33 protein-coding genes and 1 pseudogene (1 of these 34 cut by a window edge) are annotated in these 41,407 nt (G+C 62.5%); 20 read left to right on the forward strand and 14 right to left on the reverse strand.

Annotated elements, in window-relative coordinates; genetic code table 11:
* Positions 1-142, reverse strand: the beginning of a protein-coding gene (locus AWB68_RS11500) for a hypothetical protein (protein WP_087644468.1). Its footprint begins 206 nt before the window's first position; only the first 142 of its 348 coding nucleotides appear in the window; the start codon lies at positions 140-142; its stop codon lies off the left edge, out of view.
* Between the two features lie 452 nt (positions 143-594).
* On the opposite strand from AWB68_RS11500, the gene katG reads away from it, so the two are divergent.
* A complete protein-coding gene (gene katG / locus AWB68_RS11505; RefSeq protein ID WP_087644469.1) occupies positions 595-2,856 on the forward strand; it encodes a catalase/peroxidase HPI in 2,262 nt (753 codons plus the stop codon).
* 102 nt (positions 2,857-2,958) lie between these two features.
* Here katG and wrbA read toward each other — a convergent pair whose 3' ends face one another.
* Together wrbA and AWB68_RS11515 are read right to left on the reverse strand one after the other, a co-directional pair.
* Positions 2,959-3,561 carry an NAD(P)H:quinone oxidoreductase gene (wrbA, locus tag AWB68_RS11510; protein ID WP_087644470.1) on the reverse strand — a complete coding sequence of 201 codons (603 nt, stop codon included), beginning with the start codon at positions 3,559-3,561 and terminating at the stop codon, positions 2,959-2,961.
* A 201-nt stretch (positions 3,562-3,762) separates the two neighbouring features.
* A complete protein-coding gene (locus AWB68_RS11515) occupies positions 3,763-4,650 on the reverse strand; it encodes a LysR family transcriptional regulator (RefSeq protein ID WP_087644471.1) in 888 nt (295 codons plus the stop codon).
* A gap of 96 nt (positions 4,651-4,746) precedes the next feature.
* On the opposite strand from AWB68_RS11515, the gene AWB68_RS11520 reads away from it, so the two are divergent.
* The 4 genes from AWB68_RS11520 to AWB68_RS11535 all read left to right on the forward strand — a co-directional run bounded on the left by AWB68_RS11520 (position 4,747) and on the right by AWB68_RS11535 (position 7,896).
* Positions 4,747-5,748 (forward strand): NAD-dependent epimerase/dehydratase family protein, encoded by a 1,002-nt coding sequence (locus tag AWB68_RS11520; RefSeq protein WP_087644472.1) that lies wholly within the window; start codon positions 4,747-4,749, stop codon positions 5,746-5,748.
* A gap of 207 nt (positions 5,749-5,955) precedes the next feature.
* Positions 5,956-6,210 (forward strand): BufA1 family periplasmic bufferin-type metallophore, encoded by a 255-nt coding sequence (locus tag AWB68_RS11525; protein WP_087644473.1) that lies wholly within the window; start codon positions 5,956-5,958, stop codon positions 6,208-6,210.
* A gap of 46 nt (positions 6,211-6,256) precedes the next feature.
* Positions 6,257-7,132: an MNIO family bufferin maturase gene (gene bufB, locus AWB68_RS11530; protein WP_087644474.1), complete on the forward strand. Its 876-nt coding sequence runs from the start codon at positions 6,257-6,259 to the stop codon at positions 7,130-7,132.
* Positions 7,129-7,896 carry an HvfC/BufC N-terminal domain-containing protein gene (locus AWB68_RS11535; protein WP_087644475.1) on the forward strand — a complete coding sequence of 256 codons (768 nt, stop codon included), beginning with the start codon at positions 7,129-7,131 and terminating at the stop codon, positions 7,894-7,896. Before bufB ends, AWB68_RS11535 begins: the two co-directional genes overlap by 4 nt.
* Positions 7,897-7,924: 28 nt before the next feature.
* Here the strand turns inward: AWB68_RS11535 and AWB68_RS11540 are convergent, their stop codons facing one another.
* From AWB68_RS11540 to AWB68_RS11560, 5 genes are all read right to left on the reverse strand, one after another.
* Complete coding sequence (locus AWB68_RS11540; RefSeq protein ID WP_087644476.1) at positions 7,925-9,226, reverse strand: aspartate aminotransferase family protein; 1,302 nt, start codon at positions 9,224-9,226, stop codon at positions 7,925-7,927.
* Between the two features lie 39 nt (positions 9,227-9,265).
* A complete protein-coding gene (locus AWB68_RS11545) occupies positions 9,266-10,249 on the reverse strand; it encodes an oxidoreductase (RefSeq protein ID WP_087644477.1) in 984 nt (327 codons plus the stop codon).
* Between the two features lie 109 nt (positions 10,250-10,358).
* Complete coding sequence (locus AWB68_RS11550; RefSeq protein ID WP_087644478.1) at positions 10,359-11,267, reverse strand: alpha/beta fold hydrolase; 909 nt, start codon at positions 11,265-11,267, stop codon at positions 10,359-10,361.
* Positions 11,268-11,381: 114 nt separating this feature from the next.
* Positions 11,382-12,680 (reverse strand): MFS transporter, encoded by a 1,299-nt coding sequence (locus AWB68_RS11555; RefSeq protein ID WP_087644479.1) that lies wholly within the window; start codon positions 12,678-12,680, stop codon positions 11,382-11,384.
* 263 nt (positions 12,681-12,943) lie between these two features.
* Entirely contained in the window at positions 12,944-14,617 is a 1,674-nt protein-coding gene (locus AWB68_RS11560) for an FAD-dependent oxidoreductase (RefSeq protein WP_087644480.1), read from the reverse strand.
* A gap of 269 nt (positions 14,618-14,886) precedes the next feature.
* Here AWB68_RS11560 and AWB68_RS11565 point away from each other — a divergent pair, with 269 nt between their 5' ends.
* Entirely contained in the window at positions 14,887-15,525 is a 639-nt protein-coding gene (locus AWB68_RS11565; protein ID WP_087644481.1) for a hypothetical protein, read from the forward strand.
* 237 nt (positions 15,526-15,762) lie between these two features.
* On the opposite strand, the gene AWB68_RS11570 is transcribed toward AWB68_RS11565, so the two are convergent.
* Positions 15,763-16,209, reverse strand: coding sequence for an SRPBCC family protein (locus AWB68_RS11570; RefSeq protein WP_087644482.1), 447 nt, complete (start codon positions 16,207-16,209; stop codon positions 15,763-15,765).
* A gap of 284 nt (positions 16,210-16,493) precedes the next feature.
* Here AWB68_RS11570 and AWB68_RS11575 point away from each other — a divergent pair, with 284 nt between their 5' ends.
* From AWB68_RS11575 to AWB68_RS11610, 8 genes are all read left to right on the forward strand, one after another.
* A complete protein-coding gene (locus AWB68_RS11575; protein WP_087644483.1) occupies positions 16,494-17,051 on the forward strand; it encodes a carboxymuconolactone decarboxylase family protein in 558 nt (185 codons plus the stop codon).
* Positions 17,052-17,089: 38 nt separating this feature from the next.
* A complete protein-coding gene (locus AWB68_RS11580; RefSeq protein ID WP_087644484.1) occupies positions 17,090-17,926 on the forward strand; it encodes a helix-turn-helix transcriptional regulator in 837 nt (278 codons plus the stop codon).
* Positions 17,927-18,051: 125 nt separating this feature from the next.
* A complete protein-coding gene (locus AWB68_RS11585) occupies positions 18,052-19,170 on the forward strand; it encodes an ABC transporter substrate-binding protein (protein WP_087644485.1) in 1,119 nt (372 codons plus the stop codon).
* A gap of 22 nt (positions 19,171-19,192) precedes the next feature.
* On the forward strand, positions 19,193-20,131 hold the full coding sequence (locus tag AWB68_RS11590) for an ABC transporter permease (protein WP_087644486.1): 939 nt from the start codon (positions 19,193-19,195) through the stop codon (positions 20,129-20,131).
* On the forward strand, positions 20,128-20,919 hold the full coding sequence (locus tag AWB68_RS11595) for an ABC transporter permease (protein WP_087644487.1): 792 nt from the start codon (positions 20,128-20,130) through the stop codon (positions 20,917-20,919). Before AWB68_RS11590 ends, AWB68_RS11595 begins: the two co-directional genes overlap by 4 nt.
* A gap of 19 nt (positions 20,920-20,938) precedes the next feature.
* On the forward strand, positions 20,939-22,024 hold the full coding sequence (locus AWB68_RS11600) for an ABC transporter ATP-binding protein (RefSeq protein ID WP_087644488.1): 1,086 nt from the start codon (positions 20,939-20,941) through the stop codon (positions 22,022-22,024).
* 380 nt (positions 22,025-22,404) lie between these two features.
* A complete protein-coding gene (locus tag AWB68_RS11605) occupies positions 22,405-22,542 on the forward strand; it encodes a DUF3563 family protein (RefSeq protein WP_087644489.1) in 138 nt (45 codons plus the stop codon).
* A 148-nt stretch (positions 22,543-22,690) separates the two neighbouring features.
* On the forward strand, positions 22,691-23,500 hold the full coding sequence (locus tag AWB68_RS11610; protein WP_087644504.1) for an alpha/beta fold hydrolase: 810 nt from the start codon (positions 22,691-22,693) through the stop codon (positions 23,498-23,500).
* Between the two features lie 134 nt (positions 23,501-23,634).
* Here the strand turns inward: AWB68_RS11610 and AWB68_RS46430 are convergent, their stop codons facing one another.
* A complete protein-coding gene (locus AWB68_RS46430) occupies positions 23,635-24,066 on the reverse strand; it encodes a hypothetical protein (RefSeq protein WP_160109999.1) in 432 nt (143 codons plus the stop codon).
* An 82-nt stretch (positions 24,067-24,148) separates the two neighbouring features.
* Between AWB68_RS46430 and AWB68_RS11620 the strand changes: the two genes are divergently transcribed.
* A complete protein-coding gene (locus AWB68_RS11620) occupies positions 24,149-24,442 on the forward strand; it encodes a hypothetical protein (RefSeq protein WP_125482916.1) in 294 nt (97 codons plus the stop codon).
* A gap of 44 nt (positions 24,443-24,486) precedes the next feature.
* Here the strand turns inward: AWB68_RS11620 and AWB68_RS11625 are convergent, their stop codons facing one another.
* Positions 24,487-25,821: an MFS transporter gene (locus AWB68_RS11625; RefSeq protein WP_087644492.1), complete on the reverse strand. Its 1,335-nt coding sequence runs from the start codon at positions 25,819-25,821 to the stop codon at positions 24,487-24,489.
* Positions 25,822-26,074: 253 nt separating this feature from the next.
* Positions 26,075-27,337 carry a citrate synthase gene (locus tag AWB68_RS11630; protein ID WP_200828676.1) on the reverse strand — a complete coding sequence of 421 codons (1,263 nt, stop codon included), beginning with the start codon at positions 27,335-27,337 and terminating at the stop codon, positions 26,075-26,077.
* 177 nt (positions 27,338-27,514) lie between these two features.
* Here AWB68_RS11630 and AWB68_RS49320 point away from each other — a divergent pair.
* Positions 27,515-27,907 (forward strand): annotated as a pseudogene (locus tag AWB68_RS49320) (cupin domain-containing protein); the annotation flags it as partial.
* On the forward strand, positions 27,908-28,870 hold the full coding sequence (locus AWB68_RS11635; RefSeq protein ID WP_235028281.1) for a PDR/VanB family oxidoreductase: 963 nt from the start codon (positions 27,908-27,910) through the stop codon (positions 28,868-28,870). It abuts the pseudogene before it with no gap.
* Positions 28,871-28,920: 50 nt separating this feature from the next.
* Here the strand turns inward: AWB68_RS11635 and AWB68_RS11640 are convergent, their stop codons facing one another.
* Positions 28,921-30,210 carry an MFS transporter gene (locus tag AWB68_RS11640; protein WP_087644506.1) on the reverse strand — a complete coding sequence of 430 codons (1,290 nt, stop codon included), beginning with the start codon at positions 30,208-30,210 and terminating at the stop codon, positions 28,921-28,923.
* Positions 30,211-30,245: 35 nt separating this feature from the next.
* Positions 30,246-31,670 carry a M20 family metallopeptidase gene (locus tag AWB68_RS11645; protein ID WP_087644494.1) on the reverse strand — a complete coding sequence of 475 codons (1,425 nt, stop codon included), beginning with the start codon at positions 31,668-31,670 and terminating at the stop codon, positions 30,246-30,248.
* A gap of 121 nt (positions 31,671-31,791) precedes the next feature.
* Between AWB68_RS11645 and AWB68_RS11650 the strand changes: the two genes are divergently transcribed.
* The 3 genes from AWB68_RS11650 to AWB68_RS11660 all read left to right on the forward strand — a co-directional run bounded on the left by AWB68_RS11650 (position 31,792) and on the right by AWB68_RS11660 (position 41,226).
* Positions 31,792-32,748 (forward strand): LysR family transcriptional regulator, encoded by a 957-nt coding sequence (locus AWB68_RS11650; protein ID WP_087644495.1) that lies wholly within the window; start codon positions 31,792-31,794, stop codon positions 32,746-32,748.
* A 276-nt stretch (positions 32,749-33,024) separates the two neighbouring features.
* Entirely contained in the window at positions 33,025-39,057 is a 6,033-nt protein-coding gene (locus tag AWB68_RS11655; RefSeq protein ID WP_200828677.1) for a HAMP domain-containing protein, read from the forward strand.
* 9 nt (positions 39,058-39,066) lie between these two features.
* The gene (locus AWB68_RS11660; protein ID WP_087644496.1) at positions 39,067-41,226 is read left to right on the forward strand and encodes a response regulator; all 2,160 of its coding nucleotides are present in this window, start codon (positions 39,067-39,069) and stop codon (positions 41,224-41,226) included.
* Positions 41,227-41,407: the final 181 nt, after the last annotated feature.

Consider the following 41,407-nt stretch of genomic DNA (forward strand, 5'->3'; position numbering starts at 1 on the left):
ACCACACATTGCATAGGCCAAAACGCGGGGAGCGCAGCATGGCCTTGATCTCCGGCGGATACTCCGAACGCTCCAGCGCGCGCACGACCGTCTCACCGTCCCGCTCGGAAACGGTGAGGAGCTTGCCGACCACCTTGATCATCCGCAAACCCTCCGAAAATGCCCGTGCATCGGTGAGGCTATGTCCCGGCACACGCCTGCGCAGGCTTTCCCTTAATTCGTAAACCTAGATGGCGATCACGGCAGGTTCCAATCGCTTCCGTCAATGATGCGGATAGCCCTTTGCTATCCCGTCGCCATCAGCCGGCGCTGCGGCGCAATAGCACCGACCTATCAACGGCATTGCACGAAACTAATTCTGTTGATTGCCTCTCGCGCATATATTTCACTTGGAGTATGACCGCCAACGCGTGTGATGCTCGCTCCAGTTCACATCCCGATCGCCTGTCAAACCGGGACAATCGCGCGGCCGTGAGCGATGCCCTGCAACCAATCTGCCGTGTTACACCGGAGGGCGTAAGATCGTCGCTGCGCCGATAAGAACTGGCGCACCGTTGGAACGATCGTGCATTCGTCCTCTCAAGGAGACAACGCATGTCAAACGATGCAAAGTGCCCGTTCAACCATTCCGCCGGCGGCGGTACGACGAATCGCGACTGGTGGCCGAAGCAGTTGCGAATCGACCTGCTCAGCCAGCACTCCAGCAAGTCCAATCCGATGGACCCCGGCTTCAATTACGCGGAGGCGTTCAATAGCATCGACTTTGCCGCACTGAAGAAGGACCTCGGCGAGGTAATGACCAACTCGCAGGAATGGTGGCCCGCGGACTTCGGCCACTATGGCCCGCTCTTCATCCGCATGGCCTGGCACAGTGCCGGCACGTACCGCATCGGCGACGGCCGCGGCGGCGCCGGGCGCGGCCAGCAGCGTTTCGCGCCGCTCAACAGCTGGCCGGATAACGTGAGCCTCGACAAGGCCCGGCGCCTTCTCTGGCCGGTCAAGCAGAAGTACGGCCAGAGCATTTCCTGGGCCGACCTGTTGATCCTCACCGGAAACGTCGCGCTCGAAACCATGGGCTTCAAGACCTTCGGCTTCGGCGCCGGCCGCGAGGACACGTGGGAGCCGGATCTGGACGTCTACTGGGGCAACGAGAAAACGTGGCTGGGCGGCGACGTCCGCTACGGCAAGGGCAGCGCCGGCAACGACGATGACCAGGGCGTGATCGTCGCCGACCAGGAGAAGCACGGCGAAGAACAAAGCCGTACCGACGGCGGGCGCAACCTGGAAAGGCCGCTGGGCGCCGTGCAGATGGGGCTCATTTACGTCAACCCGGAAGGGCCGGACGGCAATCCGGACCCGGTCGCGGCGGCCCATGACATCCGCGAGACTTTCGCGCGCATGGCCATGAACGACGAGGAAACCGTCGCGTTGATCGCCGGTGGCCACGCGTTCGGCAAGACGCATGGCGCCGGTCCGTCCGACAACGTGGGCCCCGAACCCGAGTCCGCCGACCTCGAGAACATGGGGCTCGGCTGGAAAAACAGCTTCGGCACCGGCAAGGGCGCCGATACGATCACGAGCGGCCTGGAGGTCACCTGGAGCGCCACGCCGACGAAGTGGGGCGTGGGCTTCTTCGAGAACCTGTTCGGCTACGAATGGGAACTGACGAAGAGCCCCGCAGGCGCGAATCAATGGGTCGCCAAGGATTCCGCTGAAACGATCCCGCATGCTCACGATGCCTCGAAGAAGCTGCGGCCGACCATGCTCACCACCGACCTTTCGCTTCGCCTCGACCCGGAATACGAGAAGATCTCGCGGCGCTTCTGGGAAAATCCCGACCAGTTCGCCGACGCCTTCGGCCGCGCCTGGTTCAAGCTGACGCACCGCGACATGGGGCCGCGCGCCCGCTATCTCGGCCCGGAAGTCCCCGCCGAGGAATTGCTCTGGCAGGACCCGATTCCGGCGCTCGATCATCCGCTGGTCGATGACGGGGACGTCGCCGCGCTCAAGCAAAAGGTCCTGGCGTCGGGGCTGTCGATTTCCGAACTCGTATCGACTGCCTGGGCGTCGGCGTCGACGTTCCGCGGCTCGGACAAGCGCGGCGGCGCCAACGGCGCGCGCATCCGGCTGACGCCGCAAAAGGACTGGGCGGCCAACGAGCCCGAGCAACTCGCGAAGGTGCTGAAGGTACTGGAAGGCATCCAGGGCGAATTCAACGGTGCACAGTCCGGCGGCAAGAAGGTTTCGCTCGCCGACCTGATCGTGCTCGCCGGCGGTGCGGCCATCGAGCAGGCGGCGGAGAAGGCCGGCAGCAAGGTGACGGTGCCTTTCTCGCCAGGCCGCATGGACGCCTCGCAGGACCAGACCGACGTGCAATCGGTCGCGATGCTGGAACCGCTCGCCGATGGCTTCCGCAACTTCCTGAAGGACAAGTTCCCGGTTTCGGCCGAGACCTTGCTGGTGGACAAGGCGCAGTTGCTGACGCTGACTGTCCCCGAGATGACGGTGCTCATCGGCGGCTTGCGCGCCCTGAACGTGCATGCCGGGCAAAATGCGCACGGGGTCTTCACCGACCGGCCGGAAACGCTCACCAACGACTTCTTCCGCAACCTGCTCGACATGGGTACGGAATGGCAGTCGGTGTCATCGGCGCGGGATTTGTTCGAGGGACGCGACCGCAAGACGGGCGAGAAAAAGTGGGCTGGCACCCGCGTCGATTTGATCTTCGGTTCGCATGCTCAGTTGCGGGCGTTGTCCGAAGTCTATGCAAGCGAGGACGCGCAGGAGAAGTTCGTCCGTGACTTCGTCGCAGCCTGGGTCAAGGTGATGAACCTGGACCGGTTCGATCTGGCCTGAGTGAGTCGTAGTAGTCGCAAGGCGCCGTCAGGGCTCACGCTCTGACGGCGCTTTTTCTTGCCGCGGACGCGGCCACGTTTCGCGCGCGGCCGGCGAATCTGGCTAGCCCGCCAGCTTCACCGCAAGTTGCGCGACATGCTGCCCTTGGAAGCGCGCGATTTCCAGTTCGTTTTGTGAGGGTTGACGCTTGCCGTCAGCGCCTGCGAGCGTGGTTGCGCCGTAGGGTGTGCCGCCGGTGATTTCGTTCATGTTCGTCAGTCCCGCACACGAATACGGCACGCCCACGATCACCATGCCCTGATGCAGCAAGGTGCTGTGAAACGACGTAATGGTGGTCTCCTGGCCGCCGTGCTGCGTGCCCGTCGACGCAAAGACGCTGCCGATCTTGCCCACGAGCGCGCCCTTCATCCACAGGCCGCCGGTCTGGTCGAGGAAGCTCCGCATCTGGCCGGCCATGTTGCCAAAGCGCGTCGGCGTGCCGAAGATGATGGCGTCGTAGTTGGCCAACTCGTCGGGGGTCGCCACCGGAGCTTGCTGGTCCAGCTTGACGCCATAGGCCGCCGCCTGCTCGGCAGGAATGGTTTCGGCGACCCGCTTGATCGTCACGTCCGCACCCGCGACCGATCGCGCGCCTTCGGCCACGGCACTGGCCATCGTTTCGATGTGGCCATACATGGAGTAGTAGAGAACGAGAATTTTCGCCATGATGTTTCCTCGGTTTAAGTGAATCGAAGAAGTGGGCGCGACTTGGGATGAGATTACTGTCACAACCGACGGCAATGAGGCGTTGCTCGTGACGACAGCGGTGCGTCAGGCTGTGCCGCCACGGAGTTCGGCGGCGCGCGACGACAACAATAGCACTGCCGCCTCAACGATGTCGCCAAGCGAAGAATCGCGCGCTCGTCGCTACCTGATGTACCGCTCGAGCCCCTCGAAGAGGGCGTCGAACGTGACACGGCAACGAGGACTCGTGCGGAGGTCTTCATGCATCGTCACCCAGGTATCGAGCTGCAGCGAGAACTCGGCCGGTAACACACGCGTCAGCGAGTCGTCGCGTTCGGCCAGAGCGGCCTGGCAGAAGCCGATGCCCGCACCGCTGCGGATCAGCGCAAGCTGCGCGAGGTCGCTGTCGGTGCATATCGAGAACGCTTGGCGGTTGAATCCCTGCAAGGAGCGGCTCGCCGCGCGGACAAAGGCGCTCGGCTGGTCGTATCCGATCAGGGAATGCCCGGCCAGCTCGCTCGCCCGGCGCGGCGTCCCTTGCCGAGCCAGGTAGTCGTTGCGCGCATGCAGGCCGACTTCGATGCCGCCGACGCGCCGCGCAACCAGTTGCTCTTGCCCGGGCCGCATCATGCGCACTGCGATATCGGCTTCCCGCCGCAACAGGTCCTGTATGCGGTTGCTCAATACCAGTTCGACCTTCAGTTCGGGGTGATCCCGTCGCAATTGCCCGATGATGGGCGGCAGCACTTCGACGCCAACCACCTCGCTCGCCGACACACGCACCGCGCCGCGCACGCCTTCGCCGTGGGCCGTGGCTGCGCGTTCGAGCGACGCCGCGGTGCTCTCCATCGTCTCGGCGTAGGTCCGCAGACCCAGCGCTGCCTCGGTAGGGTTCAGGCCGACTTGCGAGCGAGTGAACAATGCGACGCCCAGGGCCTGCTCCAGCGCAGCGATATGCCGTCCCACTGTCGGCTGGGTGATGCCCAGAGCCCGAGCGGCGCCGGACAGCGAGCCTTCCTTGAGGACGCTGAGAAAGGAGCGGTAGAGTTCCCAACCGATATTCGAAGCCATACATCAATGTATAGCCGATCAACGAGATTCGGCAATTCCCGTTTAACCGAAGTCGCCCCAGAATGCAGCCATCGACGATCCTTCCTGGAGACAATCATGGCAGTCAACAACACGGTTATGGTCCTCGGCGCTACCGGCGGCATTGGTGGCGAGGTGGCGCGCCAGTTGCGCGACGCGGGGTGGAGCGTGCGGGCGCTAAAGCGTGGCGACGCGCAAGCCGTCGAGCGCAAGGACGGCATCCAGTGGCTGCGAGGCGACGCGCTCCACCGGGAGGACGTGATGAACGCGGCAGCCGGCTGCTCGGTCATCGTCCATGCGGTCAACCCGTCCGGATATCGCCGATGGTCGGAGCTGGTGCTGCCGATGCTCGACAACACCATTGCCGCGGCTACGGCTCAGGGTGCGACCATTGTATTGCCCGGCACTGTCTACAACTACGGCTCCGATGCGTTCCCGGTACTGACAGAAGACGCACCGCAACGCCCGGCGACGCGCAAGGGTGCCATTCGCGTCGAACTGGAGCAGCGGTTGAAGCAGGCCAGCCGCAAAGGGGCTCGTGTGCTGATCGTGCGGGCGGGCGACTTCTTCGGGCCGGCCGCAGGCAACAACTGGTTCTCGCAAGGTCTCGTCAAGCCGGGTCTGCCGGTTAGGACCATCCGCTATCCGGGGCGGCGCGGCGTCGGGCATCAATGGTCGTACCTGCCGGACGTCGGACGCACGATAGTTGAACTGCTCGCGCGCCGCGACACGCTGGATGCGTTCGCCCGTTTCCATATGGCGGGCCACTGGGATGCGGACGGTTCGCAGATGAACGATGCGATCCGTCGCGTGGTCGCGCGCCGAACCGGGACCGCGCCGCGTGTCGCGGCATTTCCCTGGTGGCTGCTCACGTTGGCCTCACCGTTCGTCGCAACGTTCCGAGAAATGGGCGAGATGCGCTATCTGTGGAAAACACCGGTGCGCATGGACAACGCGCGGTTGGTCGCTGTACTGGGCCGCGAACCCCATACGCCGCTCGACCACGCCGTCGAGGCGACACTGGACGGAATGGGGAATCTGGAATCGGTCGAACGGGCGAGCATCGAGGCAGTACGATAGTTGGTCGGAATGAGGTTGCGGGTTTGGTCGTCGGCAGCCGAGTCGAGGTGTGATTAGTGCTTGCCCCGTTTGATGCGCTCGGGTTTCTGTGGAACTTGAATTCGACTCGGTTTGAGGCAGAATCGACATCAGCGGCAAGCGCGTCAATTTGCTGGTTTTCATCAGTGCCCGTAGCAATCCGATGCTGCATGACTGAGGAGACGCAAGATGAAATCGAATCTCGGCCGGCGGGCTCTCATAGCGGCAGCACTCGCGGGTCTCGCCACGGGCGCCATCAATGCCGCTCACGCGGAAAAAAAGGTGCAGTGCTATGGAATCGCCAAGGCCGGCCAGAACGATTGCGCGAGCAAGACCGGCGTGCACGGCTGCGCGGGCGAGGCCAAGGTCGACAACGACAAAGGCGATTTCAAGAACGTGCCGGAAGGTACTTGCAAGGAAATGGGCGGCACGGTGGGCACCTGACACGCGGCAGGCGGACGAGCCGTGACATTTTCAGGCAGGATTTCAGATGAAGCTCGCTGAACCCGGCGCTTGCGCGCCGCCGGGCGTAGGGATCGGAATGCGGCATGCGCATTACGCGGACTTTCTGAACGCGACACCCGCGGTCGACTGGGTCGAAGTCCATAGCGAAAACTACTTCGGCGATGGCGGTTACGACTTGCACGTCCTCGAAACCGTGCGTCGCGATCTGCCGGTCAGTTTGCACGGCGTCGGGATGGGCCTCGGGTCGGCGAGGCCGCTCGACGCCGTCCACCTTGCCAGACTCAAGCGGCTGGTGGAGCGCATCGAGCCCGCGGTGGTCTCCGAGCATCTCTGCTGGAGCGCAACGTCCGCCGGCTATCTGAACGACTTGCTGCCGATGCCACTAACCGACATCGCACTCGATCACCTGTGTTCGCGGGTCGGCGAGACGCAGGATGCTCTCGGGCGGCCTGTGCTGCTTGAGAACGTCTCGACCTATATACGCTTTCGCGACGACCAGTATGGAGAGACCGCCTTTCTCGCCGAGCTTGCGCGTCGCAGCGGCTGCGGCGTGCTGCTCGACGTCAATAACCTGTACGTGAACCAGTGCAATCACGGCGAAGACGCGATTGCCGCGATGAATGCGCTGACTTCCGCCGTGGTCGGGGAGATTCATCTAGCCGGACATCGGGTGACGGACATCGCTGTTATTGACGATCACGGTTCGTGCGTCGCACCCGTCGTTTGGGCACTTTATGAATGCGCGCTCGATCGTTTCGGGAACAAGCCGACGCTGATCGAATGGGACACCGATGTGCCGCCGCTGGCGGTTCTTCTTGAAGAGGCGCACATGGCTCGCCGGCGTCGGATGGACCCCGGTGCAACGGCGTTCCGGAGTAACGGTGTCGAGTGCCAACCATGACTTCTGAACTCGAATCCTGTCAGCGAACGTTTGACCTCGCACTTCGCGACGCGAAGCTGGAACCAGCGCTGGCGGAACGCCTGAGCACCCCGGAAAGCGATGCCGTCCGACGTATCGGGCTGTACCGAGGCAACTTGCGCGCCCGCTGGCGCGCGGCGCTGGCGAACGCTTATCCGGTGCTGTCAGCCCTGGTTGGCGATGCATACTTCGACACGCTGGCGCACGCCTACGCTCGTGAACATCCGTCGCAAAGCGGCGATCTCAACGGCTTCGGTGCGAGCATGCCGGGTTTCATCGAAGCCTGCGAACCGGACTCGCAATACCGATACTTCGCTGACGTTGCGCGCCTCGAATGGTCGCTGCACGTGGCGTACTTTGCCGCGGACGTCATCCCGTTCACCCCGCAGCAGTGGCGTGATATCGGAAGCGCCGCCTTGCTGAACGCACCCCTGATCGTCCATCCGGCTTGCGCGGCGATCGCCTCGCAGTATGCGATCACCGATATCTGGCAGGCTCATCAGTCGGGAGGCGGTTTCCCGGAGTGTGTGGACATACCGGCGTGGACGCTCGTCGTGCGTCCGCTCTGGAAGCCCACGATAGTCGCTCACTCGGCGTCCGCGCATGCGGCGTTCGTTTCGCTGCAGCAAGGGCAAACGCTTGACGAGGCGCTCGATGCGGCATGCGAGATCGATCCAGGCTTCGACATCGCGGCGCAGTTGCAGACGTGGATAGCCACGTCCGCGATCATCGGCGCGGCCATTTAGGTTTTCCGTGAATTCCGGTCCGGGCTTATTACAGCGATCGTTCGATCGCCTGCCCGAGCAGTTCCAGCCCCAGGTCGATCTCATCCTCGTGGACGGTCAATGGTGGGGCGATCCGGAAGACACCGCCCATGCCGGGCAACTGCACGATGTTCATGCTGAGTCCCAGGTTCATGCACTCGCGGGTGATCTTCGCGCCGAGTCCATCCGCGGGTTCCTTCGTGCGGCGGTCCTTGACGATCTCCATGCCCAAAAGTAGCCCTCGGCCGCGAATGTCGCCGATGCACTCATAGCGTTCCATCAGATCAAAAAGGCCGCGCTTGAGCCGCTCGCCCATCAGGTTCGCACGCGCGACCAGCCCCTCGCGCTCGACCACGTCCAGCACTCGCAGACCGATGGCGGCGGGAAGCGGATCGGACACATGGGTCGTATAGAACAGGTAGCCCAATTCGTGTGCGCGCTCCTCGATCTGTGCGGAGGTGACAACGGCCGCGAGCGGCAGGCCGGCGCCCAGCGTCTTCGACAAGGTGAGAATGTCGGGCGTGACGCCGTCGTGCTGAAAGGCGAACATCGTGCCGGTGCGACCGATGCCGGTTTGCGCTTCATCGAGGATCAGCAGCATGCCGCGCGCCTCGCACTTGCGCTTCAGCGCGGCCATGTAGCCTGCCGGCAGTTCGATGATCCCGCCGGAGCTGAGGATCGGCTCGGCGATGAACGCGGCAAGATTGCCACTGGACTGACGATCGATGAGATCGAAGGCGTAGTCCAGTTCCGCCAGATAATCGTATGCACCGTTGCGCTCGAAACGCGGCCGGTACAGGAACGGCGCGGGAATCGCGAACGAGCCGACGCCTGCCGGACCGACGCCCTTGCGACCCGCGCTGTAGGTGGCGGATGCGGCGGCCCCCGTCATGCCGTGCCAGGACTGGGCAAAGCCAACGATTTCATATTTGCCCGTGACCAGCTTCGCCATCCGAATGGCGGCCTCGTTCGATTCCGCGCCGGTGCTGAGCAACAGAGCCCGGTCGAGTCCTTCGGGCGTGATGTCGGCCAGCCGGGTCGCCAGGTCGACCACCGGCCGCGAAAGCATCCCGCTAAAGAGATGGTCGAGCTTGCCGGCGTATTCGCTGATGACCGACACGATTTCCGGATGGCTATGGCCAAGCACTGCGCTCATCTGCCCCGAGGTGAAATCCAGGATCGCGCGGCCGTCGGCGTCATAGACAAAGCTGCCCTGGGCGCGCTCGATGATCATCGGCTCGAAGGTGGCGCCATAGCGAATGAGGTGCTGCCTGGCATTGCGCCAAAAAGTTGCGTCATCGTTCCGGGACACCGTGGTTCTCCTTGGCGGGTGGCGAGAATAACTTGCAGTCTAGATGGCTCTCTGCTTTGATGGAATCGAATAGTTCTTATGGAAGATCGCTGTTCCCGTCAACGCCTCGCAAACCTGCCAGAGACGTCTCGCATCGGCTTCGTTCCGCGCCTGAGAGGCAACCTTTGCCGGTCCCACCCGTTCGCCGCGAGCCTCGAACAGGCCAAGCGGACCATAGTAGCCGCCGTCGATGACATCGGGCGCGGTCGCAGCATAGAGCGTCGGAAGCGCGCCGTTTGAATCGCTGTTGAACAGCGCACCGATGACGCTCCCCAGGACGGAACGGGCTGCCCGGCTTGCGACCGGATGGCCGTCACGAAACAAGTTGGTATTGGCTACCCCGGGATGCGCGGCAACCGACATCACGCGCGATCGGGACGCGCGCAAGCGCCGATCGAGTTCGAACGCAAACATGAGGTTCGCCAGTTTCGACTGCCGATAAGCGGACATCGGCCCATAGCGACGCGTCGACTGGAGGTCATCGAAGTTGAGCCGACCCTTCTTGTGGGCGATAGAGGCAATCGTTACCACCCGCGGTCGTTCCGAGGAATGATCCGCGGCTGCCTCCATCGCGGGGAGCAGCAGCGCGGTCAGCGCGAAATGCCCGAGCATGTTGGTGCCGAACTGAAGTTCAAAACCGTCGGTTGTTTCAACGCGCCGGGGAGGCGCCATGACGCCAGCGTTGTTGACGAGGATGTCGAGCGGCAGGCGTAACGAAAGCTGTCGGTTGGCAAAAGCGCGCACCGACTCGAGGCTGGCGAGATCAAGCCGTTCAAGCTCCACTCGCGCGCCCGGGACTTCCCTTCGCAGGCGAGCGATTGCGCCCGCGCCGCGCTGCTCGTCGCGGCAGGCCAGAACGACCTCTGCGCCATGCCGAGCCAGGATCGCGGCTGTGTGATAACCGATGCCGCTGTTCGCACCGGTGATGATGACGCGCCGGCCATTCTGTGGCGCGATGTCGTCGAGGCTCCATTGTTTGCTCATGTGATTCGCCATTGCGGGGAGGGCATCAGGCAAAAGCCTGCCTGATGACTTGCCTTCAACGGTGAGAACCGGGAATGAGCGATTGGTTCAACTCAGGCGGAGACGTTCATTACATTCGCTCAGTCTGCGGGGTCACGAACACGGTTGCCAATCGATCACGGAACTCGAAGTAACAGTTCAACACGCCGCGCGGTGCCTCGACTTGCGGATAGTGTCCGACACCGGGCAATTCCGAGACGTCTGAACGTGGCACCAGTTCGCGATAGCGGTGGACCATATGGCTACCGGAGATCGGATCTACCGGGCCGACAATCAGCTTCAGTGGAACGTCCGTCGTCTGGAGAGCACCTACCCATCGTTCGCGATGCTCGATGCGTTCGGGGATGTAGTTGATCAGCTTATGCATGATTCGCTCGCCATGCTGTGCACGCAACAGGTCCCACATCGAATCGAGCGTTTCCAAGTCCGGCGGATACGCTTTCCCGAAAACGGCAGTCATGTTTTGCGAGAGCTTTTTCTTGCTCGTCAGGAACGATACAAGCGGCCCGATCGGCGAGAGCAGGAGCGACTGAATACGCACACGCCGGTGGGTTTCAGGGAAGAGGCCGCCGTTGAGGAGACAGACACTTTCAAGCTTCGGCCTGTCGGAACGTTCGATATCGCGAGCAAGCAGTTCTTGCGCCACTGAGTCGCCGTAGTCATGTGCCAGGATATGGAATTCGGTGACGCCAAGCATCGCCAGGAGCCGGTCGTATATATCGGCCTGGTCGATGATCGAGTACGTGTAATCGCGCGGCTTGTCCGAGTACCCGAAGCCGATCATGTCGAGCGTGAGCAATCTATAGCGCTTGAGCAAATCCGGCCAAACGTGTTGCCAGTCCCACGAGGCCGTGGGAAAGCCGTGGATCAGAAGCAGAACCGGTGCATCCTCCCGCCCCTCCTGACGCCAGAAGATTTTATGGCCGCGGTGGGTAAAGTACTCACCCTTGGCTTTCCATGCGTCTGTACTGTGTGTCATGTCTCGTCGTTCCGAAGGGCAAACGTGATGGCATTACGATAAGTCGCCGGACTACTGCCTTTGGCGCTCATGGATGTCTCACATCTCGCTAAAAGCGAAGCGACGCTATCTGCTTTAATCGGTTTTCATGCGAAGCATGACGACACTGGCCAGTATCAGGAGACCGGAGCAGGCGTAGAGTCCGTAGTCGAGGCTTCCGGTTGAAGTCTTGATGAGACCAATCGCATACGGACAGATGATTCCGGAAACAGCGCCCAGACTTGTAACGATTGCGATGCCGACAGCCGCCGACTCCTTGCGAAGAACCGAAGTGGCGACTGCCCAGAAGACCGGGAACGAAGAGATCACCGCCGCCAGGGACACGGAAATGAGGGCGACAGAGGTCCACAGCATTCCTTCCGTCCAGCTGCAGAGAGAGAGCGCTGCGGCAGAAAGCAGCACGGCGAACGCGAAGTGCCATCGACGTTCCCGCGTCCTGTCGGAGTGGCGGCTGTACCAAATCATCGCCACGACTCCGCACGCATAGGGAATGAGAGAGAGCGTCCCGATTCGTTGCAGGCTGACGCTTCCCGCCCGTTCGATCATCGACGGCATCCAGAAGCTCAGTGCATAAGCGGCGCAGCTCATCGCGAAGTAGAGTGCCGAGAGCCTGTAGACAGCCCTGTCGCGAAACGCTGTACGGTGCGAAGCGGTTTCCGCCGGAACGCCATGGGATTTTTCCGCGAGATCGCGCGCGATTGCCTCTTTCTCCGTGGCGGAGAGCCATCTCGCGCTGGAGGGCAGATCATCCAGCCATAGATACAGCACGATGCCGAAAAGCACAGTGGGCAAGCCTTCCAGCAGGAACATCCATTGCCACCCTCGCAAGCCGTGAACGCCGTCAAGGTTTTGCAGGATGAAGCTTGAAACGGGACCCGAGATCAAGCCCGCCGTGACGGTGGCGGCCATGAAGAACGCAACGATGCGAGCCCGGCGGTCAGCCGGAAACCAGAGAGTCAGGTAAAAGAGGATACCGGGAAAGAAGCCCGCTTCGAACACACCCAGGAAGAACCTCGCCACATAGAATTCGAGCGGGCTCGTTACGAACATCGTGCTCATTGAAACGGCGCCCCAGCACAGCATGATGCGAAGCATCGTTTTACGTGCTCCGACTTTCTTGAGGAGCATGTTGCTGGGCACTTCAAAGAGCACATATCCAACGAAAAACATGCTGGCGCCCAAACCGTATATGGCATCCGAAAAATTGAGGTCGGTTCTCATCTGCAGCTGCGCATAGCCGATGTTGATACGATCGAGGTAGGCCAGCACATAACAGATAAAGAGCAAGGGAACGACTCTTCGAGTCACCTTCTGGTACATCCTTTCGAGATCGGTCGACGAGCGTGTGCTCGGTAGTGCGGCAATGTCTGACATGTGGGTATCCGTCGCCAAAGGGATTGAGTGACCCAAGAGTAATGGTCGCCCTTCATCGCAACTGTAAGAAAATTAGCAATCGCGGGTTTGCCCGGTATGGCTGTCAGTCACTTGGGCGACGCGCTGCGACGGAAAGGTTTTCGATGGCCGAGCGGATCAGTGCCTTCGATCGGGAAGAATGACGAATCCATTCGGTAGCCGAATCGGATGCTGAACGTCGTCTGCAAGGGGAATATCGCCGGGACGTTCGATAGAGAGGGATCTCACCCGCGCAGAGCAAGATATTGGTGAACTGCCTGAATCGCAGCGGCCCCTTCTCCCACGGCAGCGGCCACTCTCTTGACTGAGCCACTCCGCGCATCGCCGGCTGAAAACACGCCGGCCCGGCTGGTCTCGAGATCATGCGGCGGGCGCTCTGCTGTCCACTTGTCGCCCGTACTCGCACCTGTCAGCACAAAGCCATCCTTGTCCAGGGCGACGCAATCGCCAAGCCACCGCGTGTTGGGCTGGGCGCCAAGAAAAAGGAAAATGTGCTGGATGGGCTTGTGTTCGATCTGCCCTTGCCGGTCCCACCGTATCGCTTCCAGTTTCGACTCGCCGCATAACTCGACGATCTGCGTCCTTGTGTGAAGCGTGATGTTGGACGTCGCGTTGATCCGTCTGATCAGGTACGTCGACATGCTCGCACTGAGTCCGTCGCCGCGAATCACGACGTGGACATGACGCGCGAACCGTGCAAGGAATACCGCAGCCTGGCCGGCCGAATTTCCGCCGCCGACCACGACCAACTCCTGGTTGTTGCAGAAGGCGCCCTCCATGAATGTCGCGCTGTAGTAGATCCCGCGACCCTCGAAATCCTCGAGGCGAGGAAGGTCCGGCTTCCGGTATCGCGCGCCGGTGGCGATGACGACGGCGCGCGCGTAAACGCCTTCATCATGATCGAGTCCGATATGAAACGATTCGGCGTTCGTGCAGTCGAGCTTCAGCGCCTCGATGGGCACGCCGACCTCGGCGCCAAACTTGCGACATTGGGACAGGCCGCGGCCAGCGAGCGCCTGCCCCGATATGCCGGTCGGAAAACCAAAGTAATTTTCGATCTTCGAACTGGTGCCCGCCTGGCCCCCGGGTGCCTTGGCATCCAGAACCGCCACCTTCAATCCTTCTGACGCTGCATAAACCGCGGCCGCAAGTCCCGCGGGTCCCGCGCCGACCACGACCAGGTCGAAGCGCTCGCCATTGAGCCTGTCCGGACTCAGGCCGATTGCATCCGCGACGGCCCTGTGGTCAGGTTGCCTCAGCACGATGCCTTGAAACGTGATCACGATAGGAATGTCGGTTTCCACTGCGCCATAGCGTGTGAGGAGTTCCTTTGTCTCGGCGTGCTCGACGATATCGAAGTAGGCCGAGGGTTGAGCATTGCGGCTCAGGAAATGGCGCAGGCGCAGGGTAGGGGCCGAGGACGTACTGCCAATCACGATCAGGCCCACGTGCTGGCCCTGGATGAAAGCGACCCGGCGCAGGATATAGGCGCGCATGATGGTTTCGCTCAAATCCGCTTCGGCGATCACGAGCGCGCGAAGTGATTCCTCGTCGATGACGATGACCTCACATTCGGAAACGGCGCGTGTCGTCGCGGCCGCAGCGCGTCCGGCGAGCGTGCCGACTTCCCCGGTGAACGTGCCGGGGCCATGTGTGCCGAGTACCCGGGTGCCCTGAACGGTCTCTCTGGATGCCTCGATCGTTCCGCTGAGAATGGCAAACATCCCGGTGTGCCGGTCGCCTTCGGAATAGAGGATGTCGTTGGTCTTGAGCTTGCGTCGCTCGCCGTACCTGTCCAATATTGTCAGTTGACTCTCGGCCAGCGCGGGATACACCTGATGGTAGCGACTGCCGCCCGGCGACAACTCGTTGGGATTGACTGAAGAGTCTTTGCTCATGGCGGAATCCATCAAGTCAAGACGCGATCCTTGTCGTGGAACTGCTGCATCCGGCATGCGTATGATATCTCCGGTAGGGCCATGCCGCCGAAGGCGACAACAGGTGTTAAATGACGAAGCCGGGCGCCGTCCTGATCTGGGCGACGCGCACGAGGCGAGGAGGGCGTTCAGTACAAAGTGCGCCATTGCGATGTAAGCTTGTGAACACAGTTTCGTCGGAGCAGGCCGGTTTCTCATGACGATGCGTTTTCGTGACTGAGGAGGCAATCGTGAACGAACATGCTTGTTACGAGGTCGTTCGTGCCTTGCTTGGCTGCTGGCCCGAACCGCTACTGGCGGTTGCGAAACGGGTCGGCATGCCAATTCATGCGCTTGATTCCTACATCGCCGGAGAGGCGGCGCTGGATGAGCATGTCCTGTCGCGATTGATGAAGCTCGTCGGTCTCGAATACGACGCTGGCAAGCTTTTGAGGGATGGGACTCACCCGGTTACGTCGGTCGAACATTACGTGCTCATTGCCGGCAATGAGACGGAGCGAGTCCTTGACGCGTACCGCTTCCTGATCGAACGTGGCCGGGCGACGACCAGCGTGGAGCTGCTGCCTGCCGGTCGAACGCCCGGGCATCGCTGGCGTTACCTGTGGATCACTCGCGTTTCAGAGGTGCCAAGCCTGATCTGCTTTCCGCGCATCGGGCTGGCCGCCAGCCTGCTGGAACGCGGCCAACTGATCGATTTTCGTGGTCGGTATTCGGTTGATCCGATCTTCTACGATGCGGTTGCGTCGTTGCGCGCGCATGTCGAACAACAACCAGGCAGGGTCCTCGTCGCGATGGAAGGCTTTTGCAAGCGATGGCAGAGCGACGTTACGCAAATCGGTGCGGCACTGGCGGATAGCGGCGCGCGATGAAGCGCTGAAACAGCGCGGAAGTCGGCGCGTCGGAGCGATCGCAACCGGCTTCGCGACAGCGCGGGAAAGGTAAAGCGCGCATGCGTGCCATCGTTGCAAACTTGCCGACCTGAACCGCCGTCGCGAGCGCGAAGATCCGGGACGCCTGCCGGATCAGGCGGTCTTTAGTAAGGGCGGCCGGAAGGTGACTTCGCGCGGCCGGGTTCGGCCACGACGCCGCCGGCGGCCCAGACGGCGTCAGTCGGGGATTTCGGGCTCGACCAACCTTGCTAGTTGGACCAGCGACTCCTGCCAGCCGAGGTAGCACATCTCCACCGGAATGACCTCCGGCACGCCCTCCTGCACGATGGTGAGCTCGGTTCCGCAGGACACCTGCCGCAATGAAATGGTGACGTGCATCTGCCCGGGCAGGTTCGGGTCGTCGAATCGGTCGAAGTAACGAATCTTCTCGAACGGCACCAGTTCCACGTATTCGCCGCCGAACGAGTGGCTGTTGCCGGTGTTGAAGTTGCGGAAGGACATCTTGTGCGTTCCGCCGACGCGGGCATCCATGTGGTGGACCTGACAGGTGAATCCGTAGGGAGGAAGCCACTTCGCTATGGCATCCGGTTCGAGGAACGCGCGATAGATGCGTTCGGGAGTCGCGCGCAGGACGCGATGGAGATGGACGGTTCCGGTAGTCATGTGTGCTCGCCTTTTCATTGGAGAAGTTGGACATACTCTCACGACGATTGTGCCGCGCCGGTATCGACTCGGGTTGGGATCAGGAAAAACCCGTAGGCGCCGGGTAATCGGCATCGACCATGATGAAGTCGACGAGCTTGAACCGGCCCGCGATTGTCTGCCGTTGCGGATGGCAAGTCCTCCGTGCGGCGATTACATCCGATGTAATTGGCGCACGAATCGACTGGTCCTACTCTCTGGCTGTCGCGCTACCCATCCGTAGCGCTCATCGCCAAGGAGATATCATGTCCAGCTATCCCGTACATACGATCGAATCCGCCCCCGCGCAATCGAAGCCTGTGCTTCGCCAACTCCAGCAGACGTTCGGCCTGATCCCGAACATCGCGGGTGCGATGGCCGCTTCGCCTGTGCTGATCAATGGCTTCATCGGCCTGTTCGAGCGCGTGCATGCGAGCAGCCTGACCGAGCCGCAGATTCAGACGCTGTTGCTGACCAATGCGGTCACCAACGCGAGCGAGTGGCCGGTTGCATTTCACACCGCACTCGCGCTGAAGGAGCGCGTGCATCCCGCGGATGTCGACGCAATCCGCCAGGGCAGCGAGCCGGCCGAGCCCAAACTGGCCGCGTTGTCGGCGCTCGCGCGCACGCTGATCGAAAAGCGCGGCCGCGTGGGTGTTCAGGAACAGCGGCGCTTCTTCGATGCTGGGTTCAGCGCCGAGCAGATCCTCGAAGTCATTGCAGTGGTCGCGGCGTCGACCATCACGAACTACACCGGCAGCGTTACGCATCCGGCGCTCGAAGCGCAGTTCGAGGAATTCGTCTGGCATGCGCCGGCAATTTGAGCGCCTTACAGTCATCCGTCTTGATTCGCTTCAATCCAATGACCGTCACTCGTCCCGATCCAAAGGCGCCACGTAGCGAACTTGGGGAATTATTGCGCTACTGGCGTGACGTGCGTGGCGTGAGCCAGCTCGATCTGTCGCTAGAGGCCGGCGTCTCGCAGCGCCAGATCAGCTTTATCGAGAGCGGACGCAGTGTGCCGGGACGAGACACGCTGATGATCCTCGCGCAGACGCTCGACGTGCCGCTGCGGGAGCGAAATGCACTGTTGCTGGCCGCTGGCTACGCGCCCCTGTATTCGGAGGCGCCGTGGAACGCCCAGGAGATGCATAGTGTCATCCGCGCGCTCGAGCGGGTCGTTCGCCAGCACGAGCCGTTTCCGGCGATCGTCATGGACCGCCACTGGAACGTCCTGATGACCAACGACGCGGCACCGCGCTTCTTCAACCAGTTCATCGACATGGCTTCCCGCGAAGGCCCGCGCAATATGCTCCATCTGATCTTTGATCCCAATGGGATGCGCCCGTTCGTGTCCGATTGGGACAACGTCTCGCGAAGCCTGTTGCAACGGGTGTATCGCGAAACGGTCGGCCACGTGATTGACGACAACACAACGCGCTTGCTCGATGAACTGCTCGACTATCCCGATGTGCCGCGCGACTGGAAAGCGTATAACGCGCCGTCCGCGATGCCGGTCATTCCGCTCGGTTTCGTCAGGGAAGGCGTCGTGCTTCGTTACTTTTCGATGGTCACGAGCGTGGGAACGCCCACGACTGTCGCCGCGCAGGAGTTACGGCTGGAGTGCATGTTCCCCGCCGACGATGCGACCGAAGCACGCCACCGGCAGTTGCTTTCGGCGAGTTCAAACGAACGTTGAAACCGGGGCGAGCGGCGTCACCGGCCCCCATTTTTTTACGGCTTGCAAATCCGGGTAATTGACTTTAGCCTGCATCGGCAATCGGCGGATATCCTCAACGCAGTACCTTTCGACATGGGACAGCAATGACGATGAAGCGTATCGGAGTAGGCAGTGTTCTCAGCATCTCCGTGGCGGCCGGCATGGCCGCAGGCGGAGTCGACACTGCATCGGCAGCGCCGCCCGACGCGCTGGTCGCCGCCGCCAAACAGGAAGGCCAACTCACCACGATCGCATTGCCGCACGACTGGTGCGGTTACGGCGCCCTGATCGCCGCTTTCCAGAAGAAATACGGCATCCACGTCAACGAACTCAATCCGGACGCAGGATCAGGCGACGAGATCGAAGCGATCAAGGCGAACAAGGGAAACAAGGGGCCGCAAGCGCCCGACGTGATCGACGTGGGCCTGTCGTTCGGGCCCGCCGCAAAAAAGGAAGGGCTGTTGCAGCCGTATAAGGTTGCCACGTGGAATGCGATCCCGGCTGAATCCAAGGACGCGGAAGGCTACTGGTATGGCGATTATTACGGCGTGCTTGCGCTCGAAGTCAACGCCGACATGATCGACAAGGTGCCGGCGGATTGGGGCGATCTGCTCAAGTCGGACTATAAAAACGCGGTGTCGCTTGCCGGCGATCCACGCTCCGCGAATCAGGCCATTCAGGCCGTCTATGCGGCGGGCCTCTCGCAAAGCAAAGGCGATGCGAGCAAGGCCGATCAGGCGGGCCTCAAGTTCTTCGCCGATCTGAACAAAAGCGGCAATTTCGTGCCGGTGATCGGCAAGGCCGCGTCGCTGGCGCAAGGCACGACGCCGATCGTCGTGCGTTGGGACTACAACGCGCTCGCCGATCGCGACACGCTCAAAGGCAATCCCAAGGTGCAGGTCGTCGTGCCGAAGACGGGCGTGGTGGCGGGCGTGTATGTGCAGGCGATCAGCGCTTACGCGCCGCATCCGAATGCCGCGAAGCTGTGGATGGAGTTCCTCTATTCCGACGAAGGGCAAATTGGCTGGCTCGCCGGCTACTGTCATCCGATACGCTATAACGAACTCGTTTCGCAGAAGAAGGTGCCGCAGGCGTTGCTCGACAAACTGCCGCCCGCATCGGCTTACAAGAATGCGGTCTTCCCGACGCTCGATCAACAGAACGCCACCAAGGACGTCGTGACCAAAAGCTGGGATCAGGTCGTCGGTGCGAACGTGAAGTAGCCCGGCCCACGAGAACGTTGCGATGAACGTCTCTCCGCGGCCAGGCGCAAGCGCGCCGGACCTGCTGGCGCCGGCCGCGCCGCTGCCGCCGTCCGCGCCCGCACGCGCGGGCGGCGGCGCGAGCTGGCTCACCTGGCTCGGCGTGTTGCCGTTCTTTGCGTTTGCGTTGCTGTTCCTGCTGATGCCCACGGCGTTCCTGATGGTCGGCGCGTTCCAGGATGCGCAAGGACACTTCACGCTCGCCAACTTCCGCGAGCTGTTCCAGCCGGGCGTGCTCGACGCCTACTGGATCAGCGTGAAGGTGAGTGCGGCGTCTGCTGCGTTCGGGGCGCTGTTCGGCTCGCTGCTCGCCTGGGCGGCCGTGCAGGGCCGCTTGCCCGGCTGGATCCGGCCGACGCTGTTGACCTTTTCAGGCGTTGCGTCGAACTTCGCGGGCGTGCCGCTCGCGTTCGCCTTCATTTGCACGTTGGGGCGCGTGGGCCTCGTCACGGTGCTGGCGAGGAAATACCTCGGCTTCAATCTCTATTCCACCGGCTTCAGCATCCTCAGCTTCTTTGGGCTGACGCTCACGTACCTGTATTTCCAGATCCCGTTGATGGTGCTCATCATCACGCCGGCGCTCGACGGCCTGAAGCGCGAGTGGCGCGAAGCCTGCGATTGCCTCGGCGGCACGGCCGGGCAGTACTGGCGCTATGTCGCGTTGCCGGTGTTGTGGCCAAGCGTGCTGGGCGCTGCGCTGCTCTTGTTCGCCAACGCGTTCGGCGCGGTCGCCACGGCCTACGCACTGACCGGCAGTTCGCTGAACATCGTGACGATCTTGCTGTACGCGCAGATTCGCGGCGACGTGCTGCACAACCAGAATCTCGGTTATGCGCTCGCGCTCGGCATGATCGTGGTCACGGGAGTATCGAACGGCGGCTATATCTGGCTGCGCGCGCGAGCCGAAAGGGGCCGCCGATGAAAACGCAATCGCGCACGGGCGCGTGGGTCGCGATGGTCGTCGGCACGCTGTATTTCCTGGTTCCGCTGATTGCAACCTTCGAGTTCAGCCTGCGGATGCGCCGCGATGCGTACAGCTTCGACGCTTATCGCGTCGTGCTCGGCGATCCGCACTTTCAGGCGTCGTTCGGCTATTCGGTGCTGATGGGACTGTTGACGATCGTGATCGGCGTGCTGCTGGTCGTGCCCACGGCGTATTGGGTGCAGTTGCGCTTGCCGAGGCTGCGCCCGATGGTTGAGTTCATCACGTTACTGCCGCTCGTGATTCCCGCGATCGTCATCGTGTTCGGATACCTGCGCATCTATAACAGCAGTTCGATCCTGCCGCTCACCGGCAACGAGCGGGCGACCGACCTGCTGCTGGTGGCCGGCTACGTCACGCTTTCGCTGCCCTACATGTATCGCGCCGTCGATGCGGGCATGCGCGCGGTGGACATCCGCTCGCTCACCGAGGCGGCCGAATGCCTGGGCGCGGGCCGCGCGACGATCCTCTTCAAGGTGATCTTTCCGAACGTGCGCTCGGGCATCCTGTCGGGCGCGTTCCTGACCTTTGCGGTCGTGATCGGCGAATTCACTTTCGCGAGCCTGCTGGACCGCCCGGCGTTCGGGCCGTATTTGCAATTGATTGGCGCAAACCGCGCCTACGAACCCTCGGCGCTCGCGATCATCGCGTTCGTCGTCACGTGGGCGTCGATGGGCTTGATCCAGGTATTCGGCTCGGCGCGCGCGCTGGCCGGCCAGAAAACTTGAGTTGTTGAGGTCGCGACGCATGGCATTCCTCGAGATCGACAAGCTTCACAAGGCATTCGGGCCGAACGTCGCGGTGCATCACTTCGACATGACGATCGAGCGCGGCGAGTTCATCACGTTTCTCGGTCCGTCGGGGTGCGGAAAGACCACCGTGCTGCGCATGATCGCCGGATTCGAGGCGCCCACACGCGGCACGATCCACCTCGACGGCCGAAACGTGACGCACCTGCGCACGCGCGAACGCGCAGTCGGCATGGTGTTCCAGTCGTATGCCCTGTTTCCGAACATGACGGTCGCGCAGAACATCGGCTTCGCGCTGAAGGTCGCGAAGCGCCCGCAGCGGGAGATGGAAGCGCGCGTCGCGGACATGCTCGACCTGATCAAACTGCCGCAGCTCGCCGAGCGTTATCCGTGGCAGTTGTCGGGCGGCCAGCAGCAGCGCGTGGCGCTGGGGCGCGCGCTCGCAAGCGAGCCGCGCGTGTTGTTGCTCGACGAGCCGCTATCCGCGCTCGACGCAAAAATCCGCGTCTCGCTGCGCGAAGACATCCGGGCCCTGCAGCGCAAGCTCGGCATTACGTCGATCTTCGTCACGCACGATCAGGAAGAGGCGTTGTCCATCTCGGACCGCATCGTCGTGATGAACGAAGGGCGCGTCGAGCAGGTGGGTTCGCCGCTGGACATCTACAACTTCCCGCGTACGCGCTTCGTCGCATCGTTCGTGGGTACGCTCAATATCCTCGCAGGCCGCGTGATCGATCCGGCCACCGGACGATTGGCCGTGGACGGTCAGGAACTCGTGACATCGCGCCCGTTGCCGCCGGACGATGCCGGCCGCGAGCGTTTGCTCGCGTTGCGCCCCGAGGCGATCGTGCTGGAGCCGCCCGCGAGCGGCCGCAATTCGCTGGCCGCTACCGTGGAGGAAATCAGCTTCCTGGGCGCTGTCGTGCGCATCCGCGCGCGGGTCAAGGATGCCGTGATCTCGCTCGACGTCTTCAACGACCCGAACCGGTTTCTGCCGGAACGCGGACAGCCGGTTGCGCTTGGCTTTTCGCACGACAACCTGCTCGTGCTCGACGAGAACGCAGACCGGGTTCCCGGTCGATGATCCAACCTGCCGATCCTGCGGCGATTGAAGTCGTCGTTTAGATAAACCGCCCCTGGATGCTTGCGTCGGAGGGCGCTCGCAAGAGTCTCCGTGAAAGCGCTCATCAGGGCTGGCGTCCCGCGCAAAACAATTGGACGCCTGGTCATTCACCACGACAGCTTGCGCGCGGATACTGACACTCAGGCGCAGTCATGACAACAACGGCCACGACATCGTCGACGAGCCAACAACAAACACAAAAGACCAGCACGAATCACGCAGTTTCTGACCCTGCCCGTCTTCAGCCTGCTCCGAAACGCTTCCCTTAAGCAAAATGCTTTGGTGCAAGACGCCCGCTCTTGCCGATATGCATTCGGACAGGTCATCGACCGGAGGACATCATGTTCATCTACCTTTTCTCGCTGCTGAAAAAGGCGCTCGAACGCGCTGAACACAGCCGTCGCGACGCTTACCTCGCGTCCGCCGTCGACATGAGCGAGCTCGAACGGCGCATGCGTTCGATGGAGGCGGACCGCTGACGCGGCAAGCAGCACCCGCCATCGACGCCGGACGCAGACCGCATGCGCGTCGGCGTCCCGATCATCGCCAATCGTCCGCGCCGCACCCATCGTGCAGAGTTTCCCTGCTCCGGCAGCCGGGCGCCCAACCCTGAGTGCCATGAACGACATGACTAGCCTTATCGCATCGCAAAGCCTCTCATCCCCATCGACGGTGATCGCCCTGCATTGCTCCGGTTCGGGAGCGGCGCAATGGCGCAAGCTCGGCGAGGCGCTCGGTTCGCGCCACGCGTTCGTCGCGCCCGAGCACTATGGCTGCGACAGCACGGGCCCGTGGAGCGGAGAGCGCGCGTTCACACTCGCCGACGAAGCCGCGCGGACCATCGGCATCATCGACGCCTCGCGCGGCAAGGTGCATCTCGTCGGGCACTCGTATGGCGGCGGCGTGGCATTGCGCGCGGCCGTCGAGCGGCCGGAGCGCATCGCGAGCCTGACGCTCTACGAGCCCTCGGCGTTTCATCTGCTAAAGACGATGGGAGCGCACGGAGCGCACGCGCTCGCGGAGATCATCGCAATCTCGAAGCACACCGCCGAAGGCGTGAGCTGCGGAGACTATCGGGGCGCAGCGGCTTCGTTCGTTGATTACTGGGGCGGGCGGGGCGCATGGGAAGCATTGCGGCCTTCAGTGCAGGCCGCGCTCACGCGCTGGGCGCCGAAGGCGCCGCTCGACTTCCGCGCGCTGCTCGACGAACGCACGCCCGCGAGCGCATACGCCAGCGTTCGGGTGCCCGCGCTGATCATGCGCGGCCAGCACGCGCCCGTCCCGACGCGCGCGATCGCAGAAAGGCTGCCGATGCTGCTTCCCGCGGCGCGTCTTGCGATCGTCGAGGGCGCGGGGCATATGGGGCCGCTCACGCACGCCGACGAAGTCAACGCGAAGATCGCGCGGCATATCGTGGAAGCGGAGGCGGCGGCTTGAGCGGGTAGGTCCCCGCTGGATGTCTCGACGGACAACGCGGTTGCCGTTCATCACCGGCCATGCGGACGGCGGGACCGCACACCGAGTCCTGCATCGTTGAGCGGCCACGTTGAAGTTCAAACGCAAGCGGTCGATCAACTAAAGAGTTTCTTCGCTTCGCCGAGGGCAAGCTTTTCGATTTCGTGCAACGTTAGTTTATCGATGTCGTGAGCCGACTCGATCGGCACCTGCACGCTGATGCTTTCACCTTTGGAACTGGAGAGGGCGACGAGAACACGTTGAGGCTGCGCTTGCCTGTCGATGCTGACGCTTTGGAGCCTGAGACTCATTTGATCCTCCATCATCTGCCATAGCAATTCTATTTCCATCGGGGCCGACGTGCACGCCGATGGATTGCGCCGGAGTAAGTCACTTTTTTGAAACCGCCGGCCGCGGTTCGGTGTCGAAATTGTATTTTGCTGCTTTGCACAAATGCGGCATACTTCATCGACAGAACGAAGCGCAGCACGCAAAGCGCCCGGACGCAGCATGGTGGAGACGATTGCGGCCGCTGCCCGCTCGTCCATGGCGAGCCGCGCAGGCAGTGTGCCCGAAGAAGCGACGAACCTTCGTCGTCGCTGAACCCCGGAGGCGGACGACATGCTGACTTTGACCGAATTGCAAAGCACGCTGGAAATCGAGTACGAACTGCAGCTCGAAGCGATGGACGAGCAGGCGTTGCGGGCGCTGCTCGCTGATCCAGTCGCGCTGAACGCGCGGCTGCCGGCTCATATGAGTCTCGCGGAAGGGAGCCGGATAGCGGAAACCACGCTGGAACAACTGCTCGCTCGCAAGTCGCCTGACGGCGAACCAGTCATTCCGGACAAGGCCGAGCCGCGCTGGGCGCAGTGGTTCAAACCCCCTTGGATACAGCTGCTTTTCGGAACACGCAAGGGCGAGTGAGCACGCTCGGCTGACCCGATCAATGGCTGATCGGCTCATCGAATTCATACCTGCCTCAACGCATCGAGATGAGACGATGCGGAGCGTCGATGGTCGATCGCGGAGATCGCAATGGCAGCGATGACGGCCGGAATCGCAATCGCATGGAAATCATGGGCCAACGGCAATTCCATGCCCACCAGCATACCGACGAGAACCGGCGCGGTAATGGCGCCGAGCCGTCCGACGCCTAGCGAGAATCCGACGCCGGTTGCGCGCATGGCTGTCGGGTAGTATTGACCGGCATAGGCGATCGTAACGATCTGATTGCCGATCGTCGCCGCGCCCGCCAAAGCCACGAGAACCATGGACCATGCCATCGGCAGACGATAGCCGAGCAGTGCAATGGAAACCGCCGCGAGCAGATACATGCCGACAAGCACGCGCTTGATGTGAAAGCGGTCTGCGAGCCAGCCGCCGCCCACGGCGCCGAGCACCGCGCCAAGGTTCAGCACGAAGATGAACGTCAGCGCGGTGTCGAGGCCGTAGCCCGAGCCGGTCATCAGCTTCACGAGCCACGAACTGAGCGCGTACACCATGAAGAGGCACATGAAGCATGCGAGCCAGAACATCAAGGTACTGCAGGCGCGTCCATTGTCGAAGAGCTGAGAGAGAACGGCTTCAGGCGGTTTTGTGCCGTCGGCAAGAAGGAACTTGACCGGCCCGTCGAAAGACAGCTGGGGATCGATTCGAAGGAGCAGACGCTTCAATTCGGCGGAGCGGTTCACCGTCATCAAATAGGGCATCGATTCGGGCAACGCACGCAAGACAAACGGTACGAGCAAGACGGGCAAGCCCGCTGCGAGAAATACGGATTGCCAGCCGTGGGCCTCGATCAGACCTCTTCCGAGCAGTGCGGCAAGCACGCCGCCAACAGAATAGCCGCTGAACATCAGTGTCACCATCGTACTGCGCACGCGACGTGGCGAATACTCGGTCATGTGCGCGACCACGTTTGGCATGACACCGCCCATTCCGAGCCCTGCGATGAAGCGGCTTGCGCTAAAGGTCAACGCATCATGGGTGAGACCCGCCGCCGCCGTAAAGACGCTGAAGAGCGCGAGGCAAACTGCAATCGTGCGGCGTCTTCCGATTCGCGCAGAGAGCGTGCCAAACAGAACGTTGCCGAACATCATGCCAAAGAGCGCGGCGCTGACCATCGCACCCGCTTTGGCTGGTGGTACCGCGAGATCCTTCATCATCGAAGGCAACGCAATGCCCGCAACCGCGAGATCGTATCCGTCGAAAACAATCATCAATGCACACCAGAACAGCAGGTTCCAGTGAAATGATTGCAGGCGCGCGTTGTCGGTCACTTGCTGCAGATCTATCGTTTGCATGGCCGGAATACCGCTGTCGAAAGTTGTCAACGCCACGCGATGAATGGCGTGGCACGTCTGAAGCGAAGGGGCGCAGCGCGCTTTCCGAACGCATCAGGCGGATGCATTCTCTTTCCTTCTCCTGACCGGATCGCGATTCGCGATCCGTGTCCAGATACTAGGGAGGTCAGAATTTTTCAATCAAGATTGATTTTCAAAATCGACTATCGGAAAAGCAGTGATCGGCCGCAGGAGCCGACGTGCGGGCGCGCGATCAGCCTGCGTTCGGTGCCGCCGAAACGTACTTCGCGCGCGGGCGCAGCATGAATGCCTGCATGCGCTGCTCGACGACATGTGCGCACCAGCCGGCCGTGCGGGCAAGAATCCACAATGCCGTGGCGCTACCTCGTGGCATGCCGAGCGCGCGCGTCAGAGGCACGAGAGCGACGGCGAGTCCCGGTGTCATGCCGTCGTCGATGCGTAGACGTTCGAGAGCCTTCAGTGTTTTGCGCACCGCTGGGTCGCTATCGCCGCAGCGGCCCGCCAGCGAAAGAATCGCTTCGGCTCGCGGATCGCCTGCCGGATATAGCGGATGGTTGAAGCCATACAGGCTTGCGCCGCGAGTGCGCACGAGTTCAAGGCGAGCATTCGATACGTTGCCACGGGGATCGTCGAATAGCTGAGTTTCCACGCGATCGGTGACCGCTCCCGTTGAATAGCCGACATGCGCGCTGATGGCTGCGGCGACACAGTTGCACAGCCCCGCATCGATCGATGCCGCAACGCGAGCCGCAAACGTGGCAGGTGCGAGTTCGTGATCGGCGAGAATCACGAGCGCTGAGTTGACCGCTTGCACCGTGGATGGCGTCACCGGCGCACCGCTCGCACGCAAGGCCCATTCGGCGATCGATTCGGCCGGTTTGCGCGCGACGTATCGCCCATTCTGCGAGACAAAGCCCAGACAACCCGTGAACGCGTGAAGGATCGTGCGCGTCATTTGCACCGTGGCGCCATCGGCCATTTCGATGCGGTTTCGTCCGCGCATGCCGAGCGACAACGCAACCATGGCAAGCAGATTGCCGATGTCATCGGGCGAGATGCTCCTTGCATGTGACGCGAGCAAAGCGGCAGTGTCGGCGGGAACGTCGCTGAGCGGCCAGTCGGCCTGCGTGTCCTGCCAGACACCCGTGATCAGAAAATGCACGACCACTTCGAACGCATGGCCCGCCTGCGCAAGATCGAGCGCGCGGCGGTTGCGATAGACGGGACCGCGCTCGTCGACATGGGTAATCGACGAGGCGACCACGGGCTCGCCCCAGCGCATTGAGGTGCCGGCGGTAACGGATCGCGGCAGCCTGCCGCGCCCTCGTGCCGCGAAGCGGTCGACGTCTTCGCTTGCGTAGAGATGGCGCTTGGTCCCAGCCACGGGAACGCTGCGAATCAGACCACGGCTTACGTAGGAATAAAGCGTGGCCACCTTGACGCCGAGCGTCGCGAGCGCTTCTTCTCGGGTCAGGAAGTCGTTCTGTTTCTTCATGTCGATTTTAAAAATCAATCTTGATCAACCCTGACCGGGATATCTAGTATTCGCACAAGGACGCCGGGGTGAATCGAGTATAGCCACGATCCCGAACCCCGCAAATAGGGCGCTTGATATAGGCACGTCGTCAGCCGTGCCGACGAAGAGCGCACCCCGAATTCTGGAGGAGATGAAATGAATGTTGCCGCGCGAGTTTGCCAGCCGTCCGATGCAAGCACTGCCGAAACACCCGTCACATGGCATGTGGACGAAGTGCCGTGGATTCCGCTGACGGGATTGTTCATCGACAAGTCGGGTTACAAGACGGTCGCCGACGCGGCATACACCGGTAACGCGTACAGCATCGAACTGACGTCGGTCGGTCCCGGCGGATATTCTCCGACACATGTCGAGCCGCATGCTCACTTGTTCTACGTGTTGTCAGGTCACGGCGAAGTGACAGTCGGCGACGAGGTCAAAGCTGTGACGGCGGGGTGGGTGAGCCCGATTTCGGCGGGCATGCCGCATTCCTTTCGCAATCTCGGCGATTCGGCGCTGGAGATGCTGGTGGTCTACCATCCGCCGCGCATGCGCAAGCAGTCCGAAAGCGCGCCGTTGCGCGCGGTGGTCCACTCACTCCGTTACGAGGCGCAGCGCGTGGTCAGCGTGGAATTGCGACCGCAGTCCGGGTCGATGTTCCCCGCTTTCGACGCAGGCGCTCACGTCGACGTTCACTTGCCCGACGGGATGATCCGCAGCTATTCGCTGTGCAATTCGGCGGACGACCGAGACCGGTATGTGATCGGCGTGCTCAATGTCGAAACAGGTCGCGGTGGATCTCGCTACGTGCATGAGCAATTGCGCGTCGGCACGCAGCTCCAGATCTCCAGGCCGTGCAACAATTTTCCGCTGCACAGAGAGGCGGTTCATAGCGTATTGATCGCGGGCGGAATCGGCATCACGCCGATCCTGTCGATGGCGCGCCGGCTTTGCGCGCTCGGACGATCGGTGGAACTGCTTTATTGCGCGCGCTCGCGTCGCGAGGCGGCATTTATCGACGAGATCGAGGCGCTCGGACTACAGGTCACCTGGCATTTCAACGACGAGCACGGCGAACGCGCCGATCTCGTGCAGTTTCTCGCCACGCGGCGTCGAGACGCGCATTTCTATGCATGCGGCCCTACGCCGATGCTCGACGACTTCGAGCGCCATTGCAACGCGCTTGGACTTGCGAATGTGCATCTCGAGCGATTCGTCGCACGCAAAGCGCCAGCGGAAACGCACAAGCCTTACCGGGTCGAATTGAGGCGCTCGGGACGCAGTCTCGACGTTGTACCGGGCAACACGCTGCTGCGGACGCTGCTAGATGCGGGCGTCGAGGTACCGCATGGCTGCACGCAGGGCTTGTGCGGTGCGTGCAAGACCCGCGTGCTGGCGGGCGAGCCGGACCACCGCGATACGGTACTGAGCGCGGACGAGCGCGCGAGCAACGCGGTGATGACCGTATGCGTTTCGGGGTGCAAGGGTGAATCGCTGGTGCTCGATCTCTAGGAAGGCGCAAACGCGCTCCGATGACGGCAAATGGGATAACGCCCCGCCCATCAATAGGCTCGTTGCTCCGCGCGGTAGTCCCTTTGCGGCTTGCGTTGCATCTTGCTCACGGCAGCCAACGCGGCGAGGCTGATCACGGCGGTGAACATGAGGTAAAAGCTCGGTGCCGCCTTGCTTCCCGTAGCGCTGAGAAGCCAGATGATGATGGCAGGCGTGAAGCCTCCAAACACAGTCACGCCGATGTTATAACCGATGGACATGCCGGTCGCGCGGGTCGAAACCGGAAATATTTCCGACATCAAGGCTGGCAGCGCGCCGAAGTAAATTGCCTTGAGCAACGCGAGCCATCCGACCAGCGCGAACAGCCCGCCGACAGAGACATGCGAGACCACATACGAGAACGCGGGATATCCGGTGACCGCGAACAGCAGGGCGGTCAATGACATCTGTTTCAGTCGTCCAATGCGGTCGGACAGGTAGCCAGCGAAAGGGGTGACGACGGTCAGTATCGCCCCCGCGAGCACGCTGGCCGCAAAGCCCGTCGACGGATCGAGATGAAGCTCGCGCATGGCGAACGTCGGCACGTATTGCAGCAAGTAGTTCGCGGCGGTCGACACGGTCAGCGCGCCGATCGATACGAACAGCATGAGCTTTTGCGTGGCGAACACGTCCCGAACGGGCGTTGCCGTGTGCCTGGCCTCGGTGAAGTCCGGCGCATCTTCGAGAAATCTGCGCAGATACAAACCGACAGGCCCGATCAACAAGCCGAAGTAGAACGGGATTCGCCAGCCCCATGCCGATAGTTCGGCGGGCGGCATGAGCTTCGCAAGCGCAAATCCGAACATCGAAGCCATGAGCGTCGCGAGACCTTGCGTCGCGAACTGCCAGCTCGCGAGCAAGCCTCGTCGATGGGGCGCGTGCTCGATCAGCATCGCCGTCGACGCACCGAACTCGCCGCCGGCGGAAAAGCCCTGGATCAGGCGCGCAACGAACACGCCGATGGGAGCGGCAAGGCCAATCGTCGCGTAAGTCGGAATCACCGCGATGATGGCCGTGCCGATCATCATCAGGCCGACCGTCAGAAGAAGCGCCGCCTTGCGTCCGTGCTGGTCGGCATATGCGCCGAGCACCATGCCTCCCAACGGACGAACCAGGTACGACGCGCCGAAGGAGCCAAAGGTCAGGAGCATCGACGCCGTCTCGTTGACGGTCGGAAAGAAGTTCTTGGCGATATAGACGGCGAAGAACGCGTAGATGGCGATATCGAACCATTCCAATGCATTGCCGGCGGAAGTTGCGACGACGATCTGCGTCAGACTGAGAGGTTTCTTCTGCATGATTCTGCCCGGGGAAGTAGGAGTGTTGCAGGAGCGCGCTAGGCGCGTGACAAGCGACGTTCGACGATCGCGGGTCCTGCTTCGCCCAGGTCCCACCACAAGCCGGCCATGACGCCGAGCGCCTCGCGTGCAACGGAGCCGAGCAGATGCTCGTTCGGTGCGTGCTGGTTGCAAGCCGGATAGGAATGCGGCACCCACAACGTGGGCAGCGCGAGCGTTTTCGCGAACACATCGTTGGGAACCGTGCCGCCGAGATTCGGCAGCAGCGCGGGCTTCTTGTGCGTGGTCTTGCGCATCGAGTCGAGTGCCCAATGAACCCACGGGTCGTCGAGGTCGAGGCGCGTGGCGGGCGTGCCGCCGGACACCTTCACTTGCACGTGATCGAAACCGTGCGACTCGAAGTGATGCTCGAGGTGCTCGCGCAGATGTTGCCAGTCCGTGCCAACCACGAAGCGCAACTGGCACACGGCCTTCGCAACCGGAGGAATGGCATTCACCGGCGCATCCGCATTGCCGGACTTCATCGCGAGCACTTCAAGGGCGTTCCATCCGATCACGCGCTCCGTCGGCGTCAGTCCGGGCTCGCCCCAGGCAAGGTCGATGTCCGGCGAGCTTTCGTCGCGGCCGAGTTCGATGTCGGCAAGCGCGTTCCTGACGGCATCGGAAATGGGAGGCGGGCGCAGCCCTTCCACGATGATTCGTCCGTCGCGGTCGACCAGTGTTGCGAGCGCGTGAGCCAGCACGATCGCCGGATTGCGCAGGACGCCGCCCCAGTTCCCCGAGTGGTGACCGCCCTCGCGCAAATCGACAAGAAGTTCGAACGACACGCCGCCGCGTGAGCCGAGGAACAGCGTCGGGCGTTCTGCCGAGACGCGCGGACCGTCGGAGGCGAGGAACACATCGGCGCGGAGTGCGTCGGCTTCAGCGGCGCAGACTTGATCGAGGCCGGGTGAGCTGATCTCTTCGCCGGTTTCGAATATGAGCTTCACGTTGTAGCCCAGCTTGCCGCGCCGGGCGTCGATGACAGCCCCGAGCGCCGCGAAGTTGACCGAATGCTGACCCTTGTTGTCCGCCGTTCCCCGGCCATACCAGCGGTCGCCGTCGACGGTGACTTGCCACGGATCGAGGCCGCTGCGCCATTGCTCGTCGTAGCCCCGAACGACGTCGCCGTGTCCGTAGGTGAGCACGGTCGGAAGGTGTTCCGCCTCGCGGCGTTCGGCGATGAGGAAGGGCGCGCCGTGGCCGGCCGGGTTATCGACGATGCGGCTTTCGAAGCCGAGTGTCGCAAGCGTCGGCTTGATCTCTTGTTCGAGATAGGCATTGAGCGACGCCATTCCGCACGCGTTCTGGCTCTCGGTCTTGAAGGCGACGCGGCGCCGCAAATCAGCGAGCAGGGCGCCTGAGTCGAAGATTTCATACGCGCCTGCAATGGCTGCCGCGCGCGTGTTTTGGTCAGCTTCCACCGAATTTCCTCGCAATCTTTGATGATGTGAGAGGCAGTCTAGGAACGCCAAAAATTCGCCACAATTTCAAAATTTGCGGATAGCATTGCCGAAATGGCAACGCACAAACGGTGGCACGACGATGCTTCACGGAATTGCGCTTCGGTATTTTCTCGAGGTGGCGCGAACGGGGTCGCTTGCCGCGTCCTCCGAAAGCCTTCATGTGGCCGTGTCCGCCATCAGCCGGCAGATTGCCAAGCTTGAAGATGAGGTCGGCACGCCGCTCTTCGAGCGCATGCCGCGAGGCATGGTCCTGACCGACTCAGGCCAGTTGCTCGCGGAACATGCCCGCCGCGCGCTGATGGACGCCGACGCGGTGTTGAGCGAAATAGCCGAGGCGCACGCGCTGGGACGCGGCATCGTCAGGGTGGGCTGCACCGAGGGCTTCACGCGAAACTTCTTGCCCAGCGTTCTCGCGGGCTTTCATGCCGAGCATCCGCGAGCGCGGTTCGTGTTGCGATCAGGCGCGCCCGCGCAGGTCGAACAATGGATCGCGATGGGCGAGGTAGATGTGGGGCTGGCGTTCTCGACCTCGACCTCTACCGCGGTCCATGCTGAATTCACCATGAGCGCGCCCGTGTGCGCGTTGCTTCGCCCGTCGCATCCGCTCGCGAAGAAGGATGCCGTGACCGTCGAGGACCTCTTGGACTATCCGGTGGCCGTCCTTGAACGTGGGACGACGGTTCGTGAACTCATAGACTGGTGCTGCTCGCTGCGTGGAATACATCTGGAGCCCTTGTTGACCAGCAACAACTCCAGCGCGATGCATCAGTTCGCCGCGTTGACCGGGGCGATCACGCTAGGCAGCGCGATTGCATTGCGGGGAATGGAGGGCGCGCCGTCCTTGCTGGCGAAGCACATCGACGAGCCGCTATTGAACGAGCGCTTCCTGCAAGTCACGACGATGAGAGGCCGCCGTCTTCCTGCGCCGGTAAGCCAGTTTCTGGAGGCGCTGAAAGCGGCTTTGTCCGATGGCATCATGGTCGAGCAGACCGACATCGCAGAACAGCGGCGAGATCGATCGCTCGGGTCGATTTAGGTGCCGGGCAGAACGGCTACGCCGGGGGAAGCAGCTCGCGCGCCATTGATTTTCGAATTGAGAGCTTTAATTCGTTATGCGCCTACACCATTAGCCTTGCGATTCCGAAAGCCTGCGCCAAAGAAACCGGCTCGCAGCCATTCGTTGACCGCGTATAGCCGTCTACGCCACCATCGAAGACAATTCATTTAGCAGCCGGCGTATTAACCATGAAATCCGCGCTGAGACTACCCCAAAGCGTGCGGCAGTGATGAACCTTATAAAACGAGGCTTCGGATGGACACGATCGTGGTTGCGGACGACAGGATAGCCGACAGCGAACTCGCTCTGCTGATCAAGGCGGTTGCCGCGTTGCGCTGCGGCGAGACGACCGAAAGATTGCCTGTCGACTGGCAAGGGGAGCGCGGGCGACTCGCGGCGGAACTGAACCTGCTGGCGGACCAGTGCCAGCGACAAACCGAAGCGATCGAGCAGGCGGCAAACGGTTCGGCGTTGCGCGCGAGCAGCAGCGCGCGCATCGACACCGACCGTCTGAGCGGCTTCTGGCTCCAGCAGGCTCGTCGGATGAACGGTCTGATCGAGGCGACCGGAACTGCCCACGAATGCAACAGGGCAATCCACGCCGCGTTGACGGCCCTGAGAAAAGGCGAGGGCACCACGCTTCCGGCGGACTGGACCGGGCTGCATGGCAAGCTCGCCGATGTGTTCAACGATGTCGTCGAGCAAAACACCCGGATGTCCGATGAACTCGCGCGCCTGAGCCAGGCGGTGGGCAAGGAAGGCCGCATCAACGAGCGCGCGGCGATACCGCATCCCAGCGGCTTCTGGCGCCGCTCGATCGACTCCGTCAATTCCCTGATCGCCGATCTCGTCCATCCGACCAGTGAAGTGGCGCGCGTGATCGGCGCGGTCGCGCAGGGCGATCTGAGCAAGAGCATGGCGCTCGAAGCGGACGGCCGTGCCCTCGAAGGCGAGTTCCTGCGCACGGCCAAGATCATCAACCGCATGGTCGAGCAGTTGGGTACGTTCTCGGCGGAAGTCACGCGCGTGGCGCGCGAGGTCGGCACCGAAGGCAAGCTGGGCGGGCAGGCGGACGTGCAGGGCGTGGCCGGCACCTGGAAGGACCTCACCGACTCCGTCAACTTCATGGCCGGCAATTTGACGAGCCAGGTGCGCAACATCGCCGAAGTGACGAAGGCCGTGGCCGCAGGCGACTTGTCGAAGAAGATCACGGTCGATGTGAAGGGCGAAATTCTTGAACTGAAGAACACCATCAACACGATGGTCGATCAGTTGCGCTCGTTCGCCTCCGAAGTGACGCGGGTCGCGCGGGAGGTCGGCACCGAAGGCAAGCTCGGCGGACAGGCCGACGTGCAGGGCGTGGCCGGCACCTGGAAGGACCTGACCGACAACGTCAATTTCATGGCGGGCAACCTGACGAGCCAGGTGCGCAATATCGCGGAGGTGACAAAAGCGGTGGCGGCGGGCGACCTGTCGAAGAAGATCACGGTCGATGTGAAGGGCGAAATTCTCGAACTCAAGAACACCATCAACACGATGGTCGATCAGTTGCGCTCGTTCGCTTCCGAAGTGACGCGGGTCGCGCGCGAAGTCGGCACGGAAGGCAAGCTCGGCGGACAGGCCGATGTACAGGGCGTCGCGGGCACCTGGAAGGACCTCACCGACTCGGTCAACTCGATGGGCAGCAACCTGACGGCCCAGGTCCGCAATATCGCCGATGTCACCACGGCGGTGGCCGCGGGCGACTTGTCGAAGAAGATCACCGTCGATGTGAAGGGCGAAATCCTGGAGCTCAAGAACACCATCAATACGATGGTCGACCAGTTGAGCTCGTTCGCTTCCGAAGTCACGCGCGTGGCGCGAGAGGTCGGTACCGAAGGCAAGCTCGGCGGCCAGGCCGACGTGCAAGGTGTAGCGGGCACGTGGAAGGACCTCACGGACTCCGTCAATTCGATGGGCAGCAACCTGACAGGGCAAGTCCGCAACATCGCCGAAGTGACGACGGCGGTGGCGGCGGGCGACCTGTCGAAGAAGATCACGGTCGATGTGAAGGGCGAGATTCTCGAACTCAAGAACACCATCAACACGATGGTCGATCAGTTGCGCTCGTTCGCGTCCGAAGTGACGCGGGTCGCGCGTGAAGTCGGCACCGAGGGCAAGCTTGGCGGTCAGGCCGACGTGCAGGGCGTCGCGGGCACCTGGAAGGACCTCACCGATTCCGTCAATTCGATGGGCAGCAACCTTACCGCGCAGGTTCGCAACATCGCCGACGTGACGACGGCCGTTGCCGCCGGCGACCTGTCGAAGAAGATCACGGTCGATGTGAAGGGCGAGATTCTCGAACTCAAGAATACGATCAATACGATGGTCGACCAGTTGCGCTCGTTCGCCTCCGAAGTCACGCGCGTCGCTCGCGAGGTCGGCACCGAGGGCAAGCTGGGCGGCCAGGCGGACGTGCAGGGCGTGGCAGGCACCTGGAAGGACCTGACCGACAACGTCAACTTCATGGCGGGCAATCTGACCAGCCAGGTGCGCAACATCGCGGACGTGACGAAGGCCGTCGCTGCGGGCGACCTGTCGAAGAAGATCACAGTCGACGTGAAAGGCGAAATCCTCGAACTCAAGAACACCATCAATACGATGGTCGACCAGTTGAGCTCGTTCGCATCCGAAGTGACGCGGGTCGCGCGCGAAGTCGGCACGCTCGGCAAGCTCGGCGGGCAGGCCGACGTGCAGGGTGTCGCGGGCACCTGGAAGGACCTGACCGATTCCGTGAACTTCATGGCGGGCAACCTGACGAGCCAGGTGCGCAACATCGCCGATGTGACGAAAGCCGTTGCAGCGGGCGACCTGTCGAAGAAGATTACCGTCGACGTGAAGGGCGAGATTCTCGAACTGAAGAACACCATCAATACGATGGTCGATCAGTTGCGCTCGTTCGCCTCGGAAGTGACCCGCGTCGCGCGTGAGGTCGGCACGGAAGGGAAGCTCGGCGGACAGGCCGATGTGCAGGGCGTCGCGGGCACCTGGAAGGACCTGACCGATAACGTCAACTTCATGGCCGGCAACCTGACCAGTCAGGTGCGCGGCATCGCGCGGGTCGTCACCGCCGTGGCGAACGGCGATCTCGAACGCAAGCTCACGGTGGAGGCAAAGGGCGAGATCGCGGCGCTCGCGGATACGATCAACAGCATGACGGACACGCTCGCGACCTTCGCCGATCAGGTCACCACAGTGGCGCGCGAAGTGGGCGTCGAGGGAAAGCTCGGCGGGCAGGCGAAGGTGCCGGGCGCGGCGGGAACCTGGAAGGGACTCACCGAAAACGTCAATCAGCTCGCGGCCAACCTCACCACGCAGGTCCGCGCGATCGCGGAGGTGGCGACCGCCGTCACGCAGGGCGATCTGACGCGCTCGATCACGGTCGAGGCGCTCGGCGAAGTGGCCGCGCTCAAGGACACCATCAACGAGATGATCCGCAACCTGAAGGACACGACCGAACTCAACACCGAGCAGGACTGGCTCAAGACCAACCTGGCGAAATTCAGCCGGATGCTGCAGGGCCAGAAGGACCTGGTGGCCGTCGGCCATCTGATCCTGTCGGAACTCGCGCCGGTTGTCGGTGTGCAGCAGGCGGAGTTCTTCGTGTTCGATGCAAGCGCGCAGGCTGCGTCGTTGAGGCTCGTCGCGAGCTATGCGTCGGACGGGCACCGCTCGCATGGCAAGCTCGTGCAGCTCGGAGAAGGGCTCGTCGGGCAGTGCGCGGTCGAGAAGCGCAAGATTTTGCTCGCGCCGTCGGCGTCTAGCGACTACCGGATCGTCTCCGGGCTGCTCAGCGTCGTGCCGCAGAACGTGCTGGTGTTGCCGATCGTGTTCGAAGGGCAGGTCAAGGGTGTGATCGAACTCGCGTCGATCGAACGGTTCAATCCGACTCACCAGGCATTTCTCGACCAGCTCACCGAAAGCATCGGGATCGTGATCAACACGATCGAGGCGAACATGCGCACGGAGGATCTGCTCAAGCAGTCGCAGTCGCTTGCGCAGGAGCTTCAGAGCCGGCAGGAAGAACTGCAGCAGACGAACCAGGAACTCCAGGAAAAGGCGCGCCTGCTCGCGCACCAGAACCAGGAAGTCGAACGCAAGAACTCGGAGGTCGAGCAGGCTCGGCAGGCGCTCGAAGAAAAGGCCAAGCAGCTTGCACTGACGTCGAAGTACAAGTCCGAGTTCCTCGCCAACATGTCGCACGAGTTGCGCACGCCGCTCAACAGCCTGCTCATTCTGTCCGACCAGCTTTGCAAGAATCCGGAAGGCAATCTGTCGACGAGGCAGATCGAGTTTTCAAGAACGATCCATTCGTCGGGCAACGATCTGCTCATGCTGATCAACGACATCCTCGACCTGTCGAAGATCGAATCCGGGACCGTCGTCGTCGATGTCGCCGAACACCGTCTTGCCGATCTCACGACGTATGTGGAGCGCACTTTCCGCCACGTCGCCGAAGCCCGCAGCGTCGAGTTCATCATCCATCTCGGCGCCGAGTTGCCGGTATCGATTCATACCGACCTCAAGCGCCTGCAGCAGATCCTGAAGAATCTCCTGTCCAACGCGTTCAAGTTCACGCACCAGGGACACGTCACGCTCTCCGTCGACGAAGCGTTCGGTGGCTGGAGCGCGGACAACGAGACGCTCAACCGCGCCGGGCAGGTCGTCGCGTTCTCGGTCCAGGATACCGGCATTGGCATTTCGGCCGACAAGCAGCAGATCGTGTTCGAAGCCTTCCAGCAAGCCGATGGAAGCACGAGCCGAAAATATGGCGGCACGGGGCTCGGGCTTGCCATCAGTCGCGAGCTCTCGAAGCTGCTGGGCGGCGAAATCCGCCTGATGAGCAAGCCCAACGAGGGAAGCACGTTCACGCTCTATCTGCCGCGCAAGAACGAGCTCGCGCGCGCGAGCCGCCGGGCGCCGGCCAGACAGGATGGCGTCGCCAGCGCGATCGCGGATACGGCGCTGCGCGCAGCCCCCGTGCTAGACATTCCGGCAATTGCCCCGGAATTTGTGGGCCAGGGCGCGCTGGAAGCCGCTTATCCGCTGATCGCGGACGACCGGGACAGCATCCAGCCCGGCGACCGGGTGCTGCTGATCGTGGAGAACGATCCCGCGTTTGCGCGCGTCATGGTCGAAGCGGCGCGTCAGCAGGGATTCAAGGCACTGGTGACCGCGCTCGGCGCCGTTGCGCTGACGCTCGCCGATCAGTTCAAGCCTGACATGCTGACGCTCGACCTGTTCCTGCCCGACATGCAAGGATGGCGCGTGCTGGCCCGCGTGAAGCACGACATGGCGACGCGGCACATCCCCGTGTGCGTGATCTCGACCGATGAATCGCGTGAGCGTGCGCTGCGCTCGGGCGCTTTCGCGTTCCTTCCGAAGCCGATCAAGTCGCGCGAGATTCTCGATCAAGCGGTCGACGCGATGGCCGGCTATATCGACACCGCGCGGCGCGTGCTCGTCGCGGTGTTGCCGCCAGGAAGCGAACGCGACCTGCTGGCGAGCGCCTTGCAGGACGATCTCGCCGCGCTCGTCTTCGCAAGTTCCCGCGATGAGCTGATGACGCAGCTCGCGTCGCCCGCAGTGCACGCGCTGGTGCTGGATGACAGCGTGCCGGGCATCGGGCCGGAGGACATCGAGGCAGCGCTCGTATCGCGCAGCCCGTTTGCGCCGCTACCTGTGATCGTCAGCGCGGCGGGCGAGGCGCCATCCGAGCGCTGGCGATCTGGCCGCGACGGCTTCGTCGTGCAGGTTGCGGCGAGTGCGGACTGTCTGCTCGACCTGGTCGTGGCGGCCCTTCACATCGACGCCAAACGGCTGCCTTTCGAGCCGCAGGCGATGCTCCACGCACTGCATGCGCCGGAGCGCGCATTGCAGGGCAGGAAGGCGCTGATCGTCGATGACGACATGCGCAACATCTTCGCGCTCGCGACGATCATGGAAGACCTTGGCATGCGTCATGTGTGGGCCGACAACGGACGCGATGCGATCCGTCAGGTCGAAGCGGACACCGATATCGAAATCGTCCTGATGGACATCATGATGCCCGAGATGGACGGACTGACGACGATGCGCGAGATTCGGCGGCGGCCGGTCGGGCAGGCGCTGCCGATCATCGCGGTCACGGCGAAGGCGATGAAGGGCGATCGCGAGAAGTGCATCGAGGCCGGCGCGTGGGACTACCTGTCGAAACCCGTCAACCGCGACGACCTGCTAGCCGTGCTGCACGCGTGGCTGCATCGCTAGGAGCAGCCCATGTCGTCACCGGACAAGCCGCTTGAAGATCAGGTCAGCATCCTGATCGTCGATGATCTGCCCAGCCAGCATGTCGTACTGCGCACGGTTCTTGAAGCGCCGGGCCATGACGTGATCGCCGTATCGTCGGGGCGAGAGGCGCTGAAGGCGGTCCTCGAACAGGACTTCGCCGTCATCCTGCTCGACGTAAACATGCCCCATATGGATGGCTTTGAAACGGCCAGCATGCTGCGTTCGTACCGCCGGACCGCTTCGACGCCGATCATCTTCGTGACCGCCTACGTGGACGATGCGGAAATGGCGAGGGGTTACTCGCTGGGCGCTGTCGATTACATCTCGTCGCCCGTCGTGCCCGAAATCCTGCGCGCGAAGGTCGGCGTTTTCGTGCAGATGCACCGGATGAATCGCGAGTTGCTGGCGAGGGCGGCACAACGCGAGGAAGTCGCGAGAGCGGAGGCGCGCCGGGCCGCTGCCGATCAGGCGCGTCAGCGAGCCGATTTTCTCGCGCATGTCAGTCACGCGCTGACCCGCTCGCTCGACGTGGAAACGACAGTCGGGCGTATTCTCGATACCGCCGTGCCCGCGCTGGCCGATGTGGCGTGTGTCCTTCTCGCCGCGGACGGCGAGTCGGATTCGCGCTCGGCGATTCGCTTCGCGAGCGCCGCGCTCGCGAGTGCCGGCGCGCCGGGCGCGGCGTCCGTAGCGCCGCTCGACAGGTTCTTCGAACTGGCAGACGAGGCGCTGGAAGCGGCCGAACGGGTGGTCTGCCGCGACGATACCGCGGGGATCTTTGCCCCGCTGATGCCCTCGGGCGAGGCCGCTGCGCCATCGCTCATCTTCGATGAAGTCACCTTTCACCCGTTGCTGACCGGCACGCAGCGCAAGGCGCTGGTCGCCTTCGGCGTCATCGGCCACGACGACAATCGTCAGCCGGCTCCGGTCGTCACCGAATTCGTCAGCCGCGCATCGATCGCGCTGGAGAACGCGATCCTGTATTCCGCGCTGCGCGACGAGGACCGGCGCAAGAACCAGTTCCTGGCCATGCTCGCGCACGAGCTTCGCAATCCTCTCGCGCCGATCGCCAACGCGGTGAGCGTCATGAAAGCAGCGCCGCCGGGCGATGCGGCGGTGTCCGCGTGGGCGGGGGAGATCATCGGCACGCAGATCGAGCATATGGTGCGCATCGTCGACGACCTGCTGGATGTTTCGCGGATCGCGCGCAACACGGTGTCGCTGCGTCGCGAGCCGGCGCTCCTGCGCACGGTGGTCGAGCGCGCCGTGGAAACGAGCCGGCCGCATTTCGCCGCGCGCTCGCAGGTCTTCCAGTGCGACCCCGGCGCCTGCGAAGTGATGATAGAGGGCGACGTCGTTCGCCTGACGCAGATTGTCGCGAACCTTCTCAACAATGCGTCCAAGTTCTCGCCTCCGGGCGGGCACATTTCGCTTGCGGCGGACTTCGCGGACGGCACCGCCGTCATCACGGTGACCGATGACGGTGAGGGAATCGACGCGCAACTCATCCCGCACGTATTCGACCTGTTCGCGCAAGGCGACAGTTCACTCGATCGCGCGCAGGGCGGCCTGGGCATCGGGCTCACGCTCGCGCGTCACCTCGCCGAGTTGCACGGTGGCTCGATACAGTGCTGGAGCGCCGGCCGGGGACGCGGCGCAAGGTTTATGGTCAAGCTGCCGGCGCGGGTCGCGAGCGAACGAGCCGTGCACGTCGCCGATGTGTTTCCCCTGCATCGCAAGAGTGCGCTTCGAGTGCTCGTCGTCGATGATTCCACCGCGTCCGCCGAAAGCCTCAAGCTGTTTCTCGAGATGCAGGGCTACGACGTGCGATGCGCCTTCGACGGCGCCGCCGCACTCGCGCTTGCGCACAGTTTCGTGCCGCAAGTCACGCTCCTGGATATCGGCCTTCCGGGCATGAACGGATACGAGGTGGCAAAGGCGATGCGCAAGGACCCGGTTCTGACGCATTGCCTGCTCGTCGCGCTGAGCGGCTATGGGCAGGACGAAGATCGCCGCAGATCGGCTGCCGCAGGCATCGATCATCATCTGATCAAGCCGGCCAACCTGAATTCGCTGGTCGACCTGATTGGGCGACACGCGATGCAAAACGATACGAACAGCGCGATGGACGGACGGCAAGGCGCTTAGTTTTTCCCATGCAAAGCCAGTTTGCGGGTGACGCTTCAAGCGTTTTCTTGCGTGGTGTCCGCTTGCCTATATCTCTTTCGAAAATCGGAAATTAAGCGCGCCCGGAATAAAAAACATAAAAGGGATCGGTTAATTTTGCCTGTTACAAACCCCCGAAAAAGTTACCGATTCTCTCTGTTGT

It is taken from the genome of Caballeronia choica (assembly GCF_001544535.1).
Classification (GTDB): Bacteria; Pseudomonadota; Gammaproteobacteria; order Burkholderiales; family Burkholderiaceae; genus Caballeronia; species Caballeronia choica.

Excerpts from the sequence above, each read along its gene's own strand:
- katG (WP_087644469.1), top strand. The coding sequence starts at position 595 with ATGTCAAACGATGCAAAGTGCCCGTTCAACCATTCCGCCGGCGGCGGT.
- wrbA (WP_087644470.1), bottom strand. The coding sequence starts at position 3,561 with ATGGCGAAAATTCTCGTTCTCTACTACTCCATGTATGGCCACATCGAA.
- AWB68_RS11515 (WP_087644471.1), bottom strand. The coding sequence starts at position 4,650 with ATGGCTTCGAATATCGGTTGGGAACTCTACCGCTCCTTTCTCAGCGTC.
- AWB68_RS11520 (WP_087644472.1), top strand. The coding sequence starts at position 4,747 with ATGGCAGTCAACAACACGGTTATGGTCCTCGGCGCTACCGGCGGCATT.
- AWB68_RS11525 (WP_087644473.1), top strand. The coding sequence starts at position 5,956 with ATGAAATCGAATCTCGGCCGGCGGGCTCTCATAGCGGCAGCACTCGCG.
- bufB (WP_087644474.1), top strand. The coding sequence starts at position 6,257 with ATGAAGCTCGCTGAACCCGGCGCTTGCGCGCCGCCGGGCGTAGGGATC.
- AWB68_RS11535 (WP_087644475.1), top strand. The coding sequence starts at position 7,129 with ATGACTTCTGAACTCGAATCCTGTCAGCGAACGTTTGACCTCGCACTT.
- AWB68_RS11545 (WP_087644477.1), bottom strand. The coding sequence starts at position 10,249 with ATGAGCAAACAATGGAGCCTCGACGACATCGCGCCACAGAATGGCCGG.
- AWB68_RS11550 (WP_087644478.1), bottom strand. The coding sequence starts at position 11,267 with ATGACACACAGTACAGACGCATGGAAAGCCAAGGGTGAGTACTTTACC.
- AWB68_RS11555 (WP_087644479.1), bottom strand. The coding sequence starts at position 12,680 with ATGTCAGACATTGCCGCACTACCGAGCACACGCTCGTCGACCGATCTC.
- AWB68_RS11560 (WP_087644480.1), bottom strand. The coding sequence starts at position 14,617 with ATGAGCAAAGACTCTTCAGTCAATCCCAACGAGTTGTCGCCGGGCGGC.
- AWB68_RS11570 (WP_087644482.1), bottom strand. The coding sequence starts at position 16,209 with ATGACTACCGGAACCGTCCATCTCCATCGCGTCCTGCGCGCGACTCCC.
- AWB68_RS11575 (WP_087644483.1), top strand. The coding sequence starts at position 16,494 with ATGTCCAGCTATCCCGTACATACGATCGAATCCGCCCCCGCGCAATCG.
- AWB68_RS11580 (WP_087644484.1), top strand. The coding sequence starts at position 17,090 with ATGACCGTCACTCGTCCCGATCCAAAGGCGCCACGTAGCGAACTTGGG.
- AWB68_RS11585 (WP_087644485.1), top strand. The coding sequence starts at position 18,052 with ATGACGATGAAGCGTATCGGAGTAGGCAGTGTTCTCAGCATCTCCGTG.
- AWB68_RS11590 (WP_087644486.1), top strand. The coding sequence starts at position 19,193 with ATGAACGTCTCTCCGCGGCCAGGCGCAAGCGCGCCGGACCTGCTGGCG.
- AWB68_RS11595 (WP_087644487.1), top strand. The coding sequence starts at position 20,128 with ATGAAAACGCAATCGCGCACGGGCGCGTGGGTCGCGATGGTCGTCGGC.
- AWB68_RS11600 (WP_087644488.1), top strand. The coding sequence starts at position 20,939 with ATGGCATTCCTCGAGATCGACAAGCTTCACAAGGCATTCGGGCCGAAC.
- AWB68_RS11605 (WP_087644489.1), top strand. The coding sequence starts at position 22,405 with ATGTTCATCTACCTTTTCTCGCTGCTGAAAAAGGCGCTCGAACGCGCT.
- AWB68_RS11610 (WP_087644504.1), top strand. The coding sequence starts at position 22,691 with ATGACTAGCCTTATCGCATCGCAAAGCCTCTCATCCCCATCGACGGTG.
- AWB68_RS46430 (WP_160109999.1), bottom strand. The coding sequence starts at position 24,066 with ATGGACGAGCGGGCAGCGGCCGCAATCGTCTCCACCATGCTGCGTCCG.
- AWB68_RS11625 (WP_087644492.1), bottom strand. The coding sequence starts at position 25,821 with ATGCAAACGATAGATCTGCAGCAAGTGACCGACAACGCGCGCCTGCAA.
- AWB68_RS11630 (WP_200828676.1), bottom strand. The coding sequence starts at position 27,337 with ATGAAGAAACAGAACGACTTCCTGACCCGAGAAGAAGCGCTCGCGACG.
- AWB68_RS11635 (WP_235028281.1), top strand. The coding sequence starts at position 27,908 with ATGCGCAAGCAGTCCGAAAGCGCGCCGTTGCGCGCGGTGGTCCACTCA.
- AWB68_RS11650 (WP_087644495.1), top strand. The coding sequence starts at position 31,792 with ATGCTTCACGGAATTGCGCTTCGGTATTTTCTCGAGGTGGCGCGAACG.
- AWB68_RS11655 (WP_200828677.1), top strand. The coding sequence starts at position 33,025 with ATGGACACGATCGTGGTTGCGGACGACAGGATAGCCGACAGCGAACTC.
- AWB68_RS11660 (WP_087644496.1), top strand. The coding sequence starts at position 39,067 with ATGTCGTCACCGGACAAGCCGCTTGAAGATCAGGTCAGCATCCTGATC.